Annotated in this window: 48 protein-coding genes and 2 pseudogenes (1 of these 50 running past the window's edge); 25 read left to right on the forward strand and 25 right to left on the reverse strand. The window is 64.7% G+C overall.

Annotated elements, in window-relative coordinates; translation table 11 throughout:
* The 6 genes from P9217_RS00005 to P9217_RS00030 all read right to left on the reverse strand — a co-directional run.
* Nucleotides 1-1,364: VCBS domain-containing protein (locus P9217_RS00005; protein WP_278086918.1), on the reverse strand; the 1,364-nt coding region annotated here is incomplete at its 3' end.
* A 460-nt stretch (nt 1,365-1,824) separates the two neighbouring features.
* A complete protein-coding gene (locus tag P9217_RS00010; protein ID WP_278056249.1) occupies nt 1,825-2,676 on the reverse strand; it encodes a patatin-like phospholipase family protein in 852 nt (283 codons plus the stop codon).
* Nucleotides 2,673-4,049: a pitrilysin family protein gene (locus tag P9217_RS00015; RefSeq protein ID WP_336618898.1), complete on the reverse strand. Its 1,377-nt coding sequence runs from the start codon at nt 4,047-4,049 to the stop codon at nt 2,673-2,675. Before P9217_RS00015 ends, P9217_RS00010 begins: the two co-directional genes overlap by 4 nt.
* A 158-nt stretch (nt 4,050-4,207) precedes the next feature.
* Nucleotides 4,208-5,569 (reverse strand): pitrilysin family protein, encoded by a 1,362-nt coding sequence (locus P9217_RS00020; protein ID WP_066996668.1) that lies wholly within the window; start codon nt 5,567-5,569, stop codon nt 4,208-4,210.
* Nucleotides 5,570-5,693: 124 nt separating this feature from the next.
* Entirely contained in the window at nt 5,694-6,248 is a 555-nt protein-coding gene (gene rsmD, locus P9217_RS00025) for a 16S rRNA (guanine(966)-N(2))-methyltransferase RsmD (protein ID WP_067325125.1), read from the reverse strand.
* Nucleotides 6,229-8,307 (reverse strand): pseudouridine synthase, encoded by a 2,079-nt coding sequence (locus tag P9217_RS00030; protein WP_278086917.1) that lies wholly within the window; start codon nt 8,305-8,307, stop codon nt 6,229-6,231. Before P9217_RS00030 ends, rsmD begins: the two co-directional genes overlap by 20 nt.
* Nucleotides 8,308-8,489: 182 nt before the next feature.
* Here P9217_RS00030 and P9217_RS00035 point away from each other — a divergent pair, with 182 nt between their 5' ends.
* Nucleotides 8,490-8,951, forward strand: a complete 462-nt coding sequence (locus tag P9217_RS00035; RefSeq protein ID WP_066996659.1) for a nucleoside deaminase — start codon at nt 8,490-8,492, stop codon at nt 8,949-8,951.
* An 85-nt stretch (nt 8,952-9,036) separates the two neighbouring features.
* Here P9217_RS00035 and P9217_RS00040 read toward each other — a convergent pair whose 3' ends face one another.
* The 5 genes from P9217_RS00040 to P9217_RS00060 form a co-directional block, all read right to left on the reverse strand.
* Nucleotides 9,037-9,714: a hypothetical protein gene (locus P9217_RS00040; protein WP_082953915.1), complete on the reverse strand. Its 678-nt coding sequence runs from the start codon at nt 9,712-9,714 to the stop codon at nt 9,037-9,039.
* Between the two features lie 247 nt (nt 9,715-9,961).
* Nucleotides 9,962-12,946, reverse strand: a complete 2,985-nt coding sequence (ileS, locus tag P9217_RS00045) for an isoleucine--tRNA ligase (protein ID WP_278086916.1) — start codon at nt 12,944-12,946, stop codon at nt 9,962-9,964.
* A gap of 252 nt (nt 12,947-13,198) precedes the next feature.
* Nucleotides 13,199-13,996, reverse strand: a complete 798-nt coding sequence (locus tag P9217_RS00050) for a MipA/OmpV family protein (protein WP_127246854.1) — start codon at nt 13,994-13,996, stop codon at nt 13,199-13,201.
* Between the two features lie 135 nt (nt 13,997-14,131).
* On the reverse strand, nt 14,132-14,344 hold the full coding sequence (locus P9217_RS00055; protein WP_066996644.1) for a hypothetical protein: 213 nt from the start codon (nt 14,342-14,344) through the stop codon (nt 14,132-14,134).
* A gap of 23 nt (nt 14,345-14,367) precedes the next feature.
* Nucleotides 14,368-15,918 carry an acid phosphatase gene (locus P9217_RS00060; protein ID WP_278086915.1) on the reverse strand — a complete coding sequence of 517 codons (1,551 nt, stop codon included), beginning with the start codon at nt 15,916-15,918 and terminating at the stop codon, nt 14,368-14,370.
* 143 nt (nt 15,919-16,061) lie between these two features.
* Between P9217_RS00060 and P9217_RS00065 the strand changes: the two genes are divergently transcribed.
* The gene (locus tag P9217_RS00065) at nt 16,062-16,616 is read left to right on the forward strand and encodes an HdeD family acid-resistance protein (protein ID WP_278086914.1); all 555 of its coding nucleotides are present in this window, start codon (nt 16,062-16,064) and stop codon (nt 16,614-16,616) included.
* Nucleotides 16,617-16,802: 186 nt separating this feature from the next.
* On the opposite strand, the gene P9217_RS00070 is transcribed toward P9217_RS00065, so the two are convergent.
* Together P9217_RS00070 and P9217_RS00075 are read right to left on the reverse strand one after the other, a co-directional pair.
* Nucleotides 16,803-17,786, reverse strand: coding sequence for a bifunctional riboflavin kinase/FAD synthetase (locus P9217_RS00070; RefSeq protein WP_127324025.1), 984 nt, complete (start codon nt 17,784-17,786; stop codon nt 16,803-16,805).
* A 47-nt stretch (nt 17,787-17,833) separates the two neighbouring features.
* Entirely contained in the window at nt 17,834-18,694 is an 861-nt protein-coding gene (locus P9217_RS00075; protein WP_278086913.1) for a TIGR01459 family HAD-type hydrolase, read from the reverse strand.
* 298 nt (nt 18,695-18,992) lie between these two features.
* Here P9217_RS00075 and P9217_RS00080 point away from each other — a divergent pair, with 298 nt between their 5' ends.
* From P9217_RS00080 to P9217_RS00095, 4 genes and pseudogenes are all read left to right on the forward strand, one after another.
* Nucleotides 18,993-20,954: a pilus assembly protein gene (locus tag P9217_RS00080; RefSeq protein WP_278086912.1), complete on the forward strand. Its 1,962-nt coding sequence runs from the start codon at nt 18,993-18,995 to the stop codon at nt 20,952-20,954.
* 25 nt (nt 20,955-20,979) lie between these two features.
* Nucleotides 20,980-22,953, forward strand: a pseudogene (locus P9217_RS00085) (pilus assembly protein).
* Nucleotides 22,954-23,053: 100 nt separating this feature from the next.
* The gene (locus tag P9217_RS00090) at nt 23,054-23,482 is read left to right on the forward strand and encodes a nuclear transport factor 2 family protein (protein WP_067325104.1); all 429 of its coding nucleotides are present in this window, start codon (nt 23,054-23,056) and stop codon (nt 23,480-23,482) included.
* 144 nt (nt 23,483-23,626) lie between these two features.
* Nucleotides 23,627-24,259 carry a LysE family translocator gene (locus P9217_RS00095; protein ID WP_278086910.1) on the forward strand — a complete coding sequence of 211 codons (633 nt, stop codon included), beginning with the start codon at nt 23,627-23,629 and terminating at the stop codon, nt 24,257-24,259.
* Between the two features lie 25 nt (nt 24,260-24,284).
* On the opposite strand, the gene P9217_RS00100 is transcribed toward P9217_RS00095, so the two are convergent.
* The gene (locus P9217_RS00100) at nt 24,285-25,166 is read right to left on the reverse strand and encodes a dienelactone hydrolase family protein (protein ID WP_278086909.1); all 882 of its coding nucleotides are present in this window, start codon (nt 25,164-25,166) and stop codon (nt 24,285-24,287) included.
* A gap of 55 nt (nt 25,167-25,221) precedes the next feature.
* Nucleotides 25,222-26,046: a DUF2189 domain-containing protein gene (locus P9217_RS00105; protein WP_127240141.1), complete on the reverse strand. Its 825-nt coding sequence runs from the start codon at nt 26,044-26,046 to the stop codon at nt 25,222-25,224.
* A 168-nt stretch (nt 26,047-26,214) separates the two neighbouring features.
* Between P9217_RS00105 and P9217_RS00110 the strand changes: the two genes are divergently transcribed.
* Entirely contained in the window at nt 26,215-26,721 is a 507-nt protein-coding gene (locus P9217_RS00110; RefSeq protein WP_127240140.1) for a CAP domain-containing protein, read from the forward strand.
* Nucleotides 26,722-27,046: 325 nt separating this feature from the next.
* Here the strand turns inward: P9217_RS00110 and P9217_RS00115 are convergent, their stop codons facing one another.
* From P9217_RS00115 to P9217_RS00125, 3 genes are all read right to left on the reverse strand, one after another.
* Nucleotides 27,047-28,579, reverse strand: coding sequence for a DHA2 family efflux MFS transporter permease subunit (locus P9217_RS00115; protein ID WP_095784061.1), 1,533 nt, complete (start codon nt 28,577-28,579; stop codon nt 27,047-27,049).
* A gap of 296 nt (nt 28,580-28,875) precedes the next feature.
* A complete protein-coding gene (locus P9217_RS00120) occupies nt 28,876-30,060 on the reverse strand; it encodes an HlyD family secretion protein (RefSeq protein ID WP_278086908.1) in 1,185 nt (394 codons plus the stop codon).
* A complete protein-coding gene (locus tag P9217_RS00125; RefSeq protein WP_278086907.1) occupies nt 30,057-30,536 on the reverse strand; it encodes a MarR family transcriptional regulator in 480 nt (159 codons plus the stop codon). Before P9217_RS00125 ends, P9217_RS00120 begins: the two co-directional genes overlap by 4 nt.
* 270 nt (nt 30,537-30,806) lie before the next feature.
* Here P9217_RS00125 and P9217_RS00130 point away from each other — a divergent pair, with 270 nt between their 5' ends.
* From P9217_RS00130 to P9217_RS00180, 11 genes are all read left to right on the forward strand, one after another.
* The gene (locus P9217_RS00130) at nt 30,807-31,415 is read left to right on the forward strand and encodes a CDP-alcohol phosphatidyltransferase family protein (protein ID WP_278086905.1); all 609 of its coding nucleotides are present in this window, start codon (nt 30,807-30,809) and stop codon (nt 31,413-31,415) included.
* A gap of 36 nt (nt 31,416-31,451) precedes the next feature.
* Nucleotides 31,452-33,239 (forward strand): bifunctional alpha/beta hydrolase/class I SAM-dependent methyltransferase, encoded by a 1,788-nt coding sequence (locus P9217_RS00135; protein ID WP_278086904.1) that lies wholly within the window; start codon nt 31,452-31,454, stop codon nt 33,237-33,239.
* Between the two features lie 12 nt (nt 33,240-33,251).
* Complete coding sequence (locus P9217_RS00140; protein WP_278086903.1) at nt 33,252-34,583, forward strand: phosphatase PAP2/dual specificity phosphatase family protein; 1,332 nt, start codon at nt 33,252-33,254, stop codon at nt 34,581-34,583.
* Complete coding sequence (locus P9217_RS00145; RefSeq protein WP_278086902.1) at nt 34,580-35,023, forward strand: hypothetical protein; 444 nt, start codon at nt 34,580-34,582, stop codon at nt 35,021-35,023. The genes P9217_RS00140 and P9217_RS00145 overlap by 4 nt, the downstream gene beginning before the upstream one ends.
* Nucleotides 35,020-35,679, forward strand: coding sequence for a lysophospholipid acyltransferase family protein (locus tag P9217_RS00150; RefSeq protein ID WP_278086901.1), 660 nt, complete (start codon nt 35,020-35,022; stop codon nt 35,677-35,679). The genes P9217_RS00145 and P9217_RS00150 overlap by 4 nt, the downstream gene beginning before the upstream one ends.
* Nucleotides 35,679-36,614, forward strand: a complete 936-nt coding sequence (locus tag P9217_RS00155; RefSeq protein WP_095784069.1) for a phosphatidate cytidylyltransferase — start codon at nt 35,679-35,681, stop codon at nt 36,612-36,614. The genes P9217_RS00150 and P9217_RS00155 overlap by 1 nt, the downstream gene beginning before the upstream one ends.
* Nucleotides 36,615-36,834: 220 nt before the next feature.
* Nucleotides 36,835-37,971, forward strand: a complete 1,137-nt coding sequence (locus P9217_RS00160; RefSeq protein ID WP_278086900.1) for an efflux RND transporter periplasmic adaptor subunit — start codon at nt 36,835-36,837, stop codon at nt 37,969-37,971.
* Nucleotides 37,972-37,973: 2 nt separating this feature from the next.
* Complete coding sequence (locus P9217_RS00165) at nt 37,974-39,542, forward strand: FAD-dependent monooxygenase (RefSeq protein ID WP_278086899.1); 1,569 nt, start codon at nt 37,974-37,976, stop codon at nt 39,540-39,542.
* Between the two features lie 120 nt (nt 39,543-39,662).
* Nucleotides 39,663-42,767, forward strand: coding sequence for an efflux RND transporter permease subunit (locus tag P9217_RS00170; RefSeq protein WP_278086898.1), 3,105 nt, complete (start codon nt 39,663-39,665; stop codon nt 42,765-42,767).
* A 76-nt stretch (nt 42,768-42,843) separates the two neighbouring features.
* The gene (locus P9217_RS00175; RefSeq protein ID WP_067324856.1) at nt 42,844-43,257 is read left to right on the forward strand and encodes a hypothetical protein; all 414 of its coding nucleotides are present in this window, start codon (nt 42,844-42,846) and stop codon (nt 43,255-43,257) included.
* Between the two features lie 30 nt (nt 43,258-43,287).
* Nucleotides 43,288-43,620: a hypothetical protein gene (locus P9217_RS00180; protein ID WP_066996527.1), complete on the forward strand. Its 333-nt coding sequence runs from the start codon at nt 43,288-43,290 to the stop codon at nt 43,618-43,620.
* Between the two features lie 112 nt (nt 43,621-43,732).
* Here P9217_RS00180 and P9217_RS00185 read toward each other — a convergent pair whose 3' ends face one another.
* The gene (locus tag P9217_RS00185; RefSeq protein ID WP_278086897.1) at nt 43,733-45,226 is read right to left on the reverse strand and encodes a winged helix-turn-helix domain-containing protein; all 1,494 of its coding nucleotides are present in this window, start codon (nt 45,224-45,226) and stop codon (nt 43,733-43,735) included.
* Nucleotides 45,227-45,372: 146 nt separating this feature from the next.
* On the opposite strand from P9217_RS00185, the pseudogene P9217_RS00190 reads away from it, so the two are divergent.
* Nucleotides 45,373-46,206, forward strand: a pseudogene (locus tag P9217_RS00190) (AraC family transcriptional regulator).
* A gap of 163 nt (nt 46,207-46,369) precedes the next feature.
* Here the strand turns inward: P9217_RS00190 and P9217_RS00195 are convergent.
* The 4 genes from P9217_RS00195 to P9217_RS00210 all read right to left on the reverse strand — a co-directional run bounded on the left by P9217_RS00195 (nt 46,370) and on the right by P9217_RS00210 (nt 51,035).
* Nucleotides 46,370-47,305 carry a bifunctional helix-turn-helix transcriptional regulator/GNAT family N-acetyltransferase gene (locus tag P9217_RS00195; RefSeq protein WP_127246839.1) on the reverse strand — a complete coding sequence of 312 codons (936 nt, stop codon included), beginning with the start codon at nt 47,303-47,305 and terminating at the stop codon, nt 46,370-46,372.
* Between the two features lie 118 nt (nt 47,306-47,423).
* Complete coding sequence (locus P9217_RS00200) at nt 47,424-48,560, reverse strand: alanine racemase (protein ID WP_278086896.1); 1,137 nt, start codon at nt 48,558-48,560, stop codon at nt 47,424-47,426.
* Nucleotides 48,557-49,837, reverse strand: a complete 1,281-nt coding sequence (locus P9217_RS00205; protein ID WP_278086895.1) for a D-arabinono-1,4-lactone oxidase — start codon at nt 49,835-49,837, stop codon at nt 48,557-48,559. Before P9217_RS00205 ends, P9217_RS00200 begins: the two co-directional genes overlap by 4 nt.
* A 13-nt stretch (nt 49,838-49,850) precedes the next feature.
* Nucleotides 49,851-51,035: an MFS transporter gene (locus tag P9217_RS00210; protein ID WP_278086894.1), complete on the reverse strand. Its 1,185-nt coding sequence runs from the start codon at nt 51,033-51,035 to the stop codon at nt 49,851-49,853.
* A gap of 111 nt (nt 51,036-51,146) precedes the next feature.
* Between P9217_RS00210 and P9217_RS00215 the strand changes: the two genes are divergently transcribed.
* Complete coding sequence (locus P9217_RS00215) at nt 51,147-51,773, forward strand: TetR/AcrR family transcriptional regulator (RefSeq protein ID WP_095824850.1); 627 nt, start codon at nt 51,147-51,149, stop codon at nt 51,771-51,773.
* A gap of 204 nt (nt 51,774-51,977) precedes the next feature.
* Here P9217_RS00215 and P9217_RS00220 read toward each other — a convergent pair whose 3' ends face one another.
* Nucleotides 51,978-52,877 carry a LysR family transcriptional regulator gene (locus P9217_RS00220; RefSeq protein WP_067324844.1) on the reverse strand — a complete coding sequence of 300 codons (900 nt, stop codon included), beginning with the start codon at nt 52,875-52,877 and terminating at the stop codon, nt 51,978-51,980.
* A 106-nt stretch (nt 52,878-52,983) separates the two neighbouring features.
* Between P9217_RS00220 and P9217_RS00225 the strand changes: the two genes are divergently transcribed.
* Entirely contained in the window at nt 52,984-53,745 is a 762-nt protein-coding gene (locus P9217_RS00225) for an SDR family oxidoreductase (RefSeq protein WP_278086893.1), read from the forward strand.
* On the opposite strand, the gene P9217_RS00230 is transcribed toward P9217_RS00225, so the two are convergent.
* Nucleotides 53,742-54,593, reverse strand: coding sequence for a hypothetical protein (locus P9217_RS00230; RefSeq protein WP_127216892.1), 852 nt, complete (start codon nt 54,591-54,593; stop codon nt 53,742-53,744). The genes P9217_RS00225 and P9217_RS00230 overlap by 4 nt on opposite strands.
* Nucleotides 54,594-54,666: 73 nt before the next feature.
* On the opposite strand from P9217_RS00230, the gene P9217_RS00235 reads away from it, so the two are divergent.
* The 4 genes from P9217_RS00235 to groL all read left to right on the forward strand — a co-directional run.
* On the forward strand, nt 54,667-55,461 hold the full coding sequence (locus P9217_RS00235) for a methyltransferase domain-containing protein (protein ID WP_127242139.1): 795 nt from the start codon (nt 54,667-54,669) through the stop codon (nt 55,459-55,461).
* A gap of 99 nt (nt 55,462-55,560) precedes the next feature.
* On the forward strand, nt 55,561-56,622 hold the full coding sequence (locus P9217_RS00240) for a hypothetical protein (protein ID WP_278086892.1): 1,062 nt from the start codon (nt 55,561-55,563) through the stop codon (nt 56,620-56,622).
* Nucleotides 56,623-56,881: 259 nt separating this feature from the next.
* The gene (groES, locus tag P9217_RS00245; protein WP_095801333.1) at nt 56,882-57,178 is read left to right on the forward strand and encodes a co-chaperone GroES; all 297 of its coding nucleotides are present in this window, start codon (nt 56,882-56,884) and stop codon (nt 57,176-57,178) included.
* Between the two features lie 69 nt (nt 57,179-57,247).
* Nucleotides 57,248-57,671, forward strand: the start of a protein-coding gene (groL, locus tag P9217_RS00250; protein ID WP_067324836.1) for a chaperonin GroEL. The gene runs 1,229 nt beyond the window's last position; only the first 424 of its 1,653 coding nucleotides appear in the window; its start codon is at nt 57,248-57,250; its stop codon lies beyond the right edge, outside the window.

Below are 57,671 nucleotides of genomic sequence, written 5' to 3' on the forward strand. Positions count from 1 at the left end.
GCCGCCGTGTCGGCTTCGGTCACCGACTTGGAGTCCGAGCTCACCGTCGCCGCGTCGTTGGTGCCGGTGATGGTCACGGTTACGACCTGCGTTGCCGCCGAGCCATGGCCGTCGTTGACCGTTACGGTGTAATGCTCGACCACGCTCTGGCCGGCAGCGAGATACTGCGAAGCCCCATTGTTGAGGGCGTAGTGCCATTGCACCGAGCCGTTGGCGGCGTTCGCGGCTTCACTGACAGGGTCAAGCGAGAAGGTGCCGAGCGCAGTCTCACCGGCGGTCGGCGTGAACGACGCAGTGTGGCCATCGCTGAGGTCGACGTCGTTGAAGGTGATCGTGCCGGCGGCGTTGAGCGAGTCAGTCGCCGAAGGTGTCGTGTTGGCATCCTCAACGACCGCACCGTTCTGTGCGCCGCTGGTGATCGAGACAATGTCATTCGTTCCAGTGATGGTGATGGTAAGCTGCGCTGTATCCGTGAGCCCATGCGGGTCACGGACGGTGTATGTAAACACCTCGGTGACTGTGACCCCGTCCGCCAGCGCGTTCGTGTCCACATCACCGTTGTTGAGCGTGTAGGTATAAGTTCCGTTCGCATTCAAGGTCAGTGAGCCATAGGTGCCCACCAACGGAGATCCGACGGTCCCGCCATTTCCAGATCCGGATTCCGGACCTGTCCGGACCGCCGAGACAACCAAGGACGGCTGGCCATCGTCCGCATCCGTATCATTGGACAGCACGTTGCCCGCGGCTGTGGGATCGCCCGCTACAGGTGTATTTCCCGGGCCGACACCGGCCTCGCGCACCGGATCCGCGGCGTTGGTGTCGTCAATTCCGACAGGTGAGCCTGGGTCCCGGGCGACGAAAACCTGCTCGATCGCGGAGACTTTCAAATTGATGCTGGTGAAGGTGAATTCTGCCTGCCCCGCCTGGCCGGTATTGGTGTTCGAATTTGCGGTGATAAAAGCGCGAAACTGAGCGATCTCGCTGTTAAGCGTCGCCATAAACGAGGAGTTGTTGAGCTGGTCATTGCTCAGGTAGATGAAAAGCGTATCGATCTCGGCGGTGCCTTTGGCAGCGCTTCCGTTGCCGCCATCATAGACATCGTAGCCGGAAAAGGTGGTTTGCCCGGTCGTTGTGCCCGTGCCGTAAACCTGGCCGCCAATCTTGTACTGATTTTCCCACGCTCGATAAATGAGCTTATCCGCGCCGGAGCCGCCAAGCACTGTATCGAAACCGCTGCCTCCGTCGAGCGTGTCGGCGCCAGACCCGCCATTCAGACGGTCGCTTCCGGCGCCCCCGGACAGAATGTCATCTCCGCTGCCGCCAACCAGATTGTCGTTGCTGCTCGTGCCAACGGTTGTGGCCATCTTTCATCCCCCTGGCAGACGCGCTCCGCGCCTGCTCGTTGGCCGTCGGAGACGGCTGACTACCCCATGCCGAATGGATCGGCGCCCAGTCTTACGGGGAGAGGATCAGAATGTGCCATGCAACCAGGCGCAACCCGACGGTCCGGCCCGTGAACGGCCAGCCCAAAAGGCGATTCACAGACAGGTGGTGGCTCGATGGTGATGGCTACGACGGCGATGATCGCCGCGTTGCTTTTCCCCTACCCCAGTAGCGCCGTACTCGTTGTTGCCGGTCGGGAGGTAATTCGCGCTACCCTATATATTAGGATATTATTAACTCTACCGCAGCGCGCGTCAATGTCGAATTCGAAGAAGAGTTAATGACAAAATGCGTACTTGTACGCACAGGGTGGATAAAACTGCATCGCACGGGCAAATAGAAATTCGTCTTCCACGTAGCGGATCAGGCCTGTCCCACCGCTCACACCGCCTTGCCGAGCTTGCCGTCGCGCTCGGCGACCGCCTTCTCGACGGCGCGCTTCAGCTCGTCCTTGATCTCGACGGTGTCGGCCATCAGCGTCTCGATCTTCAGGAAATCGAGCACGCGGTATTTCGAGACGGCCGGGCGGATAAGAATATCCGGCGGGTGCTGCCGCAGCTTGTTGGCGATGATCGACTGCATCATCAGCTGCGTGGCGCCATACATGAGGTCGACCGTGGTCGGATGCTTGCGTTCGACGTCGCTCGGCGCCCCGACCACGTCGATGGCGATGATGATGTCGGCATCCTTCTCGACCAGGTCGAACGGCACCGGGTTGTAGATGCCGCCATCGATCAGCAATCGGTCGTCGCGCATCACCGGGCGGAACACCGCCGGAATGGCGGCCGAGGCCGCCAGCGCCGATTGCAAATCGCCCTGCGAGAACACCGCGAGCTTGTGGCCGAAATAGTCGGTCGCCGTCACCTTGAGCGGAATCTTCAGCTCTTCGAAGGTCGCCGGAATGGCGTCAGGCAGGAAGGCCTTCAGGATGCGCTCGATATTGAACTGGCCGACGCGGATGCCGCCCTGCATGGCCTCGGCGATCGTGCCCGGCCGCGAGCGCCACATGCGCGCGGCCACCTCGGCGCGGCTGCCGAGGATCAAGCGGCTGTACTCGTGGATCTCCGCCCCTCGCATGCCGGCGGCCATGCCGGCGCCCATGATGGCGCCGATCGAGGAGCCGGCGATCGCCACCGGTTTGATCCCTAGCTCGTCCAACGCCTCGATGGCGTGAATGTGCGCCAGCCCGCGCGCGCCGCCGCCGCCGAAGGCAACCGCGAAGGTCGGGCTCATCCCTTGCGGGCTCCCGCCACCTGCACCAGCGGCGGTCCGATCACCATTATCGCCGGGTCGGCCGACAGAAGCTTCCTTGCCGCCGCCTTGACGTCTGCAAGCGTCACCGCATCGATCAGCGCGGCGCGGCGCCTGATGTAGTCGATGCCGAGATCGTCGAGCTGCAGCTCGACCAGCGTCGCGGCAATGGAACTGGAGGAGTCGAGATTGTTGATGGCGTAGGCGCCGATCATGTATTTCTTGGTCGCCGCGAGCTCCTCCTCGGTCGGGCCGTTCTCGGCCATCTCCTTCACCACCTGACGCACAATGGCGAGCGTCTCGGCGGCGCGGTCGGAACGCGTCGCCGTCGTGACCAGCAGCGCGTTGGAATGCTCGTGATCGACGAGATCGGAGCTGACGCTATAGGCAAGGCCGCGCTTCTCGCGCACCTCCTCGTAAAGCCGCGACGTGAAAGTCGAGCCGCCGAGGATCTCGTTCATCAGCACGGCCGCGTAAAAATCGGGATCGCTCCGTTTGACGCCGGGCCAGGCAAGCTGCAGCGAGGTCTGCGGCAGATCGTAGTTCACTTCCAGCTGCTGGCCGAGCTTCAGCGACACGTCCGCCACCTGGGCCAGCGTCTGCGTCTGCGACAGGTCGCCGAACACCTCGTCCAGCTTGCCGGAGAGCGTGGCGGCGTCGATGTCGCCCACCACCGCCACATGCAGGCCGGCGCGCGCGAAACTCGCTTTGCGAAAGGCCTTGAGGTCGGCGGCCGTTATGGTGGCCAGGCTCTCCTTCGTCCCCTCATCCGGCCGCGCATAGGGATGCTTGCCATAGATCGCGCGCAGCCAGCGCTGCTGGGCGATCGTGTTGGGGTCGCGCTCATTGGCGAGAATGCCCGAAAGCATCTGGGCGCGGATGCGGTCGATCGGCGCCTGGTCGAAGCGCGGGCTGTTCACCGCCAGCTTCAGCAGGCCGAACGCCTCGTCCTTTTGATCGGACAGCATGCGCATCGAGCCATAAAGGCCGTCGCGTGCAGCCTGAAAACTCATCTCGGCGCCGGCGTCGTCCAGCTTCGACTGGAAGGCCTCGCTGTCGAGGTCGCCGGCGCCCTCGTCGAACAGGCCGCTCATCAGATTGACCAGACCTTCCTTGCCGGCAGGGTCCTGCGCGGTGCCGCCGTCGAAGACGAAGCGGATGGCAACCAGCGGGATCGAATGGTCTTCCACCAGCCAGGCGGTGATGCCTTTCTTCGACTTCACCTCCTGGATGTTCATCTCCGCGTGGGCGGCCAGCGCCGGCAAGAGCAGGAAGAATAGGGCAAAGCAGAGGGTTGCGACGATACGGTAGACCCCACCTTCTCCCTTTGTGGGAGAAGCTGGATCGGCGCACAGCGCCGAGACGGAGGAGCATATCGCCCAGCTGGGGCGCCCCTCATCCGGCCGCTTCGCGTCCACCGCCCGGGGGCGAGCCACGGGTCGCGCCCCGTCCTTCGGACCCCACAAGGGGAGAAGGGAAGAAGCGCCCATTCGTCCGCGTTCCATGCTCATCATCAATTCCCCGCCTGTTGTTGCGGCAGGAGATAGCCGGTCGTCGAGCGGTCGAGCACCAGGTAGCGGGCGGCCGCGGCCTTGACCTCTGCGGCAGTGACCTTGCGGATGCGGTCGGGCCATTCCTCGACATCCTTCACGTTGCCGCCGGTGGCGAGCGTCGAGCCGTACATATTGGCCATGTCGTCCTGCTTGTCGCGAGCAAAGACCATCGAACGGACATAGCGGGTCTTGGCCCGCTCCAGCTCGTCACCGGTCACGCCGTCCTTGGCAATGCGCGCGACCTCGGCATCGACCGCCGCTTCGACATCGGAAAGCTTGGCGTCGCCGCGCGGCGAGCCATAGACGGTGAAGTTGGTGGCGTCGAGCATGGTGCCCTGAAAGAACGCGCCGGTCCCGGAGGCGATGCCCTGCTTCACCACCAGCTGCTGGTAGAGGCGGCTGCGGTTGTCGCCGCCCAGGATTTCGGCCAGGAGATCGAGCGCCTCCGCCTCGCCGGGCTTGGCGGTGTGATAGGACGGCACCACCCATTGCGTGGAAAAGCTCGGCACCGAGACGCGCGCATCGGTCAGCGTCACGGTGCGCTTGGTGTTCTGCTCCGGCTCGACCGGGCGGATGCGCGGCCGCAGGTCCGGCCCGCGCGCCACCTTTCCGTAAGTCCTTTCGGCCATTGCCTTCACCGCGTCCGGATCGACGTCGCCGGCGACGATCACCACGGCGTTGTTCGGCCGGTAGAAGGTGTCGTAGAACGCCTTGGCATCCTCGCGGTTCAATTGCTCCATCTCCTGCATCCAGCCGATCACCGGAATGCGGTAGGGCTGGTTCTGCCAGAGCGTCGCGTCGACCTCCTCGTCCAGCACTGCCTGCGGATCGTTGTCGATGCGCGAGCGGCGCTCTTCCAGGATAACGTCGCGCTCGGTCTTGATGACATCGTCGGTGAGGACGAGGTTGCGCATGCGGTCGGCCTCGAACCCCATCATCTCCTCGAGCGCCGAAGGCGGCACCGTCTCATGGAAGGCGGTGTAGTCGTAGGAGGTGAAGGCGTTGTTCGAGCCGCCGATGTCGGCCACGGCGCGGTCGAACTCGCCGGCTGCGTGGTTGCTCGTAGCCTTGAACATCAGATGCTCAAAGAAATGCGCGATGCCGGATTTGCCGGGCGGCTCGTCGGCGCTGCCGATCTTGTACCATACCATATGAGTGACGATCGGGGCGCGATGGTCCGGAATGACGACGACTTCCAGGCCGTTCTCGAGCAGGAAATCCTTGACCGCGGCTTCGTCGGCGGCGCGTGCCGGAGCCTGCGCCGCGAACGCCAGCGCGCCGGCAAGGAATGCTGCGCGCAGGCCTCTGGTGTTCAATGTCATCAAATGCTCCGGTTTCGGTCGCGCGACGATAGAAAAGGTTCCATGGCGAGGCAAAGTGATTTGTTCGTCATTTTCGAGGCGCGTGCGTCATTTCCTTTCCCTTGCGGGAGAAGGGACGTGCCCCTCACCCCACCTCGACAAACCGGATCACCGTGTCGCCATAGCCGCGCTCGTCCACCACGGAAAAACCGGCGCCCGGTTCGAACGGCGCGGACGCCGCCTCCTCGACCACGCAGAGCGCGCCGGGCAGGAGCCAGCCGCCGGCTTTTGCCGAGCGCAGCGCGCGCTCGCCGAGGCCCTTGCCATAGGGCGGGTCGGCAAAGACCAGGCCGAAGGGCGACAGCGTGCCGGCTTCGCCCAAATGGGTCGCGTCGCGGCGGAAGATTTTGGTCCGCCCGGTGAGCCCGAAGGCCTCGACATTGTCGCGGATCAGCCCGCGCCCTTCCGCCGATTCCTCGATGAAGACGCAGTAGGGGGCGCCGCGCGACAGCGCCTCCAGCCCGAGCGCGCCGGTGCCGGCGAAGAGATCGAGCACACGGCCGCCTTCGAGCTTTTCGGCATAGCGATGCGCAAGCACGTTGAACACCGCCTCGCGGGTGCGATCGGTGGTCGGACGGATGGCATTGGAACGCGGCGTCGCCAGCGGACGCCCGCGAAACTCACCGCCGACGATCCGCATTGCCACCCCTCGGCCCCTTCGGACCGCGCGGCCTGTCGCCGCCGCTTCCCTCCGGCCGATCGTCTCTTGGCTTGCCGAACGGCGTGCCCTTGCCGCCCGGCCTGAACGACGCCTTCCGCGCCTTCGCTTCCGCGGCCTTCGCGGCGTCGGCCTCCGCCCTGCCCTTGCCGATGGGACGCGCGCCCGGCGCCATCCAGACATTGGCCTTGCGCTGGCCGGGCGGTTCGATCGGCCGCGGTTCGCCTTTCTTGCCGCCGGCCTTGCCGCCGAAGCCGCGCTCGGACTTACCGAAGCCGCGCTCGGATTTGTCGAAGCCAGACTTGTCGAAGCGAGACTGGGGACCGCGTTCGCCGAAGGCTCGCTCGGGCTTCGTCGAAAGCTTGCTCAGCGCCTCGTCGCGGCTGCCCTCACGGCGCTTGCGGGCCTTGATCAGCCCGCCCTCGCCGATCGGCCGGCGGTCGCCCTCGCGCGTGAATTTCGGCCGCTCGTCCTCATCGCGGCGCGGCTCGCTGCGTCGCACCGGCTTGTTGGAGAACGGTTTTTGGATCTCGGCGTCGAAATTGGCGCCGGACTCTTCAACCAGCCGCTCGCCGAGCTGCTCGCGCAGCGTGCGGCCCTTGATTTCCAGCACGTGGCCCTCGGGCAGCTCGTTGAGCTGGAACGGCCCGTAGGAGATGCGGATCAGCCGCGTCACCTCCAGCCCCAACGCGCCGAGGATGTTCTTGACCTCGCGGTTCTTGCCTTCGCGCAGGCCGATCGTCAGCCAGGCATTGCTGCCCTGCTCGCGGTCGAGCGAGGCCTCGACCGAGCCGTAGAAGACGCCGTCGACGGCAATGCCGTCGCGCAGGGCGGTGAGCTTGCTCTCCTCGACCTTGCCGTGGACGCGCACGCGATAGCGCCGCAGCCATCCGGTGGCCGGCAGTTCGAGCACCCGCGACAGCCCGCCGTCATTGGTCAGCAGCAGCAGCCCTTCGGTGTTGATGTCGAGGCGGCCCACGGTCATCAGCCGCGGCAGATCGGCCGGCAGCACGTCGAAGACGGTCTTGCGGCCTTCGGGATCGCGGTTGGTGGTGACCACGCCTGCCGGCTTGTGGAACAGGAACAGCCTTGTGCGCTCGATCGGCGGGATCTCCGTGCCGTCGAGATGGATGACGTCGTCGGGCATGACGTTGAGGGCCGGCGACGACAGCACCTTGCCGTTGACCTTGACGCGGCCGGCGGCGATGAGTTCCTCGGCGTCGCGGCGCGAGGCGATGCCGGCGCGCGCCAGCCGCTTGGCGATGCGCTCGCCGGCCTCCGGCGCTGCTTCTGAGGGCCGCGGGCGCGGCTTGAAGCCGCCTTCCGGCTTTCTCGCGGCGCTGTCGCGCGGCGCTCGATCGGCGAAATCCCGCTTCGGGCGCTGCGCGAAGTCGCCTCCGTCTTCGCGCTGCGGCCGGTCGGCCAAGTCGCGCTTGGGCCGATCGCCGAAATCCCGCTTAGGCCGATCGCCGAAGTCGCGCTTGGGGCGATCGAAGCGCCGTTCGGCGCGTTCGCCTTCGGCGGCCATCGGCCGGTCGCCGCGCGGCGTGTAGGGCTTGCGCCCTTCGCGCTTGTCGAAGGGTTTGCCGTCGCGCGGCGGACCTTTGCGGAACGGTCGTTCGCCACGCTCTCCACCTTCGCCCCCGTCACGAGGCTTGTAGCTGCGTTTGAAATCGCGGCGCTCGCCTTCCGCGGCCGCTGGCCGATCGCCACGTGGCGTATAGGGCTTGCGGGCGCCATCGCGTTTTTCGAACGGCTTTCCCTCGGGGCGCGGTCCTTTGCGGAACGCTCGTTCTCCGCGTTCCGCGCCCTCGACGGCGCGCGGCTTGTAGCTGCGCTTGAAATCGCGCGCGGGGCGCTCGCCATCGGCGGCCATCGGCCTGTCGTCACGCTGCGTGTAAGGCTTGCGCGCGCCATCGCGCTTCTCGAAGGGCTTGCCCTGCGAACGCGCTCCCTGGCGGAACGGCTTGTCGCCGCGCGGCGTCGGTTTCGATCCGCCTTTGCCCGGCCCTTTGCGTGATGATTTCTTGTCGTCGTCCATATGGATCTTGCTCTTCTTGGACTGCCGCGGCGTACGCGCCCGGTCGGACGCGTTATGCAGGGCAGTGTCATCTTGATTTGCGCATGCAGCAGCGCGGCAAAAACCGATTCCGGTTTTCAGGGTCACGCGCTAGATAACAGGATCACCGTCGGGTGGCGAGGAGTAATCGGAATGCAAAGCGCGTGAAGCGGCCGGATTTCATGGCTTTGGCGCTCAAGGAAGCCGAAGCGGCCGCAAGCCGGGGCGAAGTGCCGGTCGGCGCGGTGATCGCCAACGGCAACATTGTCGTGGCCAAGGCCGGCAACCGCACGCGCGAGCTGGCCGATCCGACTGCGCATGCCGAAATGCTGGCGATCCGCGAAGCCTGCCGGCAACTCGCCAGCGAGCGGCTTACCGGTCACGATCTCTATGTGACGCTCGAGCCCTGCGCCATGTGCGCCGGCGCCATTTCGTTCGCGAGACTCCGCCGGCTCTATTTCGGCGCGGCCGACGAGAAGGGCGGTGCGGTGGTCAACGGCGTGCGCTTCTTCGCCTCGCCCACCTGCCACCACGCGCCGGACGTCTATTCCGGCTTGGGCGAAAGCGAAGCGGCCCTCATCCTGAAGGAGTTCTTTCGCGAGAGGCGGAATGGCAGTGAATGGTGAGTGGTTGACGCAAGCAGTGAGTAGCAAAGAAGCAGGTCGTGAGTAGTGAGCAACAGAGACCTATTCGTAACTCGCTATTCGCCACTTACAGCCCCAGCCAGTCGAACCAGCCGCCGCCCTTCTTGCCTTCCGCCTGCGCCTTGAGCCGGCGCTCCTTCTTGTACTCGTCCTCGCCGAGCTCGTTTTGCGGCGCGGTGTCGGCGGCCTGACGATAGGCAAGCGGCGGCTCGCTCAAATACTTGCGGACATTGGGATTGCCCTGCTTCTGCTCCGCGAGGCGGCGCTGGATCTCGGCGGTTCGGGTCGCGCTGGAATCGTCCGGCGACCAGCGCGGCGGATGGCTGGATGCAGAATCGGCCAAAGCCTTCTTCACCGCCACCGGGTCGGTCTGAACGTCCTCGACCGCTTCCGGCTGGTAGTTCGGGTCGTTCTGGTGGGCGGTCGCGTCGGCGCGAATGCGGGCGCGGCGCGCCTCGGGCGATTCGGGCCAGTCGGCGCTCGCCGTCTGGATGCTTTCCTGCGGTGGCGGCAGAGTTTCCTTCTGTCCCGGCGCAGGCTTCACCAGGTCCGGGCGCGGCTTATAGTCGATAGGATCGCGGCGCTTCGGCGTGATCGCGATGGCGCCCGAAACGTCGTCGGCGAGTTGCTCGGCGGCGGTCTTGTCGGTTCCGTAGGTCGGAGAGCCGACGCAGCCCGACATGGCTATGGCCGATGCCACAAGCGGCGCCAGCAGCGCGGCGCGCGCAAACGTTCTTTCGGTCATGCCAAAAAGTCCCACTTTAAAGCCTTTCGGTCGCCACCGGCCACAGGGGCGCGGTCCCCTTCTTCCCCGCGTTTGCGATGGAAATCCGGCGACAATTTGTCTGCCGGAGTGTCGCGTGTTTACCTCAACCACTTGTCAAGGGCAACGCGCGGGCGAATTTGCGCCGCCCGGCGTGGCACTTTTGCACTTATTTCATGGGTGCATATCGTTAGCCCAAAACCGCTGCGCACTCTTGGGCGACATGCACCTACAAACGCCCGAGCGCCCTCAGTTCACGCAGCACGGCAGCATCGCGGGCCGAGACATCGTGAAATTCCGGATCCTGCCCGACATCGGCCGTGTAGCGCCAGGAGCGCGCGCATTTGACCAGACCGCGATCCTGGGCCTTCTCGACGACGACCGCGACGCCCTTGACGTCATCCAGCGTGAAAGCGCCTTGCGGCGCCTTGCCATGGCTGATGACCAGATCGCTGGTGATCGCCATCTCGGCCATGTCGACATCGGCGATGGCTGCTTCCAGCGCCGCATCGTCGATGGTGACCACCGGCACGGCTTCCAGCGAGGAGCCGATCAGTTTATCGGCGCGCGCGATCTCAAGCGCGCCGGTGACGACGCGGCGCACCTGCCGGACCTTGCGCCATTTCTCGGCCAGCGCCTCGTTCCTCCAGTTATCCGGAATGGCCGGGAACTGGTCGAGATGCACCGAGGCGGCTTCGGGGTGACGGTCGAGCCAGGCCTCTTCCATCGTGAAAGGCAGCATCGGTGCCAGCCACTTCACCAGGCATTCGAAGAGATGGCGCACGACCTGCACTGCCGCCTTGCGGCGCAAGCTGGACGGCGCGTCGCAGTAGAGCGCGTCCTTGCGGATGTCGAAATAGAAGGCCGAAAGCTCCACCACCATGAAGTCGAGCAGCGCGCGGGTGATGCGCTTGAACTCGAAGGCGTCGTAGCCCTGGCGCACCGCCTCGTCGAGTTCGGACAGCCGGTGCAGCATCAGCCGCTCCAGCTCCGGCATCTTGTCCAGCGGCACGTCCTCGCCATCGTCATGGGCGAGCGTGCCCAGCATCCAGCGAATGGTGTTCCTCAGCTTGCGGTAGGCGTCGATATTGGTCTGCAGCACGTTCTTGCCGAGCCGCTGGTCTTCCCAGTAGTCGGTCGTCACCACCCAGAGCCGCAGGATATCGGCGCCGGACTGTTTTATCACGTCCTGCGGCACGACCGTGTTGCCGAGCGACTTCGACATCTTGCGGCCTTCCTCGTCCATGGTGAAGCCATGGGTGATGACCGTCTCGTAAGGCGCCCTGCCCCTCGTCCCGCAGCTTTCGAGCAGCGAGGAGTGGAACCAGCCGCGATGCTGGTCGGAGCCTTCGAGATAGACGTCGGCCGGCCATTTGAGGTCGGGCCGATCCTCCAGCGTGAAGACATGCGTCGAGCCGGAATCGAACCAGACGTCGAGGATGTCCGTCACCTGGTGCCATTTCGAGGCGTCGTGGTTGCCGAGGAAGCGCTCCTTGGCGCCCGGCGCGAACCATGCGTCGGCGCCCTCCTGCTCGAAGGCGTCCATGATGCGCTGGTTCACCGCCTCGTCCTTCAGCACATTGCCGTCGGCATCGGCGAAGACGGCGATCGGCACGCCCCAGGCACGCTGGCGCGACAGCACCCAGTCGGGGCGCTCCTCGATCATGGCGCGGATGCGGTTCTGGCCGGCCGCCGGCACGAAGCGCGTGTCGTCGATCGCCTGCAGCGCGCGGCTGCGCAGCGTCGTGCCGTCGCCGAGGTCCTTGTCCATATAGACGAACCATTGCGGCGTGTTGCGGAAGATGACGGGCTTCTTCGAGCGCCAGGAATGCGGATAGCTGTGCTTCAGCCGGCCGCGCGCGAACAGCGCGTTGCGCTTGATCAGTTCCTCGATCACCGCCTGGTTCGCGTTCCCCTTCTTGCCGTTGTCGTCGATGACGCGCGCGGGGCCGCCCTCGCGGTCCGGGCCGAAGCCCGGCGCGTCCTTGGTGAAGAAGCCGGCATCGTCGACCGGGAACGGGATCGAGGTGTCGACGCCGCGCTTGATGAGTTCGGCCACCGCATCCATCCAGGCATCGAAGTCCTCGCGGCCGTGGCTGGGCGCGGTGTGCACGAAGCCGGTGCCGGCATCGTCGGTGACGTGCTCGCCGGCGATCATCGGCACGGGGAACTCGTAGCCGCCGCCCAGTCCTCTGAAAGGATGCGAAAGCGTAAGACTTGCAAGCTGTTCAGGGGAGACGTTGTGAAGCCGGTTCAAGGTGACCTTGGCTTTGGAAGCGGCGTCCTCCGCCAGCGCGTCGGCGAAGATCAGCTTCTCGCCGGGCTGCGGCCCGAAGCTGTTCTCGGCCGCGGTCACTTCGTAGAGGCCATAGGCGATGCGCGGCGAAAAGCTGACAGCGCGATTGCCGGGCAGCGTCCAGGGCGTCGTCGTCCAGATGACGACATGCGCCTCCAGCAGGTCGAGTGCCGTCCCATTCAGCGCCGGCGCGGCATCGGCGGCATCGACCGGCCGGGCAAGGCTCGCCACCGGGAACTTCGCCCAGATCGTGTCGCTCTCATAGTCCTGGTATTCGACCTCGGCCTCGGCGAGCGCGGTGCGCTCGACCACGCTCCACATCACCGGCTTCGAGCCGCGATAGAGCTGGCCGGATATGGCGAATTTCAAAAGCTCGCCGGCAATCCGCGCTTCGGCGTGATAGGCCATGGTCGTATAGGGATTGTCGAAATCTCCGATGACGCCGAGCCGCTGGAACTCGTCGCCCTGCACATTGATCCAATGGGCGGCGAAATCGCGGCATTCCCTGCGGAACTCGTTGACCGGCACCTCGTCCTTGTTCTTGCCCTTGGCCCGGTACTGTTCCTCGATCTTCCACTCGATCGGCAGGCCATGGCAGTCCCAGCCAGGCACGTAATTGGCGTCGTAGCCGCGCATCTGGAAGGAGCGGTTGATGACGTCCTTGAGGATCTTGTTGAGGGCGTGGCCGATATGGATGTTGCCATTGGCATAGGGCGGCCCGTCATGCAGCACGAATTTCTCTCGGCCGGCGGCTTCATCGCGCAGCTTGCGGTAAAGCTCCATGTCCTGCCAGCGCCTGACCAGGCCGGGCTCCTTCTCGGGCAGGCCGGCGCGCATCGGGAAATTGGTCTGCGGCAGGTAAAGCGTTTTGGAATAGTCGATGGTTTCAGCAGTATCGGTCACGGGGGTGTCGGTCATTGGTCTGCCATGTGCATTGCCCGTTGGCAAAAGAGCTCGGGCGTTGAACTATCATCATCTGGAAAAAGCGCGAGGGGGCCGCGCGCAAAAGTCCCGGCGGCTCCGGCGGCGCTCAGGCCACCCGGAACACCGGGCCCGTAATTCGTATCGCGATCGCAAAAAGGCGCGAAAAGCTCGTCATGGCGTGGCTTTTAGCGGATGCCGCGGCAGGAATAAAGCGCGGATTTCAAGCCAAAGCGCCTGTATTTTGACTTACATCGAGAAATTGAAACGGTAGGTGGTCGACACGCCAACGGTCCACTGATCGCGGTCGCCGCGCTCCTTGACCAGACTGGAATCGGCCGCCGGCCCCATCAGGCGGGAATATTCGGTGAAGACGCTGGCCGTCATCGGCTCGGTCACTTTCCAGGTGATCGCGCCGCCGAGCCCGGTCGACTTCAGCCCGCCGCCCGGATGGTATTCGCTGAGGCCCGAGGCCGCAGCTTCCGTGGCGTTGACGCCGTAATAGGCGTCGAAATAACCGGCCGAGGCGAAGGAGACACGGGGGCCGCCGGAAATGCGGACGATCGGGGTGACGTCGTAGAAGGCGTCCGCCGCGATGTCGGCGACGAAGCCGTTATGGGCGCGGATGCCGTGTCTGAGCTCCGCCCGAGCCCGTACCCAATCCAGCGGATAGAATTCGAAGAAGCCGCCGACCTCGCCGCCCCAGCGCACCGGGTCGAGGCCTTGCAATTCGTCCTTGCTGGAACGCGAGAACAGGAACTTGCCGGTCAAGCCGGCGCGCACGCTGCCGTCGTCGATCAGCGCCAGCGAGATGTTGTCGTTGCGCGAGGTGAAACGCGCTTCCGGCCCTGCCTTGCCGAGCGAGATGATGGGCTGGGCGCTCAGCATATATTTCTTGCCGCCCTCGAAATTCGGGGCAACGAGACCGGTGGCGCCGAGCGTCAGGTACCAGTCGCCGGAAATCCAGCTCCCCTCGCCGGCCTGGGCAGAGGTGACGGCCATCAGGCCAGAGGCAAGAACCAGCGGAATCGTCCCGACAATACGCATCGTCAACCCTTACGCGAAACAGGCCGGCAGGAACACCGGGCAGCGCAGAAGGCATGGCGTCAGTGCGGTAAATTTTGACTTAAGATCCGTAACAGAGACGGCGCGGACCGCCAGCATGGAGATCGGCCGCCCGGCTCAGCTGCCGCGCGGCGCGTGCGACATGTCCAGCAGCTTGGCCACGGCCTTCGAGCCCTTCCCCGCGACGCGTGCCGATCCGTCGTCACCCACCTCAACGGTGGCGCCGCTGGAGAAGCTAAGCGACCAACCATCACCTTTGGCGTTGCGGCGCCGGTCGGTGAGCTCGATGCCGGCAGCCGTGACCAGCGCGACGATCCGGTCGGCGTCCATGTTGGTCCTCCGAAAACGCGCCCTCAATTCAGGTCAAGCCCGCCGGTAAGATCGCCGAGCGGCGGCTCGCCATGCGCGGCTACGGCCTTGTCGCGAACCACGATGCCGTGCAGGACCGGCAATTCGAAACGCTCGGTGATGAAGCGCAGGATCGACGTCGTGTCATAAGGGGTATGATCGACATAGCCGTGCTTGGCGAAGGGCGAAATGATGATCGCGGGAATGCGCGTGCCCGGTCCCCAGCGGTCGCCCTTGGGCGGTGCGACGTGATCCCAGATGCCGCCGTTCTCATCATAGGTGACGACGACCAGCATGTGCGGCCATTGCGGGCTCTTTTCCAGATGAGCCACGACATCGGCGATATGGCGGTCGCCGGCCTGGATGTCGGCATAGCCGGAGTGCTCGTTGAGATTGCCCTGCGGCTTATAGAAAGAGACCTGCGGCAGGGCGCCGTCATCGATGGCCTGGATGAAGCTCGCGCCAGCCAACCCGGCGTCGCGCAGATGTTCGCGCCTGGCCTCGGTGCCCGGAGCGTAATTGGCGTAATAGTTGAACGGCTGATGATGATATTGGAAGTTCGGGATCGGTGTTTTGTTGCCGTGGTCGAGCGTGTACTGCCAGGCTCCGGAATACCACGCCCAGTTTATGTGCTTGAGGCTGAGCATGTCGCCGATAGTCGGTTCCGTCTGCGGCGGCAGCGTGGTGGGCTTGCTAGGATCCGCGAGCAGCCGATCGCCGCCGGGCGCCGGATCGTTGCCGCTCGGCTGGTATGGCGGCTGCATGGTGTTCACCGCGTAGAAATCCGGCGTCAGGTTGCCGTCGGAGACGAATTTCGGGATCCCGTCGCGCGCCGATTTCGGCGAATTGTCGGCGATCTTCAGCGCTGTGCCGCTGGCGTCCGTCACCGCGATCGACGGCTTGGCCGGGCTCTTGTCGGCATTCGCGTAGTACGGCGCGCAGGCGCAGATCAGCCACTGGTGATTGAAGAAGGAGCCGCCGAAGCCGCCCATGAAGAAATGGTCGGCGAGCACGTATTTTTGCGCAATGGCCCACATATCGGTCTTGGAGGCGTCCCAGTTGCTCATCGGCATGGCGCCTGAATCGGCCCAGGCGACGAACATGTCGTTCTTGCCTCCGTTGATCTGCATCTGGTTCTGGTAAAAGCGATGCCACAGATCATGCGTCACGACGCTGAGCGGCACGTTGAACCCTTTCGGGTCGTTCACCGTGAACGGTTCGTTCGGAAGATGCTCGGTCATTGCCTGCGTCACCGGCGGCGTGACGCCCTTGGCGGTCAGCCCGTCCCAGACCGGCGGCAGCTCTGACAGGACCGAGCCGTCACGGTCGCGCTGCTGCAAGCTTTCCTTGCTCGCCTTGTCGATGCCCTCGGCACCCGGAAAATGGCCATAGAGATTATCGAAGGCGCGGTTCTCGGCGAAGATGACGACCACCGTCTCTATCTTGGCGATGCCGTCCGGCGGATCGCCGGGCTGCGCCGCGAAGGCGGGAGGCGAAGCGACAGTGGACAGGGCGAGAGCCGAGGAAAACAGGGCGAGCCCATAGGATCGCTTCATCGCCGTACCTCCATTGCGCAAAGTCAAATGACACCAGCTTCGGTGCATCTTGGCAATAGCCACCGCGCTGGACGGGTGATCACATCGGGATTACCTTCCTTCAACCGCAGGATGCGCGGCGAACTCTGCAGGGAGACGAAGCCATGAGCTTGCAAGGCAATACCCTGGAAGACGCGATCGGACGCACGCGCGACAAATGGGGATGGTTCGTGGCGCTCGGCGTGCTGCTGCTGATTTTCGGCGGCATCGCCTTCGGCAATCTCTTCATCGCCACCGTCGCTTCGGTCTATGTCGTCGGCTGGCTGATGCTGATGGCGGGCGTCATCGAGATCATCCATGCTTTCGGCGTCAAGACCTGGGGGCGCTTCTTCTACTGGTTGCTCAGTGGCCTGCTCTATGCCGTCGCCGGCTTTTTCGCCTTCTACAACCCGCTGCTCGCCTCGGCGGTGCTGACGTTTCTGCTCGCCGTCGCCCTCATTGCTTCCGGGCTGCTGAGGGCCTGGGTCGCCTGGAACCACCGGCCGCAGCAAGGCTGGGGATGGCTGCTGGCAGCCGCGATCATCACCATCCTGCTTGGCCTGATCATCGCCATGGGCTGGCCGGTCAACAGCCTGTGGGCGCTCGGCATGTTCCTGGCCGTCGACCTGGTCTTCCAAGGCTGGAGCTTCATTGCCACCGGGCTGGCGCTCAAGCGGTAGGTTACTCGACCTTCGCGATCGGCCGAAGCCTGCCCAACATCGTCATCCCAGGCGAAGCAGAAGCTCCGTCGCGAAGACCCTGGGATGACGACATGAGAGGGCGTTTCGCCAATCGCCAAGGTTTGCAATCTGCTAGCCGGACGCAGGCGCTTTGACGCTTCTCTTCGCCACCGCGCCTTCCAGACCTCAGAAACAGATGGCGGCGTCCAGCTCCGATAGCGGACGCACACCTGCGAGCAGCGCCCTCGCCTCGGCCTCGTCGCGCTTCATCTGCGCGACCAGCGCATCGAGCCCATCGAATTTGAGCTCGGGGCGCAGATAGCCGAAGAACGACACCTGGCAGATCTCGCCGTAGAGATCGCCGGAGAAGTCGAAGACATAGGTTTCGAGCAGCGGCGCGCCGTTATCGTCGACGGTCGGCCGGCGGCCGAAGCTGGCGACGCCGTCATGGAGCGTGCCATCGGCGCGGCGCAAGCGGACGGCGTAAATGCCTTCCTTCAGAGTGGCTTCCGGCGAAAGCTTCATATTGGCGGTCGGAAAGCCAAGCGTGCGGCCGAGCTGCTGGCCGGCGATCACCTCGCTCTCGACGGTGAAGCGATAGCCGAGCAGGCCGGCTGCTTCCCCGACCTTGCCTTCGCAAAGCAGGGCGCGGATGCGGCTGGACGAGACGACCTCGGCACCTTCGTCGCGGAAGGCGTCGACCAGCGTGACGCCGAAGCCGTGGCGCTCGCCGGCCGCCATCAGGAAAGCCGGGCCGCCCTGGCGGTCCTTGCCGAAGTGGAAGTCGAAACCGGTGACGGCATGGCTGACGCCCAGCCTGATTTCCAGCACATCGGTCACGAATGCCTCGGCCGAGAGCGAGGCGAAGTCGCGCGTGAACGGCTGCTCGACGAGGGCGGCAAAGCCGAGCCTGGCCAGGAGCCGCGCCTTCATCGGCGGCGGCGTCAGCACGAAGAGCGGCACGTCCGGCCTGAACACCTTGCGCGGGTGCGGCTCGAAGGTGAGCACCAGGGCCGGCACGCGGCGGCGGCCGGCTTCGGCCAGCGCCCGTTCCAGCACCGACAGATGGCCGCGGTGGACGCCGTCGAAATTGCCGATCGCCACGACGCCGCCGCGCAGATGCCCGGGCAACGGCGTGACCGCCGAAATGCGTTGGAAATCGTGCGTCATGTCGACCTGCGTGATGTCGGGGCGCCCGTCATGGTCCGGCTTCCCGCCTATTGCAGCCGCGGGATGACGGCGACCGGGCGATAACCGTGCGTCGTGAGGAAATCCGCCAGCCTTTCGGGATCCGGCCGCAGCGGGTCGCCATAGTCGCGCGCATGAATCCCGCCCGAGACATAGAGCACGTCGAACCCGTTGTCGGCGGCACCCTTGACGTCGGTCATCATGCCATCGCCGATGGCGAGAACCTGTTTGCGCTCGGCCGCGTGGCCGAGCAGCCCGGCGACCTCCTTCATGGCGAGGTTGTAGATCGGCGCGAAAGGCTTGCCGGCGATCAGCGTGCGGCCGCCAAGCTGCGCGTAGTCGCGCGCCAGCGCGCCGGCACACCAGATGGTGCGCTCGCCGCGCTCGACCAGGATGTCGGGGTTGGCGCAGATGAAGGGCAGGTTGCGGGCACGCAGCCGCTGCAGCAGTTCCGCGTATTCGGCGGGCTTCTCCACCTCGTCGTCATAGAACCCGGTGCAGACGACGCCGGAGGCTTCGAATTCCTCCACGAGTTCGACGTCCAAGCCGTCATAGAGGGTGAAGTCGCGCTCGGGCCCGATGTGGAAGATCTTCCTCGGACCCTCGGCGATCAAGTCGCGCGTGACGTCGCCCGAGGTGACGACACGGTCGTAGGCTTCAGCCGGAACGCCGATCGCATGCATCTGCGCAACGACGTCGGCGCTGCGCCGCGGCGAATTGGTGATCAGCACCACCGGCACTTTTGCCGCGCGCGCCCGGGCAAGCGCCTCCGCGGCGACGGGGAAGTGCCATTCGCCATTGTGCACCACGCCCCACACGTCGCACAGGATGGCCGCGTAGTTTTCCGTCAGATCGGTGAGCGAAGCGATGATGTTTGGCGAGTCCGCCATGCCGTTATCCTGAGACTGGTCTAGGCAAAGCCGCGACAGCCATCCTTTTGGTTCGGAGGCCGCCACGGCCGGTCCCGCATAACCGAAGCGCTCCATCCTGTCACCAGCTTTCGCCATCGCCGCCGGGACGAGCCGCGACCACGCCCGTTCGGAAGCGCAGGGTTAACACGCCGTCAAAATGGCGGTGCGTGCTTGAACGTTTCGGGCAAGCTGAAATTTAAGGATCTATGACCATGGTAGCACCGAACTAGGACCATGGTCGTATACCGGTATGGGTCTTTTGCGGGGGCTGAGCGCAATGATCGGCAGATTTATAGGCGACAAGCGGGGCAACTACGCCCTGTTGACAGTCATCACGATGGTGCCGCTGATGGGTGCCGTGGCACTGGCCGTCGATTTTACGGAAATGGTTAGAGAGAAGCAGGAGACGCTCAACGCCCTAGATGCTGCTGGGGTCGCGACAGCGCAACAGATCGTCAGCGGAGCGAGCGACGCGGACGCGAAGGCCTACGCCAAGCAGTTCTTCGAGGCCAATCTCAGGCACGTGCTTCCGGCCAACACGACGCTGACCGTCACGCTGCCCAACAACAATGCCGGCGGCGGCACCCTGGTCCTGGAGGCGTCCCTCAAATATCACCCCTATTTCCTGCCGGCGGCGGCGATGCTGCTCGGCGGGACTGCGGGCGACCACGTAGTCAATGTTTCGGCGAGGTCGGAAATCCGACTTAAGAACACGCTGGAAGTGGCGCTCGTGCTGGATAATTCCGGATCGATGTCGACCCTGGGCTCGGGAACCGGGCAGAAGCGTATTGACCTGCTAAAAGCCGCCGCCAAGCAGTTGGTCGACACGCTGGCGCTGCAGGCCCAGCAGATGAAGCAGATCTCCAAGCCAGTGCAGTTCTCGCTGGTTCCGTTCTCTGCCTCGGTCAATGTCGGGCCGACGCATGACGGCGACAGCTGGATGGATCAAGATGGTATCTCCCCGGTCCAGCACGAGAATTTCGACTGGACGACGATGAGCGCCGCCAACGATCCGAACAAGTACGCCGAGAAGGTCAATGGCGCCTGGTACAAACGCGGTGACGGTTGGGGCGATACCAAGGGTGAGCCCCTGACCCGCTTCAGCCTTTATGCCGACATGACCGTGGAATCGGGTCGCGAAGAGGTGCCGAACTCAAAGCAGTACATCTGCGACGCGTACAACAAAAAGGGCAAATGCACCGACGGACATTGGACTGACCCGCAATATGTCTACACTACCAGCCGCTATGCGAGTTGGCAGGGGTGCGTCGAAGCGAGGCCTTATCCCTACAACGACGACGACACGACGCCGACCACGTCCAATCCTGCGACGCTCTTTGTGCCCATGTTCGCTCCGGACGAGCCCGGCACGCTGTGGCGCGACTTCAACCGCGACGGCACGAATGATGTCAGCAGCTTGAGCTACGGCTACGAGAACAATTGGTGGGCAGACTGGCCTTATTCATTAAACCCAACCGCGGTTCAGCGGCAATCGGACATGCGGAAGTACTTTCTGGTGAAGCCTTACGGTTCGACTTCGGCCGGTGCCGGTGACGGCCCGAACGCAGCCTGCACCACCAGTCCAATCACGCCCCTCAAGGACGTCACGGTGAGTGCGCAGAAGCAGCAACTGACTGACGCCATCAATGCTATGGCGCCAACTGGCAATACGAACGTACCCGAGGGGCTCGCCTGGGGCTGGCGGACAGTCTCAAGCAACGAGCCCTTCACCGAAGGTCGGCCAAACAACGAAAAGGGCAACGACAAGGTCGTAATCGTGCTGACCGACGGCGCCAATACCTACAGCGCGATCAGCGACGCCAGTTACGCCAACAACCGTTCCACCTATGCGGCCTATGGCTATACAGGCAAAGTCAACTCCGCACTGGCAAGCGTCACGCGCCTGTTCATGAATACGAGCACCGCGGTGCCTAAGACCACCTATACGGACGGCAACTACACCGCCGCGCTTGACGAACAGATGCAGACGCTGTGCGCCAACGCCAAGGCGGCCGGGATCATGGTGATGACGGTCTCGCTCGACCTGGTCGACACCAAGGCGGACGAGAAGAAGGCGATGGCTGCGCTGAAGGCTTGCGCTTCCGACTCCCGCTTCCGCAGGGACCCGGCCGACCCGAGCAAGCCCGCGAAGCTATTCTGGAACTCGACCGGCGCCACGCTTTCGGACGACTTCAAGGCGATCGGCAACGAATTGTCGAACCTGCGCATCGTCAGCTGATCCGAAAGAGAACCGCTTGCCGAAGATGCGCGAATTCTGGCTTCGCTTTTGCCGCGACCGGCGCGGCAACTATGCCCTGATGACGGCGATCGCCATGGTGCCGCTGATGGGCGCCCTCGCACTCGCGGTCGACTTCACCGAACTCAACCGTCAGAAACAGAAGGTGCTCAACGCGCTCGATGCGGCGAATTTTGCCGCCGCGAGGCGGTTGGCGGAGGGCGCCACCGACGACCAGATCAAGGCCTATGCGGTCGACTTCTTCAACGCCAACCTCAACACCATCGACCCCGCGGACGTAGCGCTCAACATCACCCTGCCCACCAGCCAGGCCGGCGGCGGCTTGCTGACAATGAGCGCCACGCTTACCTACCATCCCTATTTCTATCCGGCTTCGGCAATGCTCGTCGGCGTCGACTAAGTCGACGCGAAAAAGCCCGTTGAGCTCGAGATGAAGTCACAGGTGCGCTTGAAGAACACACTGGAAGTGGCGATGGTGCTCGACAATTCGGGCTCGATGTCGACGAAAGGATCCGGCACGGGGCAGAAGCGCATCGACCTGCTCAAACAGGCCGCCAAGCAGTTGGTCGACACGCTTGCGCAGCAGGCGGCGCAGATCAAGCAGATCGACAAGCCGGTCCAGTTCAGCCTGGTGCCCTTCGCGGCTTCGGTCAATGTCGGGCCGGACAACGACAACGCCTCCTGGATGGATGTCTACGGGCTGTCGCCGATCGCCAACGAGAATTTCGACTGGTCGACACTCAACGCCGCCGACAAGAACGCCCAGAAGATCAACGGCATCTGGTACAAGAACGGCACCGGCTGGGGAACCGAGGAAGGCCAGGCACTGACCCGCTTTTCGCTCTATCGCGACATGAAGGTGGTCACCAGCCACGAGCGCATCGTCGGCAGCAAGCGCGTCGTCTGCGACGAATACCGGTCCAACAACACCTGCAAGCGAAGCCACAACGAATACGACTACAACGACACCTACGGCCCGTTCGCGAGCTGGCAGGGCTGCGTCGAAGTGCGTCCCTACCCTTACAATGTCGACGATACGCCTGCGTCCGGCGGGCCGAACAACACCGGCATCGGGGTCGGCGACCCGGCGACCATGTTCGTGCCGATGTTCGCGCCCGACGAACCCGGCAACCACTGGAAGGTGACGCAGGATCCCGACGAGCCGAACCCCGCGACCTACGGCGCCGCCAACAGCTGGTGGAACGACGATCCGTCGAGCACCACCGGCAAGACGCGCCAATCCAACATGGCCAAATATTTCATGCCGCGGCCGATCAATGCGCCGGTGCTGGCAACGGGCGCCGGTCCCAACTATAGCTGCACCACGACGCCGGTCACGCCGCTCACCGACGTCACCACTGCGGACGGGCTGGCGGCCATCAAGGCGGCTGTCGACCTGATGCAGCCCAACGGCAACACCAACGTGCCGGAAGGCATGGCCTGGGGCTGGCGCACCGTTTCCAGCGGGGCGCCGTTCACCGAAGGGCGGCCGGAGACCGAACGCGGCAACGACAAGGTCGTCATCGTGCTTACCGACGGCGAGAACACCTATTCGACGGTGAACTCCGATCCGGCCGGCAACAAATCGACCTATGCCGCCTACGGCTATACCGGCGTCGGCTACAAAGGCACCTCGGTCACCCGCCTGTTCGGCGGCACCTCCAGCGACATCGGCCAGTTCAACTATTCCTCGGGCAACTACACCAACGCGCTCAACGAGCAGATGGCCAAGCTCTGCGACCACGCCAAGGCGGCCAACATCATGGTGATGACGGTTGCGCTCGACATGTCCGCGACCGACGCCGGCGACAAGCAGGCGATGGACGCTCTGAAGACCTGCTCATCCGACTCCCGCTTCCGCAAGGATCCCGCCGACCCCAGCAAGCCCGCCAAGCTTTTCTGGAATGCAACCGGCGCGACGCTGTCCGACAATTTCAAGGAGATTGCGAACGAGCTATCGAATTTGCGCGTGGTGGGGTAAGGGACATAAACTAACACCGGCGCGCCAAGAAGCGAAAAGGCAGGATCAGGGGCTTGATTTCAGATAGTATTCTCTTTCCCCTTCATCGGAGGATGCTGAGATGCTGTCAGACCTCGCGAAACTGATCGAGCAGGATCATTTAGCCCTGGATGCCTTCGTCAAGGGCAATCCCGAACCATTGAAAAGTCTCTTCTCACAACGGGATGACGTCGTCATCGCCAATCCATTCGGCCCGCCGGCAAAAGGATGGAAGAAGGCTGCCGAAACGATGGACCGTGCCGCTACCAACTACCGAGACGGAGAGATTATCGGCTTCGACCGAATTTCCGAGTACGCAACGACGGATTTGGGTTACATCATCGAGATCGAGCGGGTCCGATCCAAGGTCGGCGGCAGCGACAAGCTTGTTCCGATCTCACTTCGAACCACCACTATATTTCGGCGGGAGAAAGGCGCGTGGAAGATCGTCCTTCGTCATGCCGATCCTATAACCTCGCCTCGTCCGGCAGCCTCGATCGTCGGTGAGTAGAAAGGCTGCCAAAGCCTGCGGCACTGCCCGCCCTGGCGCAACGAACGGCGCCGGCAAGTCCCTTGCGCTCGTGCGCGGCACAAGGCACATGTCCGTACCCGCCGGCATCGGACCTTCTCTGCCGCAGGTGCTGGAGATCAAGCCATGCCCGACGCCGCCGACCATCTGACCTTCGCGCTGATCTGCCTCGGCATGGTGCTCACACCCGGCCCGAACATGATCTATCTGATCTCGCGCTCGCTGTCGCAAGGGCCGAGGGCCGGGCTGATCTCGCTGGGCGGCGTGGCGCTGGGCTTCCTGTTCTATGTGGTGTCCGCGGCCTTTGGCATCACCGCGCTGATCTTCGCCGTGCCTTATGCCTATGACGCGCTGCGCTTTGCCGGCGCGCTCTACCTGCTGTGGCTCGCCTGGCAGGCGCTAAGGCCCGGCGGCCGCTCGCCATTCCAGGTGCGCGAGCTGCCGAAGGACAGGCCGCGCAAGCTGTTCGTCATGGGGCTGATGACCAACCTGCTCAATCCGAAGGTGGCGGTGCTCTATCTGTCGCTCTTGCCGCAGTTCATCAACCCGGCCAAGGGCCATGTGCTGTCGCAGCTTCTGGTGCTCGGCGTGACGCAGATCTCGATCAGCCTGACCGTCAACGCCATCATCGCGGTGACGGCGGGCTCGATCGCCACCTTCCTCGCCGGACGGCCGTTCTGGCTGGTCGTCCAGCGCTGGATGATGGGCACGGTGCTGACGGCGCTGGCTTTGAAGATGGCGACCGAAGCGCAGCGCTGAGATCGGATGATCAGGGCTATGGCTGTTATCCGCTGAAGGCCTGCTTCAAAAACGTGTGGACGTCGCTTGCCGATTTTTCGGCCGCAGCTGCGTTGTACTCCACCCGGTGGCCGTACTGCTCGGTGCCCGTCTTGAATGACGGGGAGGCAAAGGCGTGGCGAGCGCCCTTGAAGACATCAAGCTGCACGGCGCTGCCCTTGCCGCTGCGCTGCGCCATCATCTCCCGGCAATTTTTGGCAGGGGTCCAATCGTCGAGCTCGCCGATGAGGATCAATGTCGGGACCGCCACGTCGCCATTCGTAGCCGAACAATTCGGATAGTAAGCGACAGCCGCCTTGAACTTGCGATCCATCAGCCGCTCGGCGCCGCCAAGTTGCACGGCCGCGAGCGTTGCGATCCCACCGGCGGAGAACCCCATCAACGCTGTGCGCTGCGGGTCGACGAAACTCAATTTGGACAGGAACTCCAAGGCGCCGTAGGCGTCATAAACGCGATCAGCAAACAGGCTGCCATCAGCGAGCAGGCCGTGATCACACGTCTCGCGAATACCGCGCGTGCTGAAGCTGTCGACAACGAGTACGACGTAACCCCAGGAAGACAGCCGCTGCGACCAGGTTTTCTTTACAGTTGGGAATAGGCCCGAACATCCATGGAGAACGACGACCGCCGGGAACGGCCCCTCACCCGGCGGTCGCGTCAGATACCCATTCAATGGCGTGCCAGGAATGGCCTGGAGCGCTCGCCCGTTTTGTTGCGCAATGCGCTGCTGAAACGGCGTCGGCTTCACGGCCGCGCTTTCAAAGTGCACCAACTCGTCAGCGTTGGCACGCATAGTATCAATGCAGCCGACAGCCCAAAGCCCGGCCACGAATGCCGCCCCCTTGAGCGACCTCAAGAACATCTTCATGAACCAGGCTCGGCAAACCGCTTCGGGCCGTCTGCTTTGTTCGAGCCGGCGCGGCCTACATCGGCCGGCGGATGGGCCGGATATCCTGCGGCTCCACCACCTTGCGATAGAGATGCCAGGTCGCGTGGCCGAGGACCGGCATGACGACGGCCAGGCCGGCAAACAGCGGGATCGAGCCGATCACCAGCAGCACCGCGACCGTCAGGCCCCAGAGCGCCATCTGCAGCGGGTTGACTATTACGGCGCGCGCCGAAGTCTCGATCGCCGAGACGGCGCCGACATCGCGGTCGAGCAGCAGCGGGAAGGCAATCACGGTGGTGGCGAGCACCACGATCGCGAAGACGAGGCCGGCAGCGTTGCCGAGCATGATCAGCGTCCAGCCCTTGCCGGTCGTCAGCACGTCGCGCAGGAAGGTTCCGACGGAGGCCGGCGGCTCCGCGCCGAACAGGCTGGTGTAGATCGACTGCGCGGTGAACAGCCACAGAAGGAAGAGCGCGAAAAGCAGGACGCCGATCGCCGCGATCGAGGGCAGCGCCGGCGAACGGCGCACGTCGAGCGCGTGGTGCCAGCGGCTGCTCATGCCGAGCTCGCGCCGGCGGCTGATCTCGTAGAGGCCGATCGCCGCAAAGGGCCCGATCAATGCAAAGCCCGACATCAGCGGATAGACGAGCTGGATTGCACTCGAGCCGGAGGTCCACCGCGTCAGGATAAGGCCGACGACCGGATAGATCAGGCACAGGAACACGTAGTGCGAAGGCTTGGCCCAGAAATCCTCGGCGCCGAGCCTTAGCGCGTCCCATAGATCCGACGTGGTGATGTGGCGCACCGTGGGCTGCACATGCAGCCCTTGCGCGTCCGCCATGACATGAAAACCAGCCATAACCGTCCTCCGTATCGCTCGGGGGGCGGTCACCGCCTGGGTGGCCCGCCCGTGGCTGCCACTTCTAGAACGCCGGGATGATAACCGATCTCCCGGACGATGTCGCCGCATAACGCGATTTTCATCGGCTGCCCGGCAAAAGCCACGATCGCCGGTATCAGAGGCCGGATGACCAGCCTGACCACCGATTCCCCCCATCTCGACAGACGCACATTGCTCAAGACCGTCGGCCTTGCGGCGCTCGGCGGCATTGCCGCCTGCAACAGCGTCCAGCTGCCGACCGGCGAAGCCGCCGGCGTGTCGTCCTCCGCCACAGGCACGTTGAGGACAATCCGCACATCGGCCGGACTGCCGGCGCTCATCCCGGACACGCAGCTCGAACAGGCGGCGCTGCAGCAGGCCGGCTATATGGCGTCGCGCGCCCGTATGAGCCACACGACCGGCTGGGGCAAGGATTTCGCCTCGCGCATGAAGGGCAACGGCGTGCGCGGCGCCGCGGGCGAAAACATCGCCGAGGGACGTTTCGACCTGCAAAAGCTGTTCGACATCTGGATGCATTCGGACGGCCACCGGCGCAACATGCTCGACCCGGACTTCAGCCGCTTCGGGTTGGCTTACGTGCGCGACGGCCGCGATCCCAGCCTGCGCTACTGGGCACTGGTGCTGGGCCGTTAAACTGAAGCGCCGCCTTCGGAAAAGCCCGCGTGCTCTTTGCATCCAGGGACACTGATCCGCAGGCCGGACGTTACCCCGGCGGCTATCCATTCTGACCAGCCGGCGCGCGTCGCCGGGCGATCGTTGGCGTGGCCTCAGAGCGGCTTCACCAGGAGCGGAACGCTCCTCTGCGGACCGCAATGCATGTAGCGATTGCACACTCAGCGACAACCAGTTGCGTTCGCCGCCGCCCGCTTAGCGGTCAATTCGGCGGACATAACCGAGCTGCATTTATGGCCGCAATGTCAGCGTGATTGGGACTGGCACGGAGACCGCCACCAAAACATCAATCCATATGCGCGGCCGGCGCGCCGCCCGCGGGCGCGGCCTTCGGCTTGCGCAGCAGGATGACGAACGGAACGGCAAGCAGCGTCATCACCATCAGGAGTTTGAAGTCGTTGATGTAGGAGATCATCATCGCCTGAACGTTGACCAGCCTGTCGACCTGCGAAAGGGCCATGGGATCACCGCTCGCCGCCGCGGGCGAGGCTGCCCATAGGTTGGGGTTGTAGGGGTTGATGAAGGCCCCGAGCTCGCTGTGGTTGACCTGCGTGTTCTGCACCATCAGCGCCGCAACCACCGACACGCCGATCGACGAGCCGAGATTGCGCACAAGGCTGAACAGCGAGGTGGCGTCGGTGCGGTAGCGCGCGTCGAGCGTGGCGAAGGCGACGGCCGAGAGCGGCACGAACACCATGCCCATGCCGAGACCCTGGATGACGCCCGAAGAGATGATCAGCCAGTTGTCCATCTGCGGCGTGAAGCTCGCCATGGTGTAGAGCGACTGCGCGGTGAGCAGGAAGCCGATCGCGACCAGAATACGCGCGTCGATCCTGTGCATGATGCGGCCGACGAACAGCATCGAAATCATCGTGCCGATACCGCGCGGGCCGAGCACCACGCCGATGGTGACGGTCGGGTAGCCGAAGATGTTGGCAAGCATCGGCGGCAGCAGCGACATCGAAGCCAGGATCAGCACGCCCATGACGAAGATGAAACCGAGCCCGGTCACGAAATTGCGGTCGAGGAAGATTTTCGGGTCGATGAAAGGACGTTCGGACGTCACCGTGTGGATGATGAACACCCAGAAGCCGGTGATCGACAGCGCAAGCTCGATCCAGATCTCTGTCGAGGAGAACCAGTCGACCTCGCCGCCGCGGTCGAGCATCAGCTGCAGCGCGCCGACGCCGAGCGAGATCATGGCGAAGCCGAAGAAATCGAAGCTGCGCACGCGCTTGGCGACGACAGGCAGGTAGGCGGCCATGCCGATGAAGGCGAGGATGCCGACCGGCAGGTTGATGAAGAACACCCAGCGCCAGTTGAAATTCTCGGTCAGCCAGCCGCCGAGCGTCGGGCCGAGGATCGGCCCCAGCATGATGCCGGCGCCCCAGATGGCCATCGCCTGGCCATGGCGTTCGCGGGGATTGATATCGAGCAGGAAGGTCTGCGACAGCGGCACGATCGCCGCGCCGAACACACCCTGCAGCAGGCGGAAGAGCACCATCGTCTCGAGGCTCCACGCCATGCCGCAAAGCATGGAGAAGATGGTGAAGCCGACGACGGAGGCCAGGAACAGCTCCTTGCGGCCGAGGCGGTCGGCGAGCCAGCCGGTGACCGGCGTCATGATGGCGGCGGCGACGATATAGGAGGTCAGCACCCAGTTGATGTTGTCGGGCGAGGCGCCGAGGTCGCCGGTCATGGTCGGCAGCGCGACATTGGCGATCGTGGTGTCGAGCGCCTGCATGACCGTCGCCAGCATCAGCGCGACCGTGATCAGGCCGCGGTGCGGTACTTCCTTGAAGGGTTCGGGCGTGCTCATGGTGCTGAACTTCCAGCAGGTAACAAAAACGGGTACATTGGGTTTCCGGGCGGCGAGGCCTTCCTTTGAGACCCTCGTCGCGGTGGGACGCGAGGACCGATGTGGGGGTTACATCGACCGGAAGTCTCTGTTGGAGCGGATGCCTGCCGCCCGGAAACCTGAGGACCGACAGGTCGGTGTCGAAAGCTTCAACTTCGATCAAAGCCGCGACGCGGCTCGCCTCAAACGCTTGGCTTTCCCTCCATCCCTTCAGACCATTCCCTTGCGGAGGCTCATGCCTCGGGCTTCACTTTGCTTTATTGCGCGTGCTCGCCGGCCGTGGCGTGACCGAAGATCGACGGCAGGCCACGCGCGACGCCGGTATCGACGGTGACCGTCGCGCTCATCCCGGTGCGCAGCGCCATCTTGGCGTCGGGGTCGGTCAGTTCCAGGCGCACGGGAATGCGCTGGGTGACCTTGACCCAGTTGCCGGTGGCGTTCTGGGCGGGCAACAGCGAGAACTCGGCGCCGGTGCCGGCGCCGATCGCCTTGACGGTCGCCTCGAAGGTCCGGCCCGGATAGGTGTCGACCACGATCTCGGCCTTCTGGCCCGGCTTCATATTGGTGAGCTGCGTCTCCTTGAAGTTGGCGTCGATCCAGGTGTCGTCGGTCTCGACCAGCGCGAACAGCGGCGTGCCGACGGAGACATACTGGCCGACCTTGAAGGACGAGGCCTGGTAGACGATGCCGTCGGACGGCGCCTTCACCGTGGTCTGCGAGAGGTTGTAGGCGGCCTTGTCGCGCGCGGCGAGCGCCGACATCACGCTCGGATGCTTGTCGGTCTCGATGTCGGGGTTGCCGCCAAGCGCGGCCTTGGCGCTGATGATGCCCTGCTCGGCGACCGCAAGCTGCTGCTTGGCCTTGTCGAGGTCGTTGCGGGCCTCGTCCAGCGACGACTTGGCATTGATGCCCTTCTGGGCGAGATCGGCGGCGCGGTCATATTGCGACTGCGCATAGTCGACCTCGCTCTTGGCCGACTTCTGCTGCGCCATCGCCTGGCTGTAGGCGGCGCGCAACTGCTCGACATTGAGCCGCGCGGCGGCAACAGCCGCGTCGGCCTGGGCCAGCGCGATCTTGTAAGGCTCGGGGTCGATGACGAAGAGAAGGTCGCCCGACTTGACCGTCTGGTTGTCGGCAATGCCGACCTGGACGATGCGGCCGGCCGTATCCGAGGCAATCGAAATCCGGGCCTGCTGCAGGTTGGCGTTCTCGGTCTCCTGATAGCGACCGCCGGTGACCCAGACATAGGCGCCGCCCGCGAGCAGCGCCAGCGGCAGGGCGACCATCAAAAGGAAGCGGCCGGTGCGGCGCTTCTTCCTCGGTGCTGCCGGTGCGGGCTGCGGCTCCGCTGCCGCGGAGACTGGCGCAGCCTCCGGCTTCGCCGGCGCCTCGATCTCGAGCTTGGTGACGTTGTCGTCTGCTTTCTTGGCTGCCGCGTTCATGCTGCCCGCCCTTCCGTATTCTTGATTTTTTCGAGGGACGACGTCTCGCCGTCCGTCAAATTCTGCACGATGATGTCGAGCACCCGGATCAGGATGCGACGGTCCTCCGGCGATACGCCGGTGAGCGATTCCTCATAGACCTCGCCGGCAAGGCTTTTGACATCGGCGTAGGCCGCGTTGGCCTTTTCGGTCGGGAAGATCATGCGCACACGCCGGTCGGCCGCGTCGGCGCGACGCTCGATCCAGCCGCCCTCCTCCATCCGGTCGACGAGGCGAGAGACGCTGATCGGCTCGATCTCGAGCAGCTCGGCGAGCCGCGCCTGCGCGACACCGGCCTCCTTGGCGACGCGGACGAGAAGCCGCCACTGCGCCGAGGAAAGGCCCAACCCGCTGGCGCGCGCCTCGAAGCGCTTGCGCATGAGGCGCTGCACGTCGTGGATCAAAAATCCCAATCTGTCGATGCCATCTGAAACCATGAGCGGCATATATAATAAGCGTGCTTACTATTCAAGTGGCTGCGTTGTTCCAGAAGCCGGCGACCGCATGCGGCCATGCCAGGGCTGCATGGTCGAAGCTCGCCAAGGCGGGCATGAGAGCGACACAGAGCGCCGGCTCCGGCGTCGTCTTCAGGCAATGGGTGCATGGCATGGTGCCAACTGTCTGGGTCACAGTGTTTTAGCAGCTGCGCTGGTGCCGTTCGGCATGTTTGTGATACATCTGCCGGCGAGGATCGGGGGATCATCGCAATGCCGACGCTCTATGCGCTGAAGCCGGCTTTCCAGGACAGGCTGCGGCCGCTGGTCAACAGGCTGGCGGCGATGGGTGTGACGGCCAACGGCATAACGGTCGCGGCTGCGCTGCTGTCCATCGCGGCTGGATCGGCGATCGCGATCCTCCCCGGTTGGAGCCCGCTGCTCTTCCTCATCCCCCTGGTGCTTTTCCTGCGCATGGCGCTCAACGCCATTGACGGCATGCTAGCGCGCGAGCATGGCCAGGCCTCGACGCTCGGCATGTACCTCAACGAGATCTGCGATGTCGTCTCCGACCTCGCGCTGATCCTGCCCTTCGCCGCCCTTCCTCAATTCGGCGCCTGGGGCGTCGTCGCCTTTGCCATCGCCGCGGCGCTCACCGAGTTCGCCGGCGTGCTCGGCATCGCAGCCGGGATCGGGCGAAACTATGCCGGGCCGTTCGGCAAGAGCGATAGGGCGCTGGCGCTCGGCTTGGTCGCCGTGCTCGCCGCCGCCGGGCTCTGGCCGGAGGCAATCGCCCCGTTTGTGTTTCCGGCCATGGCTACGCTTTCGCTGCTGACCGCCATAAACCGGATACGCGCCGGTCTTATTGGCAGCACCGGCTGAGCACCGAGACTCGCCATGCCGCCCGGGGGAACCACCATGCTTCACGAACAGGTCGCCAGCGCGCCGGCGCAAAGCCTTGCGCGGCAGGCGCAGGAACGCACCTTCCGCAGCCATGACGGCACGCAGATGTTTTACCGCTACTGGCCGGCGATGCAGGCCACGGCCAAGGGCGCGGTCGTGCTCTTCCATCGCGGACACGAGCATGGCGGCCGCATGGCGCATCTCGTCGACGAACTCAGCCTGCCCGACTACGCCTTCTATGCCTGGGATGCGCGCGGCAACGGCCGCTCCGCCGGCGAGCGCGGCTACGCTCCGTCTTTCGCCGCGCTGGTGCGCGATATCGACTGTTTCATGCGCGAGATCGCCGCCAGGGACGGTTTTGCCGCGCAGGACATCGCGTTGATCGCGCAGTCCTTCGGCGCGGTGCTGGCGGCCGCGTGGGTGCACGACTATGCGCCCAAGCTGCGCGCCATGGTGCTCGCCTCGCCCGCCTTCTCGGTGAAACTCTATGTCCCTTTCGCCAAGGAAGGCATCGCGCTGTGGCAGAACATCAAGGGGCGCTTCTTCGTCAATTCCTACGTCAAGGCGAACCTTCTCACTCATGACCCTGTGCGCATTGCTTCCTTCGAAAACGACAAGCTGATCACAAGGCCGATCGCCTCGAACATCCTGGTCGAGCTCTATCAGCACGCGGCGCGCATCGTTGCCGATGCGCGCGCCATCACCGTGCCGACGCAGCTTCTTTTGTCGGGCAGCGACTGGGTGGTGCGGCACGCGCCGCAGCATGAGTTCTTCGTCAATCTCGGCAGCCGCGCGAAGGAGCGCCACGTGCTGCCGGGCTTCTTCCACGACACACTTGGCGAGCGCGACCGCGCCAAGGCGCTCGACCTGATCCGGCCGTTCCTTGAAGCGCAGTTCGCGGCACCCGCGGAAGCTGTCGACCTGAAGCAGGCGGACATCGCCGGTTACACGCGCGACGAGGCCGACCGCCTCGCCTCGCCGCTCGATCTGCTTTCGCCCAGGGGCTTCTACTGGGCGACGAGCCGCGCCTTCATCCGCGTCGGCAGCTGGTTCTCGCAAGGCATGAAGGTCGGCGTTACCACCGGCTTCGATTCCGGTTCGACGCTCGACTATGTCTATGAGAACGAGCCGCGCGGCCTGGGGCCGATCGGCCGCATGGTCGACCGGACCTTCCTCCACGCCATCGGCTGGCGCGGCATCCGCCAGCGCAAGCTTCACATCGAAGAGCTGATCGGCTCGGCGCTGGCAATGCTGAAGGCCGCTGGGCGGCCAACCAACATCCTGGACATTGCGTCTGGTCACGGCCGCTACGTCCTCGATGCGATCGACATGAGCCGGGAGCAACCGACCAGCGTTCGGCTGCGCGACTATTCCGACCTCAATGTCGAGCGCGGCCGCAAGCTGATCGCCGAGCGGCAATTGCCGGCCAGCGTGTCGTTCCAGCGCGCCGACGCCTTCGACGGCGACGGGCTCGCCGCGCTCGATCCGGCCCCGGACCTCGCCATCGTCTCCGGCCTTTACGAGCTCTTCTCCGACAATGCGCTGATTGCGCGCTCGCTCGGCGGCCTTGCCCGCGCCATGCAGCCAGGCAGCCTGCTCATTTACACCAACCAGCCCTGGCATCCGCAGCTCGAAATGATCGCGCGCAGCCTGACCTCGCATCGCGGCGGCCAGGCCTGGGTGATGCGGCGGCGCACGGAAGCCGAGATGGATCAGCTGGTCGAGGCGGCAGGCTTCGAGAAGCTCGACCAGCGCATCGACCAATGGGGCATCTTCACCGTCTCGCTGGCAAGGCGGCTTTAGGACCACCGCCGCATGCCTTTCAGTGCCGAGCCCCCGCCACTTTCACCCAGCGCCGAGCCCTATGGGCGTGTCGTCCTGCGCGCAGCGCTGTGGCTCGCCTTCCTCGCGCCGTTCTTCTATTCGACCTACGGCTTCGCCAATTGGCTCGCATCGACGCGCGACCATGTCGGCAGCATCGTGTTCTCCTGGGAACACCATGTTCCGTTCGTCGCCTGGACCATCGTGCCCTACTGGTCGATCAACCTGTTCTACGGACTGTCGCTCCTGCTCAACGACAGCCGCCAGGGCGTCGACCGGCTGGCCGGCCGCTACCTCACCGCGCAGATCGTCGCCGTCGCCTGCTTCATCCTGTTTCCGCTGACCGCCACATTCGTGCGGCCGGAAACGAGCGGCCTGCCGGGTTTCCTGTTTGCGGTGCTCGGCGGCTTCGACAAGCCGTTCAACCAGGCGCCGTCGCTGCATATCGCGCTGTTGGTGATCATCTGGGATCATTGGCGCCAGCGCCTCGCCGGTCCTTTGCTGGGGCTCTGGCACGGCTGGTGCTTTCTGATCGGCGCCTCGGTGCTGACCACCTGGCAGCATCATTTCATCGACATCCCGACCGGCGCGCTGCTCGGCTTCTTCGCCCTGTGGCTCTTTCCGGCACGGGGCGAGCTGCCGTTCGCCGGTTTCCGCCTGACTACCGACGGCAAGGCACTGCGGCTTGCGCTATACTACGCCCTGGGCGCCGCTCTGGCGCTAACGGGCGCTGCGGTCGGCGCCTTCTTCTCCGCGCTCGCCTTGTTGCTTCTATGGCCGTCGCTGGCGCTGGCCATCGTCGCCTTCGCCTATGCCGGGGCCGGCGCGAAAGTGTTCCAGAAGACGGCGGATGGCCGTGTGTCGCTGGCAAGCCGCATCCTGCTTTGGCCTTATCGCCTAGGCGCCAGGGTCAATGTCTGGGCATGGACGCGCAAGCTGCCGCCGGTCGTGGCGGTCAGCGACGGCATCTTCCTTGGGCGGTTCCCTAGCGCCGCCGAGGCTGACGGCTTCGGCACGGTGATAGATCTCGCCGCCGAGCTTGAGCGGCCGCGCGACGCGCCGGGCCGCTGGCAAAGCTTCGGCATGCTCGATCTGCTGCCGCCGCCGGCGGACACGCTCGACCAAGCGGTGGCGGCGATCGAGCCGGCGCGCCGGCAAGGCACGGTGCTGGTCTGCTGCGCGCTCGGCTTCCAGCGCAGCGCCACCGTCATCGCCGGATGGCTCGTCGCGACAGGCCGCTCTCACACGCCATCCCAGGCGCGCAAGCAGCTCGCCGCGTCCGGACGACCAGTGCATCTTCAGATCGGACTGGACGAGCCGGCATGACGGACGAAGCCTATCAGCAACGGACAGCCGCCTTTGCCGCCATGCTGATCAAGCACGCCGCATGGCCGGCCGCGATCGTGCTCGTCTGCGACGGCTTCGCGCCTTTGGTCGCCTCGGCGCGCGGCGCGCTCCAGGCGCCGATCGCGGTGCTGGCGCTGCTGGTTGCGGCGGCAAGCGCCGTCGTGGTGCTTGGGTTTTCGGCGCTTCTCGCCTTCGACGCGCTGTTGTTCCGGCTGATGGCGAGCCATGACAATGAGCGTTCGGGATGCGCCGCGGTCGACGACGTGCTGGCGCGCATGCGGCTCAAGCCTGCCTCCTCGTCTCCGCGCCCGCTCGAGGACCGCATCGCCGGAACGCGCCGCCTGCTTGCCCGGCAGCGCATCGCCTTCGCGATCTTTGTCATCGCGTTCCTGACAGCCGGATTCTGGATGCCGGGATGAACAGGCTGTCGCTCCGGACCTTCACGCTGCTGCAGACGGCGACTTCGGTCGGCCTGTCGGCGCTGGCCCGGGCGGTGACCGGCGTGCGTCCGATCTGGAGCGGCTGCCAGCCATCGGACCGGCAGCGCATCTATTTCGCCAACCACACCAGCCATGGCGATTTCATCCTTTTGTCGGCTTGCCTCAGCGAAAGAGAACGCGCCACCACACATGCGATCGCCGCCGCCGAATATTGGCGAAAGTCGCGGCTGCGCCGCTTCATCGCCGAGGACATGCTGTCCTCCGTGCTGATCAGCCGGCAATGGACGAGGCCGGAAGAGAACCCGATCTCCGTCATGCTTTCCGTCCTCGACCGGGGTCATTCGCTGATCATCTTCCCGGAAGGCACGCGCAACATGAGCGACGAGCTGCTGCCGTTCCGCTCCGGGCTCTACAATCTGTCGATGGCGCGGCCGGAAGTGGAGCTGATCCCGTGCTGGATCGAGAACATGTCGCGCGTGTTGCCCAAGGGCCAGTTCCTGCCGGTGCCGCTGCTTTGCCGCGTCGTCTTCGGCGCGCCGGTGGCGGTGGCGCCGGGCGAGGAACGCCGCGCCTTCCTCGAACGCGCCCGGGCCGAACTTCTGGCCCTCAATCCCCGTCCTGATCGAGACGAATGATGCGCCACGAAATCAGCATCCTGATCATCGGCCTTTTCGTGGTGCTGACCACCGCCAGCGCCACCGCGGCGGTGCTGTCGGCCCGCGCGCCGAAGCCGCTCAGCGCGACGCTCACCAACCTCACCCAGCGCATCAATGCCTGGTGGGTCATGGTGGCGCTGATGACGGTCGCCTTCTTCTTCGGCCGCTACGGCATGACCATCCTGTTCGCGCTGATCTCGTTCGCGGCGCTGCGCGAGTTCGTGACCTTGACGCACAGCCGCCGCAGCGACCATTGGGTTCTGCTCGGCATGTTCGGCATCGTCATTCCGGTCCAATACTGGCTGGTGTGGACGGCCTGGTACGGGCTGTTCGTGATCTTCATCCCGGTCTACTGCTTCCTGCTGATGCCGGCGATCACGGCGCTGCATGGCGATACCGAGCGCTTCCTGGAGCGCGTGTCGGCGCAGCAATGGGCGATCATGATTGCGGTCTATTGCGTCAGCCACGTCCCTGCGCTGCTGACGCTGAACGTGCCCGGCTTCGAGGGCCGCAACCTGCTGCTCGTCGCCTTCCTGATCATCGTCGTGCAGGGCAGCGACGTGCTGCAGTACATCTTCGGCAAGCTGTTCGGAAAGCACCGCTTCTCGCCAAAGGTCTCGCCGTCGAAGACCTGGGAGGGGCTGATAGGCGGGCTCGTCGCCTCGAGCCTGCTCGGCGCGCTGCTCGCCTTCATCACGCCGTTCTCGCCATTGCAGGCCTCGGCCGTCGCCTTCGTCGCCTGCACGATGGGGTTTCTCGGCGGGTTGGTCGCTTCCGCCATCAAGCGCGACCAGGGCGTTAAGGATTGGGGGCATCTGATCGAGGGCCATGGCGGCATGCTCGACCGCACCGACAGCCTGGTCTTCGCCGCGCCGATCTTCTTCCACCTGGTGCGCTATTTCTGGACGGTCTGAGCGTCCGCGCATCGGCGTCTTCCCTGCGCCATTCCAAGGCCGCCTCACCCAAACATCGGAAAATTTTCAGAAACCGTTCGGGATTTCCGGAGCCGGAAGCGCCAAGAAGATCGGGCTGGCGAAAAGACAGGCCGCAAAGCCCGATCTCCCTCTCCAGCCAACTGATTTCCCGGTCGCCGCATCCTCCCAGCGCGGCCGCAACCTTGGTCATGGAGACAACATGATTGCACTTTTTCATAACAGGCCGCTGCGGCGCCGCTTTGTCGCTGGATCGATCGCCGTTCTTGCCTGCGGCGGCGCCATGGTCTGGCACGGCGCCAGAAGCGAGGCCTCGAACGTGAAGCCCGCCGCAGCCGAGACAAAGCTTGTCAAGGCCATCGCGGCCGTCCCGATGCTCAGCGCGGATACCCGTATCGCCATCGGCGAGATACGGCCGAGGCTCGAAAGCGACCTCGGCTTCCGCGTATCGGGCAAGCTGCTCGAACGCGTCGCCGAGATCGGTTCGACGGTGAAGAAAGGCGAGGTGCTGGCCCGCATCGAAGACCAGGACTATCGCAACCGGCTCGCCAGCGCCGAGGCCGATGTCGCGGCGGCACAGGCCGTGCTTGTCGAAGCAAAAGCTGCGGAGGCCCGGATCGGTGCGCTGCTCGGCAAGGGTTTTACCACCCGAGCCAATTATGACGCGACACTGAAGAATCTGCGTTCGGCGCAGGCCAAGCTCAAGTCGGCGAACATCGCCTTCGAGATGGCCAAGGACCAACTCGGCTATACCGAGCTGCATGCGGAATTCGACGGCATCGTCACCGCCACCGGTGCCGAAGCCGGCCAGTCGGTCAATGTCGGACAGATGGTGGCGCGGGTTGCCGATCCGGAGAGCCGCGACGCCGTGTTCTCGATCGCCGAAGCGGTCTTCGCCAACGCACCCGATACCAAGCACCCGCCAAAAGTGACTGTCTCGCTGCTCAGCAATCCGGCGATCACCGCGGTCGGCAGCATCCGCGAGATCGCGCCTATGGCCGACGCCGCGACCCGCACCTTCCAGGTAAAGGTCTCGATCGAGAATGCGCCCAACGAGATGCGCTTCGGCGCAAGTGTTTCCGGCCGCGCCGAGATGGGCGGCGCGCCGGTCATGGTGCTGCCGGGCAGCGCGCTGTTCGACAAGGACGGCAAGCCGGCCGTGTGGGTCGTGTCCGCCTCGTCGGCGGTGGAGCTCAAGCCGGTCACGGTTGCCCGCTACGAGACCGACCGTGTCGTGGTCAGCGGCGGCCTCGCCAAGGGCGATCTGGTCGTCACCGCCGGCGTGAACCGGCTGCGGGAACGCGAAAAAGTGCGTATCGTTGAAGGAGAGGAAAAATGACCATGTCCAAGACAAAGGTCCTGATCGCCGGCGCCGGCCCGACCGGGCTGACGCTCGCTCTCTGGCTGACCAGGCTCGGGGTCCCGGTCCGCATCTTCGACAAGGCCACCGGTCCGGGCGAAACCTCGCGCGCGCTCGCCGTCCAGGCGCGCACGCTGGAGTTCCATCGCCAGATCGGCATCGTCGAGGACATCCTTGCCGAGGGCATCCGGCTGGAACGGCTTACGTTGCATACGCCGGCCGGCGTCGCAGCGCGGCTGCCGCTTTCCGATTTCGGCCGCGGCATCAGCCCGTACTCCTTCGCCTTCGCGCTGCCGCAGGATATCCATGAACGCGTGCTGATCACGCATCTGGAACGCGCCGGCGTCGAGGTCGAGCGCGGAACGGAGCTCGTCGCCTTCCAGGACAAGGGTGACGCGGTCATCGCGACTCTTTCGCGGAACGGCAAGACCGAGACCGTCAGCGCAGCCTATCTCGCAGGTTGCGACGGCGCCCGCAGCACGGTGCGCCATGGGCTGAACATCGGTTTTCCGGGCGGTACCTACGAACAGGCCTTCTATGTCGCCGACGTGAAGGGCACGGGCAACGTCACCCGCAATGGCATGGACACAACCATCAGCAGCTATGGCTTCGCCATCGTTATGCCGGTCCGGCAGTCGGGCTCGCTGCGCCTTATCGGCATCGTGCCGAAGGCGCATGAGGCCGACGAGACGATCAGCTTCGAGGCGATCCGCGCCGATATCGAGCGCGAGACCGGCGTCACAGTCAACGAGGTCAACTGGTTCTCGACCTATCGCGTCCATCATCGCGTCGCCGAGCGCTTCCGCGCCGGCCGCGTGTTCCTCGTCGGCGATGCCGGACACATCCATAGCCCGGCCGGCGGCCAGGGCATGAACACCGGCATGGGCGATGCTGTGAACCTCGCGTGGAAGCTAGGCGCCGTTGTGCAGGGCCGAGCCGATCCTCGCCTGCTCGACAGCTACGAGCCGGAGCGCATCGCCTTTGCCCACAAGCTGATCGAAAGCACCGACAAGGTGTTCCGCTTCATCACCAACCGCTCGCGGCTGGTCGGCCTGTTCCGGCGTTACGTGATGCCGAAGGTCATGAACATCGGGCTCCACACATCGTTCGGGTCGCGCGCATTCTTCGGCGTGATCTCGCAGACGGCGATCCAGTACCGCGCCGGGCCGATCAGCTCGGGCGTGGCGGGCAGGGTCAGCGGCGGCGATCGCCTGCCCTACGTCACGGGCGCGGGCGGCGACAATTTCGAGCCGCTGCGGTCGCTCGACTGGCAGGTCCATGTCTATGGCGAGGTCAATTGCGATTTCCGGGCGATGCTCGCGCCGACAGGAGTTGCAGTGCATGCCTTCGCCTGGACAGACGCAGCCGTGAAGGCCGGCCTGCAGCGCGACGCAGCCTATCTGGTGAGGCCGGACGGCCATGTCGCGCTCGCCTCGCCGGTCCAGGAGGCAGCCGCCTTCCAGCGCTATCTCGCCGGCCTCGCCATCAGGCCGAGAACCGCCGAGCGCGCGCCCTACCGTGTGCCGGGCACCATGCACAGCCTGGCCTGAATTGCTATGGCGCGCCCGCCAAGCGGCGGGCGCTGACCGAACCCAAACCGTCATTTGTTTTGGCCAGCCGGCAGGCGCCGGCGGAGCGCGCTTGCGCGCGCCCTGAAAAGGAACCGCATCATGACCAGCTTCAATCTTTCCGAATGGGCGCTGCGGCACCGCAGCTTCATCGTCTACCTGATGATCGCGGCCGCCCTTGCCGGCCTCTACGCCTATGGCGGCCTCGGCCGCGAGGAGGACCCGCCCTTCACCATCAAGACCATGGTGGTGAAGACGATGTGGCCGGGCGCCAGCACCAGCGACACGGTGGAGCAGATCACCGATCGCATCGAGAAGAAGCTCGAAGAGCTGCCGGACCTCGACTACGTCAAGAGCTACACCAAGCCCGGCGAATCCGTCGTCTTCGTCAACCTCAAGGACACGGTGGCCGCCGACCAGGTGCAGCCGCTCTGGTACCAGGTGCGCAAGAAGCTCGACGACATCAAGCCGACGCTGCCGTCCGGCGTGCAGGGCCCGCTCTACAACGACGAGTTCGGCGACACCTATTCGCTGATCTACGCGCTCACCTCCGACAGCCTCAGCCATCGCGAGTTGAAGGATCTCGGCACCAGCCTGCGCGCCGGGCTGCTGACGGTGAAGGACGTCGCCAAGGTCGACCTCATCGGCCAGCAGGACGAGAAGATCTATCTCGAATTCTCGACGCAGAAGGTGGCGGCGCTCGGCCTCGATGTCGGCACGCTGTCGCAGGCGCTGCAGGCGCAGAACGCGCTGACGCCGAGCGGCACGGTCGATGCCGGCCCGGAGCGCATCGCCATCCGCGTCTCCGGCAGCTTCACCTCCGAGGAAAGCCTCAAGGCCATCAACTTCTACGCCAACGGCCATTACTTCCGGCTGGGCGACGTCGCCGAGGTCAAGCGCGCCTATTCCGACCCGCCGCAGCCGACGTTCCGCTTCAACGGCAAGCCTGCGGTCGGCATCGCCATCTCGATGACTTCGGGCGGCGACGCGCTGGCGCTGGGCGAGACCGTCAAAGAGAAGATGCATGAGATGCAGGCCGAGCTGCCCCTCGGCGCCGAGCTCGGCCTGGTCGCCGACCAGTCGCATGTGGTGGAAGAATCCGTCGGCGAATTCACCAAGAGCCTCGGCGAGGCGATCGCCATCGTGCTCGCCGTCTCGCTGCTGGCGCTCGGCTGGCGTCCCGGCGTCGTCGTAGCGGTCGCCATCCCGCTGGTGCTGGCGATCACCTTCGTCACCATGGAGTATTTCGGCATCTCGCTGCAGCGCATCTCGCTCGGCGCGCTGATCATCGCGCTCGGCCTGCTGGTCGACGATGCGATGATCGCGGTCGAGATGATGATCTCGCGCATGGAGGAAGGCTACGACAAGATCTCGGCCGCCACCTATGCCTATACCTCCACCGCCTTCCCGATGCTCACCGGCACCCTGGTGACGATCGCCGGCTTCGTGCCGGTCGGCTTCGCCAAGAGCGGCGCCGGCGAATACTGCTTCTCGCTGTTCGCTGTCGTGGCGATCGCGCTCGTCGTCTCCTGGGTGGTGGCGGTGCTGTTCACGCCGCTGACCGGCGTCTTCCTGCTGCCCGATCGCATCAAGGGTCATGGCGGCAGCCATCAGCCCTCGCGCATCGGCCGCGGTTTCCAGGCGCTGCTCGAGATGGCGATGCGGGCGAAGTGGCTGGTGCTGTCGGCGACGGCCGGACTGTTCGCGCTCTCCGTCGTTGCGATGGGTTTCGTCGGCCAGGAGTTCTTCCCGAAGTCCGACCGGCCCGAGGTCATGCTCGACCTCACCTTGCCGCGCACCGCTTCGATCAAGTCGACGGATGCCGTGGTCGAGCGCGTCGAGAAGCTGCTCGCCGCCGATCCTGATATCGACCACTGGAGCTTCTATGTCGGCCAGGGCGCGGTGCGCTTCTACCTGCCGCTCGACGCGCAGCTCGCCAACGACTTCTTCGCCCAGGCGGTGGTCGTGACCAAGGGCCACGCCGTGCGTCAGGCGGTGATCGACCGGCTGGAGAAGCAGCTGTCGACCGGCTTCGACGACGTCATGGCCCGCGTCACGCCGCTGGAGCTCGGCCCGCCGGTCGGCTGGCCGCTGAAGTTCCGCGTCAGCGGTCCGGATCCGGACAAGACGCGCGGCCTCGCGCAGCAGTTCGCCCAGGTGCTGGGCAGCGACGCCTCGGTGCGCAACATCAACTACGACTGGAACGAGCCGGCCAAGGTCATCAAGGTCGATGTCGACCAGGACCGGGCGCGCGCGCTGGGCATCTCCTCGCAGCAGCTGTCGGAGACGATCAACGCGGTGCTCTCCGGCTCGAAGATCACGCAGATGCGCGACGACATCTACCTCGTCGACATCGTTGCCCGCGCAGTGGAAACCGAACGCGCCAGCATCGACACGCTGCGCGGCCTGACGATCAGCGCGTCCGGCGGACGGCGGGTGCCGCTGGAACAGGTGGCGAAGCTCACCTACCAGACCGAGCCGCCGCTGATCTGGCGCCGCGGCCGGCTGCCGACCGTGACCGTGCAGGCCGATGTCGCGCCCGGCGAAAATGCCACGCTGGTCACGCGGCGGCTGGAGAGCGCCATCGCCGCCTTCAAGGCGGAACTGCCGGCGCGCTACAGCGTCGAGCAGGGTGGCGTGATCGAGGACAGCGCCAAGGCGCAGGCCTCGATCTTCGTGGTGTTCCCGCTGATGCTGTTCATCATGGCCACCGTCCTGATGGTGCAGCTGATGAGCTTCCAGCGCCTGGTGCTGGTGCTGCTCACCGCTCCGCTTGCGATCATCGGCGTCGCCGGCGCGCTGCTCTTGTCGGGCGCTCCGATGGGCTTCGTCGCGATCCTCGGCGTGATGTCGCTGATCGGCATGGTGATCCGCAACTCGGTGATCCTGATCGCGCAGATCGACCAGCACATCGCCGCCGGCGAGGAACCATGGGCAGCGGTGATCAGCGCCACCACGCATCGGTTGCGGCCGATCCTGCTCACGGCGGCGGCCGCCATCCTCGGCATGATCCCGATCGCGCCGACGGTGTTCTGGGGGCCGATGGCCTATGCGGTGATGGGCGGCCTCTTGGTGGCGACCGTGCTGACGCTGGTTTTCCTGCCGACGCTCTACGTCACCTGGTTCGGCATCAAGGCGCCGGCTGAGAGCACCCCCGCGGCCGAACCGACCGCGGCCGCAGCCGAGCCCCAGCCGCTGGTGGCCTGAGCGGCGCCCTCCCAGCAGCCACGGCGGCCAACGCCGCCGTGGCGACCTTTATCACCCAAAACGGAAAGGAACGATCATGACACCCTTCTTTGGAAATCTTCTCGTTCGCGTGAATGCCGGCTTCCTGGTCCTTGCTTCCGCAGGCGGGCTCGCCACCGACATTGCCGGCTCGTTCTTCGGGCGCGGGGCTGAAGCCGTGCTGCTCAACAACGCACCCGGCACCGGCATCGGCTTCATCGAGGCGCACGGGCTGGCCCTTATCATCGGCGTGACGCTCTGGCGCATCGCCTACTCCCGCAACTGGCACGCCGTGCTGGCTGCCGTGCATGTGCTGCTCGGAACGGCCAACCTTCTGTTCTGGCAGTTCTTCATCGCCGCCGACGTGCTTGTCGTCGGCTACGTAACAACCGCGGCGCACTGGCTGTTCGTGGTTGCTCACCTGGCGGCGCTGACGGGTTCGACCCGGCTGGCCGCTTCATCCTCCCACTAGAACTGAACACCAACCTCAGGAGAAACGAAAATGCCTGTGAAATCTTTCAGGAAAATGCGCTCGGCCGCTGCGTTGCTCGCCATCGGCCTCGCCGCCGTCGAGATTGTCGGCATGGCCGTGCCGGCCCTGTCGCTGGTCGGTACCGCCGAAGCCCGCATCGGGGCGCCCTGGACACCGCACAGCGCCGCGGGCGTCGCTCGGCGCGCCACGACATGGCGTGTGCTGAGGCACACCACCGCCTGGGTCGCCACGCTGCCGGCAGGCTGCGTTCGCACCAAGGTCAACGGCTTCGACGTCTGGCGCTGCGGCCGGACCTACTACCGGCCCTATCAAGGCCGCTACATCGTGGTCGTCGTCGATTGAGGTGGCTCGGGCACAGCCCAAAGCGCGTCGCGCTGAAACGGATTCGGGCGACGCGCTTAAGTTTTTGTTTTGATATCCCAGAACCGCTGCACACTTCCGGGGCGACATGCATTTAGCCGAGGGCAAGCCTGACGCCTTCGCAGAGATGCTCGGCATCGGCCGGATTTTCGAACGGCACGCCGTGCAGCGCATAGTCGAGCGGCGAGAAGGACGGGCCGTCCTCGATGAGGGCGATCTGCCGCCGCGCCTTTTCCCTGTCGCCCATCTGGGCATAGCAGGCGGCCAGCCTCGTCCTGATCCAGGGCGCCGGCCGCGTCGCGAGCTCCAGCGCTTCCGCCGCCTGCCGATATTCGCCCATCATGTAGAGCGCCAGGGCGCGGTCGAACTGGTACCAGTGCGGATGCAGCGGATCGATGCGAATGCCGCGCGCCAGCCAGGTCAGCGCTTCGAGCGGCCGGCCGCGCATGGTGAGCAGCATGCCCATCTGCTCGATGCTGTCGGCGTCGTACGTGTTGAGCTGCAAGGCGATGCGCATGTGATGCTCGGCCGCCTCGTGATCGCGCATATAGAGGCGGATCAGCGACTGCACGCGGTGGCCGGTCGGCTGGTCGGGCGACAGGGCCAGCCCTTTGTCGGCAAGGTCGCGCGCATTTTCCAGGACAGCATCGCTGGCGCGCCCGAACTCCCCGTCCAGCGAGCGCGCCAAAGCGAGATAGGAATAGGCAAGCCCGTAATTCGGATCCTTTGCGATCGCCGCCTCGAACAAGGCCTCGGCGCCGCGCTGGTCGGTCTGAGCGGGATCGCGCAGCAGCGCGAAGCCGCGCAGCAGAAGCTCATACGCGGCAAGGCTGGTCACCGGCTTGCGCGAGGCCTGCTCGAGGCCGGCGTTGGTGACCCGCGTGACCAGCCGGCTGACGATCTGCTCGACGATGTCGCGCTCGATCTCGAACAGGCCGGCGCCCTGGGACTGGTAGCGGTCGCCCCAGAGCTGGCTGGCGCTCGCGATGTCGACGAGGCTGACGGCCACCACGACATGCTCGCCCTGGCGGCGCAGCGAGCCCTCGACCAGATAATCGGCGCCGATGCGAGCGCGGATCTGCGGCCACTCCGCGCGGCCGAAGGAGGCGAAGGAAAAAGTTGAATTGCGCGCCAGCACCGTGACGGTGCCGAAGCGCGCCACGCCGTTGATGAGATCCTCGGCAAAGCCGTCGACCATCGCCTCGTCGGCCGGATCGCCGCTCTCGTTGCGGAAGCGCACCACCGCCACGATCGGTTGGCTGCTGATCTCGGGCGCCGCTTCGGCTTCCGCGGCAAGCATATAGCCGCGCTTGGAGACGGTGCGCACCATGTCCTCGCCCAGCACCTTGCGGATCTCGCGCACCGACTGGGTGAGCGAATCCTCGGTGACGTAGACGCCGGGCCAGACGACATCCATCAGCTCCGACTTCGGCACGACGCGGCCCATATTGCGGGCGAGATGCGAAAGCAGCGCGTAGGCTTTCGGCCGCAGGAACAGCGGCTCGTTGATGCCGCGCAGCGTTCCCTTGGCGAGGTCGAGCGTGAACCCGCCAAATCGGAACACCTGATCGGCCGTCGCCGTCGTCATCGGGACACCCCTTCGCGCGTGCAGTTAATGCTAAGTCGATCCCACTCGACCCGGCATGCGCGTCGCTATTATTGCTCACTGCGCAATTTCGATCAAACTGCCTGTCGGAGCGCCGACTAGTGTGGCCGCGCCAAATGCGAGGAGCCATGAACCCGACCGAGAAAGCGCTGTGGTTTGTCGAAAGCCATCTGCCGGATGCGATTTCGCTCGACGATGTCGCGGCAAGCAGCGGCGTGTCGCGCTTCCATGTGACGCGCGCCTTCGGCGCCGCCACCGGCCGGTCGGTCATGGGCTATATGCGGGCGCGGCGGCTCAGCGAAGCGGCGCGCAAGCTCGCGGGCGGCGCGAGCGACATCCTGGCGGTCGCGCTCGATGCCGGCTACGGCTCGCATGAGGCTTTCACACGGGCCTTCCGCGACCAGTTCGGCACCACGCCGGAACTGGTGCGCGCTGGAGGCTCGACCCAAAACCTCGACCTCGTGGAGCCCATCCTCATGGACAGTTCGCTTCTCACCGCGCTCGAGCCGCCGCGCTTCGAGACCAGCCGGGCGTTTCTCCTCGCCGGGCTCGGCGAGCGCTACAGCTGCGAGACCAGCGCCGGCATCCCAATGCTGTGGCAGCGCTTCGGACCCTACATCGGCAACATTCCCGGCGAGGTGCCTGGTGTCGCCTACGGCGTTTGCACCAATGCCGACGATGCCGGCAATTTCGACTATGTCGCCGGCGTCGAGGTGTCGGAGTTCTCCGATCTGCCGAAGGATTTTTGCCGGGTTCGAGTGCCGGCGCAGAAATAGGCCGTGTTTGCGCATCGCGAGCACATCTCGACCATCCGACGCACGGTCAATACCATCTGGAACAAGTGGCTGCCTGCATCCGGGCATGAGATCGCCGACGCCCCGGACTTCGAGCGTTACGGCCCCGAATTCGATCCGCGCAGCGGCAATGGCGGGCTGGAGATCTGGGTGCCGATCAAAGGTTGAGACGCCTTCCTCCTTCTCCCCTTGCGGGAGAAGGTCTCGCCGAAGGCGATGGATGAGGAGTGTTCCAGCGGAGTGAAACGCCGGCGTTCCCTGGAACACCCCTCATCCGTCTCGGCGCTGCGCGCCGATCCACCTTCTCCCACAAGGGGAGAAGGAAAAGGCGCTACAGCTCCAAGTTCCAGGTCTGGCCGACAAGATCCTTGCCGAAGGAATGGTGGCGCTCTTCCTCGGCCAGCTTGAAGCCCGCCGCCTGGTAGATGCGGCGGGCCGAGCCAAGAATGTCGTTGGTCCACAGCGTCAGCGTCTTGTAGCCCTTGGCGCGCGAGAAGGCGATGCACTCGTCGACCAGCCGCCGGCCGATGCCGAGGCCGCGCGCCGACGGCTCGACATAGAGCAGCCTGAGCTTCGCCACCTTGGGCGACTTGCGCATGACGAAAACCGAGCCGACCACCTCGCCTTCGCGCTCGGCGATCCAGCTGCGCTCCCATTGCGGAACGAAGTTCTTGACGAACTCGCCGAGGATCTCGGCAACCAGCGCCTCATAGGTTTCGTCCCAGCCATAGTCCTGCGCGTAGATGAGGCCCTGGCGATGCGTGATCCAGCCGATGTCGCCGACCTGCAGCGGCCGCAGGATATAGGGAACTTTGGGTTGGGGTTTGTCGCCGAGCAGGTCCTGCACCGTGCGCATCGCCTTGACCAGACGCTCCTGGTCGGTCGGCGCCAGGCTATCGAGCAGCGCGCGCACCTGGTCGTGCGAATCCTGGTTGAGTGGCGCGAACGCCTCCCTGCCCGCGGGCGTCAGCGCGATCGAGGACCGCCGCGCGTCGGCCTCCGTGGCGGCTCGTTCGACCAGGCCGCGCTCCTCGAATTTTTTCAGCAGCCGGCTGACATAGCCGGGGTCGAGACCAAGGTCGCGCACCAGGTCGCTGGCGACCAGCCCGTCGCGATGGGCAAGCTCGTAAAGCACGCGCGCCTCGGTCAGCGAGAACGGGCTCTTCAGGAGGCCTTCGTCGAGCAGGCCGATCTGGCGGGTGTAGAAGCGGTTGAAGGCGCGCACGGCATCGATGCGCTTGTTGCCGGGGTGATCGTGGATGGTCATGGGGAGTTCCTCCTGTCGCGGACAGGATCGACCAATTAGTTGACTTAGTCAAATAAATTTAGGCCGACGGGACAGGGGGGGGCGCGAAGGATCGCGACGAAGACAGTTCGGGCGCCCGTTACCCCATCGGCAGTACCGGCCAGGACTCGACGATGCGCCCACCGGCAAACACCGCGAGCGAGCCGAAATGCTGCAGCACCGCCTCGCTCTGCGTCGGCCGCAGGAAGGCGTAGTCACCGGGCTTCACCTCCGCGCCCGCCGGCAGCCCCATGAATTGCTGGTTGGAAGACAGCCCGATCAGGCCGTTCGGCTTCATGCCTTCGGGGAACACCGGTTCGGCCATCCACTTGCCGCCATAGAGATAGCAGGCCTTCTTCGGGAAGAGGCCGAGCGCCTGCAGCGTGCGGGAGATAGCCGCCGGGCCGGGGAGCACCGGATCGAGCGCCTTCAGAATCGGCGTCGCAATGAGAGCGGCCGGCCGGAAGCCGTCGAGGCCGGGCGTGTCGAAATCGCTGGGCAGCACGAAGGCCGAGCCGATCGACACTTCGTTGGCCACGCCGCCGCCATGCAGCAGCGCCGTCTTGGAACCGCCGATGTTGAGGATGCGGCGCTGGTCCGCATCGAGGGCCGCGACGAACTCGGCAGCCTTCGCCGCGGCCTTTTTCAGCGCGCCGGCCGCGCCGCCGAACAGCCCGGGAATTTCCGGCGCATGCGCTTCATAGGCCATGATGCCTTCGCAGCGCAGGTCCTTCGGTATGGCCAGCGCCCTGATCTCGGCAGGACCGGAAAAGCCGCCGCGATGCAGGCCGACATCGACCTCGAAGGCGAAGCGGAGTTCGGTGCCGAACGCTGCGGCGAGCGCACCGTATTCGGACAGGCGCTCCGGCGTGTCGATCAGCCAGCAGACGCGCGACCACCCGCCGGCGTCGCCTCTAGCCAGCGCCGCTTTCGCCGCACCTACCGGCATCGGCTTGCCATACAGGAGATCGCCCGCGGGAAAAGCGTCGAGCACCGCCTGCGTCACCGGCGGATGGAAGGTCATGAAGCGGCCGGTTTCGAGCAACTTGGAGATATGCGAAAGCAGCGGCAGGCAAGGCAGCGACTTATCGACCAACCGCACGGCAAGACCCGGCGCCAGCCTCTGCTTCACCAGCGCGATGTTGGCGTCCAGCCGGTCGCGGTCGAGCACCAGGCAGGGCCGAAAGATTTCGGCGGCCTTGAGCGCCTTCGACAGCTCGGCGAAATAGGCGCTCATTGTTGGATGCCGAACAGGCTGGCCATATAGGACGACACGAAGCGGTTCTCGGGATCGATGTCGCGGCGCACCGCCATTGCGTCGTCCCAGCGCGGATAGAGTTTCTTGAAATCCGCCGCCGTCAAGCTGTGCATCTTCCCCCAATGCGGCCGCCCGCCATATTTGCGGAAGATCGGCTCGGCCGCGCGCATGAAGGGCAGCGGATCGTTCGCCGCGTCGTGATGGATGGCGATCGAGCAGGTCAGCCTCCTGTGGAAGGGCGAGAGCCAGAATTCGTCCGGGGCGACCGAACGCACCTCCATCGGGAAATAGACTTCCGGGAAATGCTTTTCGGTCAGCGCGATGATCTCGGCCAGCGCCCGGGGACCGTCCTCGTAAGGCAGGTGGTACTCCATCTCGTTGAATTTGGTGCGACGGTCGCTGGCGTAGACGTTGAGCCAGTCCTGCACATAATCCTCGGCCGGCACCTTCTTGACCGCACCCTTGATCAGCGCGCGGCGGAGCGCCGGCAGCCGGCGCAGCACGGTGCGCAGCTTGCGCAACGTCGCCAGGCCCTCCTCGTCATCCTCGGTCGGCCGCGACGCCGGCGTTGCGTCGCTGAGATCGCTGGCGATGAACTGCGCATAGCCGGAAAACGGGATGTAATAGAACTCTGCCGAACGGTGTGCGCCCATCATCGTCTCGAAGTCGCGCAGCATTTCGCCGATCGGTAACACCCATTTGCGGCGCCGCAGCCGGTAGGTCGGGATGTTGTTCATCGTCACTTCGGTGAGCACGCCGAAAGCGCCGAGCGCGACGCCGGTGGCATGGATCATATCCTGGTCGCCCGCCCGGCTGTATTCGCGCAGCTTGCCTTGCCCGTCGACGAACTGCACCGTCTCGAGCTGCGTATGATAGGCGCCGAGCGTCGGGCCGGAACCGTGCGTCGCGGTGCCCAGCGCGCCGCCGATCGCTTGCTTGTCGATGTCGCCCATATTGGGCAGGCCCTGGCCGATGTCCTGCAGGATGTGCATCAGCGCGCCAAGCCTTGTCCCCGCCCTCAGGCGTGCCCGATTGGCTGCGGCGTCATGCGAAACCAGCCCCTCGATCTTCGCCAGCGAGATGATGGTGCCGTCGGACTGCACCAGCGGCGTGAAGGAATGGCCGGCGCCGGCGACGCGCAGCGGACCGGGCGCGGAACGCACCAGATCGGCCAGTTCGCCGACATCGGCTGGCGTGGCGATCAGCTTCGGCGCGGCGTTCACGAAACCCGACCAGTTGCTCCAGGCGCTTGCCATCGTCACCTCCCGCTCAGGCTGGAACGCGGCGGCGCGCAACCAACACGAAGACGCCGAGCAGCGCCACGCTGGCCAACGCGCTTGCCGCGGCGAATTCCGGCACCGGCCGGAAATTTTGGCCGTCGATCAGCAGCGAGGCGGCCACCGGGCCGATGGCGAGGCCGAAGAGCTGCGCCGCCGGCACAAGCAGTACCGCGTTGCGCGTCTCGTCGGCGGTGATCGCCAGCCGGATCTGGTAGGGCACGATGAAGAGCAGGATGAAGCCCATCACCATCGCCACCGACCAGAAGACCAAAAGCCCAGGGCCGGAAGCGAGCAGCACCGAGCTGATCGTCGCGATGGCGCCGATGACGGTGATGGCGAAGCGGTAGTCGATGCGCGCTTCGAAGACGGTGGCGGTCATGGCGCCCATGATCTGCGCGGCGAGGCTTGCCGAGACCATCAGGCCGACGGTGCGGCCGTCTATGCCGAACTCGGCGCCGAGCGGCTCCAGAAATGCCCAGACGGCGCCGAAGAACATGAAGTAGCAGAAGATCGACAGCAGCGCCGTGATCGCCGGCAAGGTGAGCACATTGGCAAAATGCTCGTCCTTCGGCAGGTCGGCGTAGTCGTCCGGCACGATCCACGCGACGACGAGCGACAACAGGCAGACAACGCCAAGCGCGACGAAGCCGCCGGCCGCGCCCGCGGCAGGCACCGCATAAAGCGCGAGCAGCAGCGCCAGCGCGCATTGCGCCAAGGTCTGCAGCGTGACGAAATAGCCGCCGATGCGCTCGGCCCGGCGCGAGCGGGCGATCAATTCGGTCGCCACGGCGACCAAGCCACCCTCAGCAAGCCCGGCGAGCGTGCGCGCCCCGATCAGCGCATTGGAACTCATCGCATAGGCGGTCCAGAAATTGGCGAGCGCCAGCAGCACCAAAAGCGCGGCGCTCTTCCAGCGCATGTTGCGCGCCGGGAGGAGCATCGCCACGATCGCCGAGCCGATGGCGATCGCGATCATCTCGGCGGTGGCGACCAGTGCCAGCTCGTCACCGGTGACATGACCTTCGCTGTAGAGCGCGCCGAGCAGCACCGGCTGCAAGCCCAGGATGAGCAGGCCGACCGAGCCGATCCAGAGCGCCGCGGCGAGTTGCAGGCCGGTCGGGTTGCCGACCAGCCAGTCGCCATTTTCCGCATGCGCGGCATCGGTTGCAGTCACGAGGCGCCCTCCCTTGCAGCCCGGTAAAAAAGCTGACAAGTTGTCAGCATTCACGAAACTGATACTTGATCAGTTTCCTGTCAACCGAGAATCAACGACTGCCCGCGCGAGATGAGGCAAACTAGGCAAACGGCGACGGAACCCAGACGCAGGCCCAAGCAGGAGCGCAGCCGCGAGCGCATCGACGCGATCCTCGCTACGACCATGCGGCTGATCGGCGAGAAGGGCATAGACGCGGTCACGATGAAGGAAGTCGGCGCGCTGGCGGGCGGGCCGATCGCCACGGTCTATCATTATTTTCCAAGCAAGTCGGCGATCTTGGCGATGCTCTACGAGCGTTTCTCGGAGGAGAGCCGGGCTCGCTTCGGCGCGATCATCGCCGATATCCGGGGAGTGGATGACGTGACCGCTGCAGCCGATCGGCTGCTCGACGATTACTACGGCCGTGTCGCGGCGGATCCGGCGATCCAGGATCTGCAGAACGCGATCCAGGCCGACAAGGCGCTGCAGCATCTCGACATCGCCGAGACGCGGCATCAGGCGAAGATGTTCTGCGACCGTGTGGCGCCGATGCTGAAGCCTAAGCAGCGCGAGGCGTTCGGGCGCGTGGTGTTCCTGATCTTTCAGCTCGCCGGCGGCGTCGTGCGGCTGGCGCTGACGCAGGACGAGGCGGAAGGCCGGCGCACGATCGAGGATTACCGGTCGATCATCCACGCGCAGTTGCGGCTGTTTTTGTAGGCATGCCTAACGGTGGTCATCCTCGGGCTTGACCCGAGGATCCATGCGGCGACTCCGTCATAGAGCGCAACGGCGGAGAATTCTGCAATCCTTGCAACGCCTTAGCGTCACGGCATGGATCCTAGGGTCTGCGCGCGTCGCTTCGCTCCTTGCTCCGCCCTAGGATGACGACCGCTGGATACGATCCCCTCCGCGATTGCCAACTTACCCCGCATCCAGCTTCGGCCCCAGGATCTCCACCAGCCAATCGACAAACACCCTGACCCGTGGCGACAACTGCCGGCTCGGCGGATAGAGCACCGAGATCGGCGTGGGCGTCGGCGGAAAATCGGGAAGCACTTCGACCAGCCGGCCTGCCTCGAGGTCGTCCGCATATCGGAGCCTTGGCGCCTGGAACAGCCCGAAGCCCAGCCGGACCAGCGCAGCACTCGTGTCCGAATTGGCGACCGTGACCCGCGACGGCAGGACGATCTCGCGAACCATGCCGTCGACGGTGAATTCCAGCGGCATCACCTGCCTCGTGCGCGACGACACGAAGCCGATCATCATGTGCCCAGCCAAGTCGTCCGGCGTGCGCGGCACGCCGTGGCGTTCGAGATAGGCGGGGCTGGCCACGGTGATTTCGCGCGCGATGCCGAGACGCCGCACGATCATGTCGCTGTCGGGAAGCGTGCCGGCCCGGATGACGCAATCGACGCCTTCACGCACGAGGTCGACGAGGCGGTCGCCTTCGCCGATATGCACGGTCAGGCCCGGATATCGGGCGAGCAGCGCCGGCAGTTCCGGCAGCAGGAAGGTGCGCGCCATATGGCCGTTGACGTCGACGCTGAGGCGCCCACGCACCTCATGCGCGCCGAAGCCGCCCTCGGCATCCTCGATGTCGGCGAGGATGCCGATGCAACGCTGGTAATAGGCTTCACCGTCGAGCGTGGTGGTGACGTGGCGCGTGGTGCGACGCAGCAGCTGCACGCCCAACCGCTCCTCCAACTGCTTAATCGCGGCGGTGGCGCTGGAGCGCGGCAGGCCGAGATCGGCAGCGGCCGCCGTGAAGCTGCGCCGTTCCACGACGCGGGTGAAGAGCCGCATGCTGTCGAACCTGTCCATCGCGGATTGTTCGCAAATCTTGAATAGAGTTGGCAATCCATGCCAGATTATATCGGTCATTCGCGCGAGTATATGGATCACCATCGCCAAGACGGAGATTTTCACCATGACCACTCGCGCCATTGCCCTCATCACCGGCGGCAGCCGCGGCCTCGGCCGCAACACAGCGCTCAACCTCGCCCGCAAGGGCGTCGACGTCATTCTCACCTACCGCTCGCGCGCCGACGAGGCGAAGGCGGCGATCGCCGAGATCGAGGCCGCAGGCGGCCGCGCCGCGGCGCTCGAGCTCGACACCGGCGCCGTTACCACCTTCCCGGCTTTCGTCGCGGCATTGAGAAAGACGCTTCAGGGAACCTGGCAGCGCGACCGCTTCGATTATCTCGTCAACAATGCCGGGACCGGCCTGCGCAAGCCGATCGCCGAGACGACGGAAGAGGAATTCGACACGCTGATGAACATCCATCTCAAAGGCGTGTTCTTCCTAACCCAGGCGCTGCTGCCGCTGATCAACGATGGCGGCCGCATCGTCAACGTGTCGAGCGGGCTGGCGCGCTTCTCGGTTCCGGGCTCGGCCGCCTATGCGATGATGAAGGGCGGCATCGAGGTGTTCACGCGCTACCTCGCCAAGGAGCTCAGCCAGCGCCGCATCACCGCCAACACCGTGGCGCCCGGCGCCATCGCCACCGACTTCAACGGCGGCCATGTGCGCGACGACGCCGAGATCAACCGCGTCGTGGGTGGCATGACGGCGCTCGGCCGCGCCGGCGTCGCCGACGATATCGGGCCGATGATCGCCTCGCTGCTGTCGGAGGACAATCGCTGGGTCAACGCCCAGCGCATCGAGGTCTCGGGCGGCATGAATATCTAAGCGTGTTGGCGGATCAACCCTTCGAAGCCGTCGGCAAGATTGGCATTGCCGGCGGCGATGAAGCTCGACAGATTGCGGGCGCGTCCAGGCGTTTTGTTGGCATCGAGCAGCACCGCCCTGCCCTCATGCATGACGAAATCGAACTTTCCGTAGTCGAAGCCCAGCTTGCGCCTTAGCGCGCGAAGCTCGTCCGGCACCGGAACCGCCTCGCGACGGATCGTGTCGTCGCCCTTGACCAGGCTCTGCGGCGAGACGTGGCGTGTGCAGCGCTCGCGCTCGCCGCAGAACAGCCAGAAACGGGCGGCAAAGCCATCCGGCTCAGGCTCGGGAATGAATTTTTCCACAATGAGGTCCTCGCGTCCGAACAGCTCGGCCGGAACGTCGGCGAGCGAGGCATGGATCTGGTATTGGTCGAAAGATTCGACGCCGGGAAACGGCATCGGCTTGCCGGCGCGCCGCGCGCGCCGATTCAGTTGCTGTTCCGGCGTTCCCCGATGGTTGAGGCTGCTCTTGACGATAACCTGCCCCTTCCAGCCGTCGTCCTTGCCGACGACGGCTCCGCTGATGCGGCGCTTGGAAATGTCGGCGGCGCCGAGATTGAGGCAGAAGCGAAAGGCGCGGGCATACTCGACATAATCGGGCGACGTTACGGTCGCATCGACATGCAGCACCGCGATATCGGCGGCCGGCTTCGCCGACGTGCCGCTGAGGACCTGCACCGAATGGCCGCGGCGCTTCAGTTCCTCCAGCAGATCGAAGAGCATGTACGGGCTGTCCCGGCGCCATAGCAGCCCGCGCCGGCTTTGGAAGCGGTCGAACTCATGCGTGATGACGGCGATGCGTGCCATTGTTCCCCACTTGGCCTATCAAGCGTCGTCCACTATTCGATCGGATACAACGCGCTACCGGGCTGGGGTTTGCATGACCGAGCATTGGAATGCAATTCGCAAACATTGGCAGTTGCTCGGCTCACCCCTGCGGCCGCCGGCGGAGGTTATCGAAACCTACGATCGCGAGCTCGGCCTTGCCCCGTCGGATGTCGTGATGCTCGGCGTGACACCCGAGCTCGCCGGGCTCGGCGCCACGATGACGGCGGTCGACGAGTCTTCGGACATGATTGCCGGCATCTGGCCGGGCGACACCGATACGCGCAAGGCGGTGCAGGGCGACTGGTTCGATCTGCCGTTCGCCGATGCAAGCGTCGAGGCGCTGATCGGCGACGGATGTCTCTCGGTCATCGGCGCCGCCGGCCTCAGGCGCACCCTATTTGCGTCGATCGCGCGCGCGCTCAAGTCCGACGGCCGCGCCGGCATCAGGCTTTACGCCTCTCCCGCAACGCCGGACGACCCGAAGGATGTCCGCGCTCTGGCACTAAGCGGCGGCGTCTCGACTTTCCATGAGCTCAAATGGCGCGTGGCCATGACCGCGATCGGCGACGCGCCGGATTACACGATCCCGGTCAAAGCCATCCTCGAACACTTCGAATGGGTGTTTCCCGACCGCGAGGAGCTGTCGGCCCGAACCGGATGGGAACTACCGGTCATCGGAACCATAGACGTCTACCGGAACTCGTCCGCCGTCTATAGTTTTGCGCCGGCGGCCGTCTTGATCAAGGAAGCCGAGGTCTTCTTCAAAGCCGTCCGATTGGCCTCGACCGGAAGCTACGGGCTCGCCGAGCGGTGTCCGCTGCTGGTGCTGGGGCCACCTAACCGCTGAAATCTACAGGCAGAGCTGTGACGCAAAAATTGCAAAGCGCCCTGCAATAATTCATCTTCGCCACGTCGAAATCTATCGGCCAAAAAGATGGGCTCGGGCATGAAGATACTTGCGGCATTGCTGTCGATCCTGTTGTGCGCACTCCTCTATCCGTCCTCTCCTGCCGGAGCCGATGGCACTCCCGCAACCATTCCCTTGATAAAACTTGAGTATCCGGGGAACCCTAAGAATATTCGTATGCTCTATGTGAGAATTCTCTCTCTCGGAAACCGGAAAATCAATCAGCCTCTTTTGCTGGATACCGGCTCAAGCGGAATGACGATCGATTGTCGTTCGACGCTCCCCGCCGGATTATGCTCCGAGAACGGTATCAAGGTTGCGAAAACCCTGGAATTGGACGGTATAATTGTCACGACCCAAAAAGTGGTCATGCACTATGGCACCTACGATGAGTATGGAAATATCGCTTCGGCGCGTGTGACTTTTGGTTCGTCAAGCGCGCTGGCCTCCACGGACAGGCGAATATCGTTCCTAATCCGCTACAAGAAAGTCAGGCGCGACACAGGTGAAGTTGTCGGCGGCCCGCTTTGGCCAAAAGGCATCTTTGGCATCTCGCCCATTGGGGGCGACGGGCCACATCAGATGATCAAATCGCCAATGGACGCAGTGAGCGTGGGACCCGGCCTGCATAGAGGTTACTACCTTTCTGCGATCGGCAGTAAGTGGAAAGCCTGCACAAATGAGGCCGGCAACTGCCCACAGGTAGAAGCCCTCCACGTCGGCATCCCAGATGACGTGAAGAAGAATTTCAAGATACAAAAATGGAAACAGGCCAGCCCGCGATACAATTTCCCCACTCTTGACTCCTGTCTCTCATGGGGCTCTGAGCCGGTTTGTCGGCCGACGCTGTACGACACCGGCAACTCAACCATAATGGTCCCAACCGATACATCCAAACCGTATGCATCATTGAATGTCGGCACCAAGGTGGTGGTGAAAACCGAAGGCCAGGACGATTGGAATTTTACAACCACCTACAAGCCTGAGGTGGAAATTGTCCCTGGCCTTGAACATAATATCGTCGGTATCCGGTATTTTGAAAGAAACAGCTTGCTCGTCGATCTTGAAACTCAGGAGATCGGCTTGCGGCTTGGATATTAAGCAGCCGATGCCCGGCCGTCCCATCGAACTCACGAGCAATTTCTGCCAAGTAGTCGTGGGGCAACCACTGTGTTTCAGAACCACGTCGGTACATGGAAAAAAATTTTGCGCCATTGCCCCTCCCCGCGCGCCTTGACTCTCGCATGCCATCAGCCTATCTCAGCGCCACGTTAGCACTCGCCTTAGGTGAGTGCTAACTTATATCCGGCCTCGCCGGATGGAGGAACAGTTCTCACCGTTCTCATTCGAGGAAGACAACATGGCAAAGTCCAAGTTCCGCCCGCTTCATGACCGCGTGGTCGTTCGCCGGGTCGAATCCGAATCCAAGACCGCCGGCGGGATTATCATCCCGGATACGGCGAAGGAGAAGCCGCAGGAAGGCGAGATCATCGCCGTCGGCTCCGGCGCTCGCGACGAAGCCGGCAAGCTCGTGCCGCTGGACGTCAAGGCCGGCGACCGCGTGCTGTTCGGCAAGTGGTCGGGCACTGAAGTCAAGCTCAATGGCGAGGACCTTCTGATCATGAAGGAATCCGACATCATGGGCATCATCGGCTGATCATCGGCCTCACCGTCAACTGAATCTTGAATCTGCGGGTTCGACCCGAACCCCTGCCAGGAGCTTACAATGGCTGCAAAAGACGTAAAGTTTTCCCGTGATGCCCGCGAGCGCATGCTGCGCGGCGTCAACATCCTCGCCGACGCGGTGAAGGTCACCCTCGGTCCGAAGGGCCGCAACGTCGTCATCGACAAATCGTTCGGCGCCCCGCGCATCACCAAGGACGGCGTCACCGTCGCCAAGGAGATCGAGCTCGAGGACAAGTTCGAGAACATGGGCGCGCAGATGGTGCGTGAGGTCGCTTCGAAGACCAACGACATCGCCGGCGACGGCACGACCACCGCGACCGTTCTCGCCCAGGCCATCGTCCAGGAAGGCAACAAGGCCGTTGCCGCCGGCATGAACCCGATGGATCTGAAGCGCGGCATCGACCTCGCCGTCACCGAAGTCGTTACCGCTCTCGGCAAGGCTGCCAAGAAGATCAAGACCTCCG

It is taken from the genome of Mesorhizobium sp. WSM4989, from assembly GCF_029625795.1.
GTDB lineage: Bacteria > Pseudomonadota > Alphaproteobacteria > Rhizobiales > Rhizobiaceae > Mesorhizobium.

Bases quoted from the DNA above. Each gene is read 5' to 3' on its own strand.
- P9217_RS00140 (WP_278086903.1), top strand. From the start codon at position 33,252: ATGCCTTTCAGTGCCGAGCCCCCGCCACTTTCACCCAGCGCCGAGCCC.
- P9217_RS00165 (WP_278086899.1), top strand. From the start codon at position 37,974: ATGTCCAAGACAAAGGTCCTGATCGCCGGCGCCGGCCCGACCGGGCTG.
- P9217_RS00020 (WP_066996668.1), bottom strand. From the start codon at position 5,569: ATGACATTGAACACCAGAGGCCTGCGCGCAGCATTCCTTGCCGGCGCG.
- P9217_RS00010 (WP_278056249.1), bottom strand. From the start codon at position 2,676: ATGAGCCCGACCTTCGCGGTTGCCTTCGGCGGCGGCGGCGCGCGCGGG.
- P9217_RS00205 (WP_278086895.1), bottom strand. From the start codon at position 49,837: ATGGCAAGCGCCTGGAGCAACTGGTCGGGTTTCGTGAACGCCGCGCCG.
- P9217_RS00075 (WP_278086913.1), bottom strand. From the start codon at position 18,694: ATGGCGGACTCGCCAAACATCATCGCTTCGCTCACCGATCTGACGGAA.
- P9217_RS00215 (WP_095824850.1), top strand. From the start codon at position 51,147: ATGAGGCAAACTAGGCAAACGGCGACGGAACCCAGACGCAGGCCCAAG.
- P9217_RS00040 (WP_082953915.1), bottom strand. From the start codon at position 9,714: ATGACCGAAAGAACGTTTGCGCGCGCCGCGCTGCTGGCGCCGCTTGTG.
- P9217_RS00160 (WP_278086900.1), top strand. From the start codon at position 36,835: ATGATTGCACTTTTTCATAACAGGCCGCTGCGGCGCCGCTTTGTCGCT.
- P9217_RS00225 (WP_278086893.1), top strand. From the start codon at position 52,984: ATGACCACTCGCGCCATTGCCCTCATCACCGGCGGCAGCCGCGGCCTC.
- P9217_RS00195 (WP_127246839.1), bottom strand. From the start codon at position 47,305: ATGACCATCCACGATCACCCCGGCAACAAGCGCATCGATGCCGTGCGC.
- P9217_RS00060 (WP_278086915.1), bottom strand. From the start codon at position 15,918: ATGAAGCGATCCTATGGGCTCGCCCTGTTTTCCTCGGCTCTCGCCCTG.
- P9217_RS00200 (WP_278086896.1), bottom strand. From the start codon at position 48,560: ATGAGCGCCTATTTCGCCGAGCTGTCGAAGGCGCTCAAGGCCGCCGAA.
- P9217_RS00120 (WP_278086908.1), bottom strand. From the start codon at position 30,060: ATGAACGCGGCAGCCAAGAAAGCAGACGACAACGTCACCAAGCTCGAG.
- P9217_RS00105 (WP_127240141.1), bottom strand. From the start codon at position 26,046: ATGGCTGGTTTTCATGTCATGGCGGACGCGCAAGGGCTGCATGTGCAG.
- P9217_RS00050 (WP_127246854.1), bottom strand. From the start codon at position 13,996: ATGCGTATTGTCGGGACGATTCCGCTGGTTCTTGCCTCTGGCCTGATG.
- P9217_RS00100 (WP_278086909.1), bottom strand. From the start codon at position 25,166: ATGAAGATGTTCTTGAGGTCGCTCAAGGGGGCGGCATTCGTGGCCGGG.
- P9217_RS00150 (WP_278086901.1), top strand. From the start codon at position 35,020: ATGAACAGGCTGTCGCTCCGGACCTTCACGCTGCTGCAGACGGCGACT.
- P9217_RS00070 (WP_127324025.1), bottom strand. From the start codon at position 17,786: ATGACGCACGATTTCCAACGCATTTCGGCGGTCACGCCGTTGCCCGGG.
- P9217_RS00180 (WP_066996527.1), top strand. From the start codon at position 43,288: ATGCCTGTGAAATCTTTCAGGAAAATGCGCTCGGCCGCTGCGTTGCTC.
- ileS (WP_278086916.1), bottom strand. From the start codon at position 12,946: ATGACCGACACCCCCGTGACCGATACTGCTGAAACCATCGACTATTCC.
- P9217_RS00110 (WP_127240140.1), top strand. From the start codon at position 26,215: ATGACCAGCCTGACCACCGATTCCCCCCATCTCGACAGACGCACATTG.
- groES (WP_095801333.1), top strand. From the start codon at position 56,882: ATGGCAAAGTCCAAGTTCCGCCCGCTTCATGACCGCGTGGTCGTTCGC.
- rsmD (WP_067325125.1), bottom strand. From the start codon at position 6,248: ATGCGGATCGTCGGCGGTGAGTTTCGCGGGCGTCCGCTGGCGACGCCG.
- P9217_RS00090 (WP_067325104.1), top strand. From the start codon at position 23,054: ATGCTGTCAGACCTCGCGAAACTGATCGAGCAGGATCATTTAGCCCTG.
- P9217_RS00230 (WP_127216892.1), bottom strand. From the start codon at position 54,593: ATGGCACGCATCGCCGTCATCACGCATGAGTTCGACCGCTTCCAAAGC.
- P9217_RS00145 (WP_278086902.1), top strand. From the start codon at position 34,580: ATGACGGACGAAGCCTATCAGCAACGGACAGCCGCCTTTGCCGCCATG.
- P9217_RS00155 (WP_095784069.1), top strand. From the start codon at position 35,679: ATGCGCCACGAAATCAGCATCCTGATCATCGGCCTTTTCGTGGTGCTG.
- P9217_RS00115 (WP_095784061.1), bottom strand. From the start codon at position 28,579: ATGAGCACGCCCGAACCCTTCAAGGAAGTACCGCACCGCGGCCTGATC.
- P9217_RS00065 (WP_278086914.1), top strand. From the start codon at position 16,062: ATGAGCTTGCAAGGCAATACCCTGGAAGACGCGATCGGACGCACGCGC.
- P9217_RS00030 (WP_278086917.1), bottom strand. From the start codon at position 8,307: ATGGACGACGACAAGAAATCATCACGCAAAGGGCCGGGCAAAGGCGGA.
- P9217_RS00080 (WP_278086912.1), top strand. From the start codon at position 18,993: ATGATCGGCAGATTTATAGGCGACAAGCGGGGCAACTACGCCCTGTTG.
- P9217_RS00220 (WP_067324844.1), bottom strand. From the start codon at position 52,877: ATGGACAGGTTCGACAGCATGCGGCTCTTCACCCGCGTCGTGGAACGG.
- P9217_RS00240 (WP_278086892.1), top strand. From the start codon at position 55,561: ATGAAGATACTTGCGGCATTGCTGTCGATCCTGTTGTGCGCACTCCTC.
- P9217_RS00175 (WP_067324856.1), top strand. From the start codon at position 42,844: ATGACACCCTTCTTTGGAAATCTTCTCGTTCGCGTGAATGCCGGCTTC.
- P9217_RS00095 (WP_278086910.1), top strand. From the start codon at position 23,627: ATGCCCGACGCCGCCGACCATCTGACCTTCGCGCTGATCTGCCTCGGC.
- P9217_RS00170 (WP_278086898.1), top strand. From the start codon at position 39,663: ATGACCAGCTTCAATCTTTCCGAATGGGCGCTGCGGCACCGCAGCTTC.
- P9217_RS00130 (WP_278086905.1), top strand. From the start codon at position 30,807: ATGCCGACGCTCTATGCGCTGAAGCCGGCTTTCCAGGACAGGCTGCGG.
- P9217_RS00055 (WP_066996644.1), bottom strand. From the start codon at position 14,344: ATGGACGCCGACCGGATCGTCGCGCTGGTCACGGCTGCCGGCATCGAG.
- P9217_RS00135 (WP_278086904.1), top strand. From the start codon at position 31,452: ATGCTTCACGAACAGGTCGCCAGCGCGCCGGCGCAAAGCCTTGCGCGG.
- P9217_RS00235 (WP_127242139.1), top strand. From the start codon at position 54,667: ATGACCGAGCATTGGAATGCAATTCGCAAACATTGGCAGTTGCTCGGC.
- P9217_RS00125 (WP_278086907.1), bottom strand. From the start codon at position 30,536: ATGGTTTCAGATGGCATCGACAGATTGGGATTTTTGATCCACGACGTG.
- P9217_RS00185 (WP_278086897.1), bottom strand. From the start codon at position 45,226: ATGACGACGGCGACGGCCGATCAGGTGTTCCGATTTGGCGGGTTCACG.